The organism is Streptomyces sp. NPDC003036, from assembly GCF_040611175.1.
Lineage (GTDB): Bacteria > Actinomycetota > Actinomycetes > Streptomycetales > Streptomycetaceae > Streptomyces.
The window spans coordinates 1-55,628 of the sequence record NZ_JBEXNO010000032.1; the positions used below are offsets into that span (position 1 = coordinate 1).

54 protein-coding genes and 1 pseudogene (1 of these 55 running past the window's edge) are annotated in these 55,628 nt (G+C 72.9%); 22 read left to right on the forward strand and 33 right to left on the reverse strand.

Annotated elements, in window-relative coordinates:
- The first annotated feature begins 518 nt into the window (after positions 1-518).
- Positions 519-1,517 (forward strand): tryptophan--tRNA ligase, encoded by a 999-nt coding sequence (gene trpS / locus ABZX67_RS22740; protein WP_355362964.1) that lies wholly within the window; start codon positions 519-521, stop codon positions 1,515-1,517.
- Between the two features lie 24 nt (positions 1,518-1,541).
- Here the strand turns inward: trpS and proC are convergent, their stop codons facing one another.
- Positions 1,542-2,351, reverse strand: coding sequence for a pyrroline-5-carboxylate reductase (gene proC, locus ABZX67_RS22745; RefSeq protein WP_355362966.1), 810 nt, complete (start codon positions 2,349-2,351; stop codon positions 1,542-1,544).
- Between the two features lie 170 nt (positions 2,352-2,521).
- Here proC and ABZX67_RS22750 point away from each other — a divergent pair, with 170 nt between their 5' ends.
- Positions 2,522-2,836, forward strand: coding sequence for a hypothetical protein (locus ABZX67_RS22750; RefSeq protein ID WP_355362968.1), 315 nt, complete (start codon positions 2,522-2,524; stop codon positions 2,834-2,836).
- On the opposite strand, the gene ABZX67_RS22755 is transcribed toward ABZX67_RS22750, so the two are convergent.
- The 4 genes from ABZX67_RS22755 to ABZX67_RS22770 all read right to left on the reverse strand — a co-directional run bounded on the left by ABZX67_RS22755 (position 2,833) and on the right by ABZX67_RS22770 (position 5,409).
- Complete coding sequence (locus ABZX67_RS22755; RefSeq protein ID WP_355362970.1) at positions 2,833-3,570, reverse strand: ABC transporter permease; 738 nt, start codon at positions 3,568-3,570, stop codon at positions 2,833-2,835. The genes ABZX67_RS22750 and ABZX67_RS22755 overlap by 4 nt on opposite strands.
- Positions 3,567-4,433, reverse strand: a complete 867-nt coding sequence (locus ABZX67_RS22760; protein WP_355362972.1) for an ABC transporter ATP-binding protein — start codon at positions 4,431-4,433, stop codon at positions 3,567-3,569. Before ABZX67_RS22760 ends, ABZX67_RS22755 begins: the two co-directional genes overlap by 4 nt.
- An 84-nt stretch (positions 4,434-4,517) precedes the next feature.
- On the reverse strand, positions 4,518-5,027 hold the full coding sequence (locus ABZX67_RS22765; protein ID WP_355362974.1) for a hypothetical protein: 510 nt from the start codon (positions 5,025-5,027) through the stop codon (positions 4,518-4,520).
- A 34-nt stretch (positions 5,028-5,061) separates the two neighbouring features.
- Positions 5,062-5,409 (reverse strand): SH3 domain-containing protein, encoded by a 348-nt coding sequence (locus ABZX67_RS22770; protein ID WP_355362976.1) that lies wholly within the window; start codon positions 5,407-5,409, stop codon positions 5,062-5,064.
- A 225-nt stretch (positions 5,410-5,634) separates the two neighbouring features.
- Here ABZX67_RS22770 and ABZX67_RS22775 point away from each other — a divergent pair, with 225 nt between their 5' ends.
- On the forward strand, positions 5,635-7,707 hold the full coding sequence (locus ABZX67_RS22775; protein ID WP_355362978.1) for a serine/threonine-protein kinase: 2,073 nt from the start codon (positions 5,635-5,637) through the stop codon (positions 7,705-7,707).
- Here the strand turns inward: ABZX67_RS22775 and ilvD are convergent, their stop codons facing one another.
- The 4 genes from ilvD to ABZX67_RS22795 form a co-directional block, all read right to left on the reverse strand.
- Complete coding sequence (gene ilvD / locus ABZX67_RS22780) at positions 7,708-9,561, reverse strand: dihydroxy-acid dehydratase (protein WP_355362980.1); 1,854 nt, start codon at positions 9,559-9,561, stop codon at positions 7,708-7,710.
- A 102-nt stretch (positions 9,562-9,663) separates the two neighbouring features.
- Positions 9,664-10,308: a TetR family transcriptional regulator gene (locus ABZX67_RS22785; protein ID WP_355362982.1), complete on the reverse strand. Its 645-nt coding sequence runs from the start codon at positions 10,306-10,308 to the stop codon at positions 9,664-9,666.
- Positions 10,305-11,132, reverse strand: coding sequence for a sugar phosphate isomerase/epimerase (locus ABZX67_RS22790; protein ID WP_355362984.1), 828 nt, complete (start codon positions 11,130-11,132; stop codon positions 10,305-10,307). Before ABZX67_RS22790 ends, ABZX67_RS22785 begins: the two co-directional genes overlap by 4 nt.
- A 23-nt stretch (positions 11,133-11,155) precedes the next feature.
- On the reverse strand, positions 11,156-12,088 hold the full coding sequence (locus tag ABZX67_RS22795) for a Ppx/GppA phosphatase family protein (protein ID WP_355362986.1): 933 nt from the start codon (positions 12,086-12,088) through the stop codon (positions 11,156-11,158).
- 39 nt (positions 12,089-12,127) lie between these two features.
- On the opposite strand from ABZX67_RS22795, the gene ABZX67_RS22800 reads away from it, so the two are divergent.
- Positions 12,128-12,967: a hypothetical protein gene (locus ABZX67_RS22800; protein ID WP_355362988.1), complete on the forward strand. Its 840-nt coding sequence runs from the start codon at positions 12,128-12,130 to the stop codon at positions 12,965-12,967.
- Between the two features lie 4 nt (positions 12,968-12,971).
- Here the strand turns inward: ABZX67_RS22800 and ABZX67_RS22805 are convergent, their stop codons facing one another.
- Positions 12,972-14,732, reverse strand: coding sequence for a hypothetical protein (locus ABZX67_RS22805; RefSeq protein WP_355362990.1), 1,761 nt, complete (start codon positions 14,730-14,732; stop codon positions 12,972-12,974).
- 236 nt (positions 14,733-14,968) lie between these two features.
- Here ABZX67_RS22805 and radA point away from each other — a divergent pair, with 236 nt between their 5' ends.
- The gene (gene radA, locus ABZX67_RS22810) at positions 14,969-16,375 is read left to right on the forward strand and encodes a DNA repair protein RadA (RefSeq protein ID WP_355362992.1); all 1,407 of its coding nucleotides are present in this window, start codon (positions 14,969-14,971) and stop codon (positions 16,373-16,375) included.
- Positions 16,376-16,530: 155 nt separating this feature from the next.
- Complete coding sequence (gene disA / locus ABZX67_RS22815; protein WP_355362994.1) at positions 16,531-17,655, forward strand: DNA integrity scanning diadenylate cyclase DisA; 1,125 nt, start codon at positions 16,531-16,533, stop codon at positions 17,653-17,655.
- Between the two features lie 28 nt (positions 17,656-17,683).
- On the opposite strand, the gene ABZX67_RS22820 is transcribed toward disA, so the two are convergent.
- Positions 17,684-18,550: a hypothetical protein gene (locus ABZX67_RS22820; RefSeq protein ID WP_355362996.1), complete on the reverse strand. Its 867-nt coding sequence runs from the start codon at positions 18,548-18,550 to the stop codon at positions 17,684-17,686.
- Between the two features lie 144 nt (positions 18,551-18,694).
- On the opposite strand from ABZX67_RS22820, the gene ABZX67_RS22825 reads away from it, so the two are divergent.
- The 6 genes from ABZX67_RS22825 (at position 18,695) to cseC (ending at position 23,921) form a co-directional block, all read left to right on the forward strand.
- On the forward strand, positions 18,695-19,360 hold the full coding sequence (locus ABZX67_RS22825; protein ID WP_355362998.1) for a phosphatase PAP2 family protein: 666 nt from the start codon (positions 18,695-18,697) through the stop codon (positions 19,358-19,360).
- Between the two features lie 25 nt (positions 19,361-19,385).
- Entirely contained in the window at positions 19,386-20,471 is a 1,086-nt protein-coding gene (locus tag ABZX67_RS22830) for an A/G-specific adenine glycosylase (protein WP_355363000.1), read from the forward strand.
- Positions 20,472-20,649: 178 nt separating this feature from the next.
- A complete protein-coding gene (locus tag ABZX67_RS22835) occupies positions 20,650-21,213 on the forward strand; it encodes a SigE family RNA polymerase sigma factor (RefSeq protein WP_355363002.1) in 564 nt (187 codons plus the stop codon).
- Positions 21,201-21,869, forward strand: a complete 669-nt coding sequence (locus ABZX67_RS22840; protein WP_355363004.1) for a hypothetical protein — start codon at positions 21,201-21,203, stop codon at positions 21,867-21,869. The genes ABZX67_RS22835 and ABZX67_RS22840 overlap by 13 nt, the downstream gene beginning before the upstream one ends.
- A gap of 28 nt (positions 21,870-21,897) precedes the next feature.
- Positions 21,898-22,611 carry a two-component system response regulator CseB gene (cseB, locus tag ABZX67_RS22845; RefSeq protein ID WP_355363006.1) on the forward strand — a complete coding sequence of 238 codons (714 nt, stop codon included), beginning with the start codon at positions 21,898-21,900 and terminating at the stop codon, positions 22,609-22,611.
- A complete protein-coding gene (gene cseC, locus ABZX67_RS22850; protein WP_355363008.1) occupies positions 22,608-23,921 on the forward strand; it encodes a two-component system sensor histidine kinase CseC in 1,314 nt (437 codons plus the stop codon). The genes cseB and cseC overlap by 4 nt, the downstream gene beginning before the upstream one ends.
- A gap of 59 nt (positions 23,922-23,980) precedes the next feature.
- On the opposite strand, the gene ABZX67_RS22855 is transcribed toward cseC, so the two are convergent.
- Positions 23,981-25,564: an MDR family MFS transporter gene (locus ABZX67_RS22855; RefSeq protein ID WP_355363009.1), complete on the reverse strand. Its 1,584-nt coding sequence runs from the start codon at positions 25,562-25,564 to the stop codon at positions 23,981-23,983.
- A 104-nt stretch (positions 25,565-25,668) separates the two neighbouring features.
- Here ABZX67_RS22855 and ABZX67_RS22860 point away from each other — a divergent pair, with 104 nt between their 5' ends.
- On the forward strand, positions 25,669-26,229 hold the full coding sequence (locus ABZX67_RS22860; RefSeq protein ID WP_355363011.1) for a helix-turn-helix domain-containing protein: 561 nt from the start codon (positions 25,669-25,671) through the stop codon (positions 26,227-26,229).
- A gap of 6 nt (positions 26,230-26,235) precedes the next feature.
- On the opposite strand, the gene ABZX67_RS22865 is transcribed toward ABZX67_RS22860, so the two are convergent.
- Positions 26,236-26,934 carry a M23 family metallopeptidase gene (locus tag ABZX67_RS22865; RefSeq protein ID WP_355363013.1) on the reverse strand — a complete coding sequence of 233 codons (699 nt, stop codon included), beginning with the start codon at positions 26,932-26,934 and terminating at the stop codon, positions 26,236-26,238.
- 477 nt (positions 26,935-27,411) lie between these two features.
- Between ABZX67_RS22865 and ABZX67_RS22870 the strand changes: the two are divergent.
- Both ABZX67_RS22870 and dacB read left to right on the forward strand, forming a co-directional pair.
- Positions 27,412-27,710 (forward strand): annotated as a pseudogene (locus tag ABZX67_RS22870) (ATP-binding protein); the annotation flags it as partial.
- A gap of 362 nt (positions 27,711-28,072) precedes the next feature.
- Positions 28,073-29,632, forward strand: a complete 1,560-nt coding sequence (gene dacB / locus ABZX67_RS22875) for a D-alanyl-D-alanine carboxypeptidase/D-alanyl-D-alanine-endopeptidase (protein WP_355363125.1) — start codon at positions 28,073-28,075, stop codon at positions 29,630-29,632.
- A 57-nt stretch (positions 29,633-29,689) separates the two neighbouring features.
- Here the strand turns inward: dacB and ABZX67_RS22880 are convergent, their stop codons facing one another.
- A complete protein-coding gene (locus ABZX67_RS22880; RefSeq protein WP_355363015.1) occupies positions 29,690-32,215 on the reverse strand; it encodes an ATP-dependent Clp protease ATP-binding subunit in 2,526 nt (841 codons plus the stop codon).
- 431 nt (positions 32,216-32,646) lie between these two features.
- On the opposite strand from ABZX67_RS22880, the gene ABZX67_RS22885 reads away from it, so the two are divergent.
- Positions 32,647-33,279: an SCO3374 family protein gene (locus ABZX67_RS22885; RefSeq protein WP_355363017.1), complete on the forward strand. Its 633-nt coding sequence runs from the start codon at positions 32,647-32,649 to the stop codon at positions 33,277-33,279.
- Here the strand turns inward: ABZX67_RS22885 and ABZX67_RS22890 are convergent.
- From ABZX67_RS22890 to ABZX67_RS22935, 10 genes are all read right to left on the reverse strand, one after another.
- Entirely contained in the window at positions 33,248-33,583 is a 336-nt protein-coding gene (locus ABZX67_RS22890) for an Lsr2 family protein (protein WP_355363019.1), read from the reverse strand. The two genes, ABZX67_RS22885 and ABZX67_RS22890, sit on opposite strands and share 32 nt — an antisense overlap.
- Positions 33,584-33,730: 147 nt before the next feature.
- Positions 33,731-34,279, reverse strand: a complete 549-nt coding sequence (locus ABZX67_RS22895; protein WP_355363021.1) for an amino-acid N-acetyltransferase — start codon at positions 34,277-34,279, stop codon at positions 33,731-33,733.
- A 10-nt stretch (positions 34,280-34,289) separates the two neighbouring features.
- Positions 34,290-34,805 (reverse strand): BlaI/MecI/CopY family transcriptional regulator, encoded by a 516-nt coding sequence (locus ABZX67_RS22900; RefSeq protein ID WP_355363023.1) that lies wholly within the window; start codon positions 34,803-34,805, stop codon positions 34,290-34,292.
- 114 nt (positions 34,806-34,919) lie between these two features.
- On the reverse strand, positions 34,920-35,093 hold the full coding sequence (locus tag ABZX67_RS22905; RefSeq protein WP_355363025.1) for a hypothetical protein: 174 nt from the start codon (positions 35,091-35,093) through the stop codon (positions 34,920-34,922).
- Positions 35,094-35,107: 14 nt separating this feature from the next.
- A complete protein-coding gene (locus ABZX67_RS22910) occupies positions 35,108-35,686 on the reverse strand; it encodes a hypothetical protein (RefSeq protein WP_355363127.1) in 579 nt (192 codons plus the stop codon).
- A 104-nt stretch (positions 35,687-35,790) separates the two neighbouring features.
- Positions 35,791-36,597 carry a type III pantothenate kinase gene (locus ABZX67_RS22915; protein WP_355363027.1) on the reverse strand — a complete coding sequence of 269 codons (807 nt, stop codon included), beginning with the start codon at positions 36,595-36,597 and terminating at the stop codon, positions 35,791-35,793.
- Positions 36,597-37,613 (reverse strand): carboxylating nicotinate-nucleotide diphosphorylase, encoded by a 1,017-nt coding sequence (nadC, locus tag ABZX67_RS22920; protein WP_355363029.1) that lies wholly within the window; start codon positions 37,611-37,613, stop codon positions 36,597-36,599. The genes ABZX67_RS22915 and nadC overlap by 1 nt, the downstream gene beginning before the upstream one ends.
- 2 nt (positions 37,614-37,615) lie before the next feature.
- A complete protein-coding gene (locus tag ABZX67_RS22925; protein WP_355363031.1) occupies positions 37,616-39,316 on the reverse strand; it encodes an L-aspartate oxidase in 1,701 nt (566 codons plus the stop codon).
- Positions 39,313-40,332 (reverse strand): pantoate--beta-alanine ligase, encoded by a 1,020-nt coding sequence (gene panC, locus ABZX67_RS22930; protein ID WP_355363033.1) that lies wholly within the window; start codon positions 40,330-40,332, stop codon positions 39,313-39,315. The genes ABZX67_RS22925 and panC overlap by 4 nt, the downstream gene beginning before the upstream one ends.
- On the reverse strand, positions 40,329-41,282 hold the full coding sequence (locus ABZX67_RS22935) for a DUF2520 domain-containing protein (protein WP_355363035.1): 954 nt from the start codon (positions 41,280-41,282) through the stop codon (positions 40,329-40,331). The genes panC and ABZX67_RS22935 overlap by 4 nt, the downstream gene beginning before the upstream one ends.
- Before the next feature lie 125 nt (positions 41,283-41,407).
- Between ABZX67_RS22935 and ABZX67_RS22940 the strand changes: the two genes are divergently transcribed.
- The gene (locus ABZX67_RS22940) at positions 41,408-42,595 is read left to right on the forward strand and encodes a beta-eliminating lyase-related protein (protein ID WP_355363037.1); all 1,188 of its coding nucleotides are present in this window, start codon (positions 41,408-41,410) and stop codon (positions 42,593-42,595) included.
- Here the strand turns inward: ABZX67_RS22940 and ABZX67_RS22945 are convergent.
- Positions 42,543-42,731, reverse strand: coding sequence for a hypothetical protein (locus tag ABZX67_RS22945; protein WP_355363039.1), 189 nt, complete (start codon positions 42,729-42,731; stop codon positions 42,543-42,545). The genes ABZX67_RS22940 and ABZX67_RS22945 overlap by 53 nt on opposite strands.
- A gap of 104 nt (positions 42,732-42,835) precedes the next feature.
- Between ABZX67_RS22945 and ABZX67_RS22950 the strand changes: the two genes are divergently transcribed.
- Positions 42,836-43,924 (forward strand): DUF5937 family protein, encoded by a 1,089-nt coding sequence (locus ABZX67_RS22950; protein WP_355363129.1) that lies wholly within the window; start codon positions 42,836-42,838, stop codon positions 43,922-43,924.
- A gap of 46 nt (positions 43,925-43,970) precedes the next feature.
- Here ABZX67_RS22950 and ABZX67_RS22955 read toward each other — a convergent pair whose 3' ends face one another.
- Genes ABZX67_RS22955 through ABZX67_RS22965 form a run of 3 tightly spaced genes read right to left on the reverse strand, consistent with a single transcriptional unit; the run spans position 43,971 to position 46,503 of the window.
- Positions 43,971-44,603 carry an AAA family ATPase gene (locus tag ABZX67_RS22955; RefSeq protein WP_355363041.1) on the reverse strand — a complete coding sequence of 211 codons (633 nt, stop codon included), beginning with the start codon at positions 44,601-44,603 and terminating at the stop codon, positions 43,971-43,973.
- A complete protein-coding gene (locus ABZX67_RS22960) occupies positions 44,600-45,283 on the reverse strand; it encodes a response regulator transcription factor (RefSeq protein ID WP_355363043.1) in 684 nt (227 codons plus the stop codon). The genes ABZX67_RS22955 and ABZX67_RS22960 overlap by 4 nt, the downstream gene beginning before the upstream one ends.
- A gap of 17 nt (positions 45,284-45,300) precedes the next feature.
- On the reverse strand, positions 45,301-46,503 hold the full coding sequence (locus tag ABZX67_RS22965; RefSeq protein ID WP_355363045.1) for a sensor histidine kinase: 1,203 nt from the start codon (positions 46,501-46,503) through the stop codon (positions 45,301-45,303).
- A gap of 108 nt (positions 46,504-46,611) precedes the next feature.
- Here ABZX67_RS22965 and ABZX67_RS22970 point away from each other — a divergent pair, with 108 nt between their 5' ends.
- A complete protein-coding gene (locus tag ABZX67_RS22970; protein WP_355363047.1) occupies positions 46,612-47,640 on the forward strand; it encodes an SAM-dependent methyltransferase in 1,029 nt (342 codons plus the stop codon).
- Complete coding sequence (locus ABZX67_RS22975; RefSeq protein WP_355363049.1) at positions 47,637-48,779, forward strand: NADH-quinone oxidoreductase subunit D; 1,143 nt, start codon at positions 47,637-47,639, stop codon at positions 48,777-48,779. Before ABZX67_RS22970 ends, ABZX67_RS22975 begins: the two co-directional genes overlap by 4 nt.
- A gap of 27 nt (positions 48,780-48,806) precedes the next feature.
- Here ABZX67_RS22975 and ABZX67_RS22980 read toward each other — a convergent pair whose 3' ends face one another.
- From ABZX67_RS22980 to ABZX67_RS22995, 4 genes are all read right to left on the reverse strand, one after another.
- Positions 48,807-49,736 (reverse strand): hypothetical protein, encoded by a 930-nt coding sequence (locus tag ABZX67_RS22980; protein WP_355363051.1) that lies wholly within the window; start codon positions 49,734-49,736, stop codon positions 48,807-48,809.
- A 79-nt stretch (positions 49,737-49,815) separates the two neighbouring features.
- Positions 49,816-50,796, reverse strand: coding sequence for an ABC transporter substrate-binding protein (locus tag ABZX67_RS22985; RefSeq protein ID WP_355363053.1), 981 nt, complete (start codon positions 50,794-50,796; stop codon positions 49,816-49,818).
- The gene (locus ABZX67_RS22990) at positions 50,796-51,488 is read right to left on the reverse strand and encodes an ABC transporter permease (RefSeq protein ID WP_355363055.1); all 693 of its coding nucleotides are present in this window, start codon (positions 51,486-51,488) and stop codon (positions 50,796-50,798) included. The genes ABZX67_RS22985 and ABZX67_RS22990 overlap by 1 nt, the downstream gene beginning before the upstream one ends.
- 3 nt (positions 51,489-51,491) lie before the next feature.
- Positions 51,492-52,172 carry an ABC transporter permease gene (locus ABZX67_RS22995; RefSeq protein ID WP_355363057.1) on the reverse strand — a complete coding sequence of 227 codons (681 nt, stop codon included), beginning with the start codon at positions 52,170-52,172 and terminating at the stop codon, positions 51,492-51,494.
- 124 nt (positions 52,173-52,296) lie between these two features.
- On the opposite strand from ABZX67_RS22995, the gene ABZX67_RS23000 reads away from it, so the two are divergent.
- Positions 52,297-53,439, forward strand: a complete 1,143-nt coding sequence (locus tag ABZX67_RS23000; RefSeq protein WP_355363059.1) for a betaine/proline/choline family ABC transporter ATP-binding protein — start codon at positions 52,297-52,299, stop codon at positions 53,437-53,439.
- Here ABZX67_RS23000 and ABZX67_RS23005 read toward each other — a convergent pair.
- Complete coding sequence (locus ABZX67_RS23005) at positions 53,432-54,550, reverse strand: alpha/beta hydrolase-fold protein (RefSeq protein ID WP_355363061.1); 1,119 nt, start codon at positions 54,548-54,550, stop codon at positions 53,432-53,434. The genes ABZX67_RS23000 and ABZX67_RS23005 overlap by 8 nt on opposite strands.
- Positions 54,551-54,698: 148 nt before the next feature.
- On the opposite strand from ABZX67_RS23005, the gene ABZX67_RS23010 reads away from it, so the two are divergent.
- On the forward strand, positions 54,699-55,628 hold the 5' portion of the coding sequence (locus ABZX67_RS23010) for a phosphatidylglycerol lysyltransferase domain-containing protein (protein WP_355363063.1). Its footprint extends 918 nt past the window's final position; 930 of the gene's 1,848 nt are visible here — the first part of the coding sequence; the start codon lies at positions 54,699-54,701; its stop codon lies off the right edge, out of view.

The window sequence follows — 55,628 nt, forward strand, 5'->3', positions numbered from 1 at the left end:
TTTCCCTTTCCGGCGGTTCCGACTCTATCAGATCCTTTCGGGCCTGATTCCCAGTCAGCGGGATTGTCTTCCCGACCCGTTGGGCCGTTCCGACGAGTGAGACTTTAGCGAATCCCTTGCCCCGACGCTAATCGGGCTGCGTTCATTCGAACGCGGATCCTGCATTTCGCAAAAGCGCACGGAAAAACGAAACGACGACGTAGGTACGGCGTCGCTCGCCTGGAGTGGTTCTTGCGGAATGGCTGTCCGGGGACCGACCGGAGTCGGCGCTCACGTCGGACAACTCGGAGAACACTACGGATCCCGCAAACCCGTGTCAACCCGGGTCCGGCCACGTAGTCTGGAGGCATGACAACGCGCGTGTGCAACCTCCAGTGGTGGGCCGCCTGACGGCGGCCGGCACACACGCATGCACTCAACGGCCGCCGCCTCGGCGGCCGTTCGCGTTTCTCCCTCCCGGTGGGGGTCGGCCGCAGGTGGTGGCGGCCTCCATCAGAGGAAGAGAAGGGGAGAGCGCGATGACGCGGATCTTCAGTGGGGTCAAGCCGACGGGGCACCTGACGCTGGGCAACTACCTCGGGGCCGTACGGCGCTGGGTCGAGGTGGAGCAGCACCGGGCCGAGGCCCTGTTCAGCGTGGTGGACCTGCATGCGCTCACCGTCGAGCACGATCCGGCACGGGTGCGGCGGCTCAGTCGGCAGGCGGCGACCCTGCTGCTGGCGGCGGGGCTCGATCCGCGGCGCTGCACCCTCTTCGTACAGAGCCACGTGGACGAGCACGCGCGGCTGTCGTACCTGCTGGAGTGCACGGCGTACGACGGGGAGCTGCGGCGGATGATCCAGTACAAGGAGAAGGGGACGCTGGCGCGGGCGGCCGGGCAGAGCGTGCGGGTGTCGCTGCTGACGTATCCGGTGCTCATGGCGGCGGACATCCTGGCGTACGGGACCGACGAGGTGCCGGTGGGTGAGGACCAGGCGCAGCACGTGGAGCTCACGCGGGATCTGGCCGTGCGGTTCAACCAGCGGTACGGGCACACGTTCACCGTGCCGAAGGTGACGCGGCCCGCGGTCGCGGCGCGGGTCAGGGACCTGCAGGACCCGACGTCGAAGATGGGGAAGTCGCACGAGAACGGGGCCGGGATCGTCTATCTGCTCGACGAGCCGGACGTGGTGCGGCGGAAGGTCCTGCGGGCGGTGACGGACAGCGGGCGGGAGGTGGCGTACGACCGGGACGCCCAGCCCGGGGTGGCGAACCTGCTCGATGTGCTGGCGGCGTGCACCGGCGGGGACCCGGAGGTGCTGGCCGGTGGGTACGCGTCGTACGGGGCGCTCAAGAAGGACACGGCCGAGGCGGTGGTGGAGCTGCTGCGGCCGCTGCGGGAGCGCCACGCGGAGCTGGTGGCCGATCCGGGATATGTGGAGGGGGTGCTGAGGGAGGGTGCCGAGCGGGCCCGGGCGATGGCCAGGCCCGTGGTGGACCGGGCCTACCGGGCGATCGGGCTGCTGCCCGCCGCCTGACGGCGCCCTCCCGGGCTTCGGTCGTCAGCCGTTGCCGGAGGCGAGCTCGCGGCTGCGGTCGCGGGCCGCCTCCAGGGCCGCGATCAGGGCGGCTCGTACGCCGTGGTTCTCCAGCTCGCGGATGGCGCTGATCGTGGTGCCGGCCGGGGAGGTCACAGCTTCGCGGAGCTTGACCGGGTGCTCGCCGCTGTCGCGGAGCATGACGGCGGCGCCGATGGCGGCCTGGACGATCAGGTCGTGGGCCTGGGCGCGGGGCAGGCCCAGCAGGATGCCGGCGTCGGTCATGGCCTCGACCAGGTAGTAGAAGTACGCCGGGCCGGAGCCGGAGAGGGCGGTGGCGGCGTCCTGCTGGGTCTCGGGGACGCGCAGGGTCTTGCCCACGCCGCCGAAGATCTCCTCGGCGTGGACGAGGTGCTCCTGGGTGGCGTGGCTGCCGGCCGAGATCACGGACATGCCTTCGTCGACGAGGACGGGGGTGTTGGGCATGACCCGGACGACGGGGGTGTCGGCGGCGAGGCGCTCCTCGATGAAGGAGGTGGGGATGCCGGCGGCGGCGCTGATGACCAGGCGGTCGGGGGCGATGTGCGGGGCGAGTTCGTCGAGGAGCTTCCCCATGTCCTGCGGCTTGACGGCGAGGATGAGGGTGTGGGCGCGCTTGGCGGCGTCGGCGTTGCCGACGGGCTCGACGCCGTAGCGGGTGCGCAGCTCCTCGGCGCGTTCGGTGCGGCGGGCGGTGACGAGGAGGTGCTCGACCGGCCAGCCCGCGCGGATCATGCCACTGAGCAGGGCTTCGCCGATCTTGCCGGTGCCGAGGACTGCGACTGTCTGGGTCATGGCTCTGTTCACCTCGCCGGGGGAGTACGTGGGGCCATCCTCGCACCAGGGGCGGTGGGGCGGGTGGGGTGTCCGAGGAGCGGTACGGCGTGGGCGCCCGGGTGGGCCGGAACCGAATGGTCGCGGCGGCGGTCCTACCGGGCGGCTGGTGGGCGGGAAGGAGGACGGTCGTGTCCGGTGACCTGTCGGGTGGCGTGTCGGACGACGGTGAGGGGGGCGAACTGCGGTTCGTCCTGCGGGATCTGGGCCGTACGGGTGGTGAGGTGCGGCGGCCGCACGAGGTGCGGGCCAGGCACAGACGGGCGGTGGGGGCCGGGCTGGTCACGGTGGCGGTGCTCGGCGCGGCGGCGGTGGGCGGGCAGGGCGCGCCCCATCCCCCGCCGCCGCCTCCGCCGCTCCGTACGGCGTCTCCGCATCCGCCTCCCGCGGTTCCGCGGCCCCCGCAGCCCGCTCCTCACCGGACAGCGCCCCCGTCCACCCCCTAGGCGGTGCGGCGGCGGAGCGTGGCGGCGCCGAGGGTGAGGACGAGGAGGGCGGAGGCGGCGACGACCAGGGCGTCCCGGACGAAGTCGGCGGTCATGTCGGTGTGGTGGAGGACCTGGACCATGCCGTCGACGGCGTACGACATGGGGAGCACGTTCGAGAGGGCCTCCAGGAGCGGCTGCATCCGGTCGCGCGGGGTGAACAGGCCGCAGAGCAGGAGCTGCGGGAAGATCACGGCCGGCATGAACTGGACGGCCTGGAACTCGGAGGCGGCGAACGCCGAGACGAACAGACCGAGCGCGGTGCCCAGCAGGGCGTCGAGGAGCGCCACCAGGAGCAGGAGCCAGGGGGATCCGACGACGTCGAGGCCGAGGAGCCAGAGTGCGAGGCCGGTGGCGAGGGCCGACTGGACGACGGCGAGCAAGCCGAAGGCGAGGGCGTAGCCGGCGATGAGGTCCGCCTTGCCGAGCGGCATGGCGAGGAGGCGTTCCAGGGTGCCGGAGGTGCGTTCGCGCAGGGTGGCGATCGAGGTCACCAGGAACATCGTGATCAGCGGGAAGATGCCGAGCAGCGAGGCGCCGATGGAGTTGAAGGTGCGGGGGCTGCCGTCGAAGACGTACCGGAGGAGCACGAGCATCAGGCACGGGACGAGCAGCATCAGGGCGAGGGAGCGCGGGTCGTGGCGTAGTTGACGCAGGACGCGGGCGGCGGTGGCGAGGGTGCGGGAGCCGTTCATCGCGGGATCTCCTGGCGGGCGTCGGCCGCATCGGCAGCCTCGACGGCGTTGGCGGCGTCGGCGGCGTCGACGAGGCGGAGGAAGGCCTCTTCGACGGTCCGGGTCTCGTGGCGGCGGCGCAGGGCGTCGGGGGTGTCGTCGGCCAGCAGGGCGCCGTCGCGCAGGAGGAGCAGGCGGTGGCAGCGTTCGGCCTCGTCCATGACGTGGGAGGAGACGAGGATCGTGGTGCCCCGCTCGGCGGCGATGCGGTGGAAGAGCTGCCACAGGTCGCGGCGCAGGACGGGGTCGAGGCCGACGGTCGGCTCGTCGAGGACGAGCAGGTCGGGCGTGCCGAGGAGGGCGACGGCGAGGGAGACGCGGCTGCGCTGGCCGCCGGAGAGCTCGGGCGTGCCGAGGAGGGCGACGGCGAGGGAGACGCGGCTGCGCTGGCCGCCGGAGAGCCGGCCCGCGAGGGCGTCGGCGTGGGTGGTGAGGTCGACGTCGGCGAGGGCGCGGGCGACGGAGGCGGCGCGGGCGTCGCGGTGGTCGCGGCCGGGCCGGAGGACGGCGGCGAAGTAGTCGAGGTTCTGCCGGACGGTGAGGTCGTCGTAGACGGAAGGGGCCTGGGTGACGTAGCCGACGCGGGCGCGCAGGGCGGGGTCGCCGGCGGGGCGGCCGAGGACGGTCAGGGTGCCGGTGACGTTGGCCTGGGTACCGGCGATGGCGCGCATGAGGGTGGACTTGCCGCAGCCGGAGGGGCCGAGGAGGCCCGTGATCCGCCCGGGCGGCAGGGCGAAGTCGAGGCCGCGCAGGACGGTGCGGGGGCCGCGGACGACGGTGAGGCCACGGGCTTCGACGGCAGCACCGGAGTGGTTATTCACCATGTGATGAATAGTTGCGCGCGCGGGAGGACCCGTCAAGGGCTCGTCGTGGTCCGGTGCTGGTGCCGATGCTGGTGCTGGTGCCGGCTACTTCCGCTTGTTGCGCTTGCGGGCGGCGGGGTTGCCGGCGCGGGTGGCGCGGCGCTTCTCGTACTGGGCGCGGGCCGTCTCGTACTCGGCGCGCGCCAGCTTCTCGCCGGGCGCCTCGGTGAGGGAGCGGAAGAAGTAGGCGAGGAGGGAGCCGATGAAGCCGATCGCCTTGAGGCTGCGGAGCGCGTCCTCCCGGGAGGGGTCGGCGGGGCGGCGCGTGAAGCCCTGCCACGTCCTGCTGAACGCGATGGCCGTGCAGACGGCGAACATGACGACGACCAGGCCGTTGACGAAGCCGCCGACGTCGGCGATGGCCAGGCCCTGGTAGGCGAAGCGGAGGACGAGGGCGCCCGCGACGGCGGCGGCGAGCGAGCCGGCGGCGGCACCGGCGCGCCGCAGCCCGTACCCGCCGTCGTGGTCGACCCAGGTCGTACCGAAGAAACGGAGGGGTTCGGGCCGCGGCCCGGCGATCGTTTTGTCTGTCTGGCCTGTCTCGTCGTCGCTCACGGGCTCGATTATCGCCGGAGCGGCGGTACGGCGGTCAGGAGCAGCGCGGTGCGACGTACCCGTCGGTGCCCGTCTTCACGTACGCGTCGGAGACGAACTCGCCGTCCGCGATGTTGTCCCAGAGGGCGGTGGTGCCGTACGGGCCGGTGATGCGCTCGCCGGGCTTCTGGCAGTAGACCGGGACCCTCACGTCGTACGGGAGGGTCCGGATGATGCGGTACTGGGTGCCCGGGCCGGAGCGGACGTTGACCCGGTGGCCGGGGGCGATCGGGTAGCGGACGACGTCGGCGGCGGCGAACGCCTCCGTCGCGGCGGTCTCGACGGCCCCCGCGGACTCGATGGTCCCGGTGGTGGTCCCGGTGGTCTCGGTGGTGTTTTCCATGTGGGCTGTGGCCCTTCCCCGTTGTGGTGAGCTGCGTTGCGCAGGGCTTCACGCTGTGCGACGCGCAGGCTAGCAAGCCCCACCGCCATCGGCCGCACCATCGACTAGGCTCCGTGCGTCGCATGCGCGGCCGAATATCGACGGGGACCACGGGGGTGGGCGATGCCGCCGGTGCCGGGATACGCCGGTCAGTACCGCCTGGAAGCACGTCTCGGTGCGGGCGGGATGGGCGTCGTACACCTCGCCCGGTCGGCGTCCGGACTGCGCCTCGCGGTGAAGGTGGTGCACGAGCAGTACGCCGCCGACCCGGAGTTCCGGGCCCGTTTCCGGCAGGAGGTGGCCGCCGCCCGCAGGGTGAGCGGCGCCTTCACGGCGCCCGTCGTGGACGCCGACCCGGATGCCGAGCGGCCGTGGATGGCCACGCTGTACGTGCCCGGCCCCACGCTCGCCGCCCAGGTGAAGCGCAACGGCCCCCTGGCCCCCGCCGAGCTGCGCCGGCTGACCGCCGGTCTCGCGGAGGCGCTGCGCGACATCCACCGCGCCGGTGTCGTGCACCGCGACCTCAAGCCCGGCAACGTCCTGCTCACCGACACCGGACCCCGCGTCATCGACTTCGGCATCTCGCGGCCCGTCGACAGCGACCTGCGCACGGAGACCGGCAAGCTGATCGGGTCGCCGCCCTACATGGCGCCCGAACAGTTCCAGCGACCGAGGGAGGTCGGCCCGGCGGCGGACGTGTTCGCGCTCGGTTCGGTCCTGGTGCACGCGGCGACCGGGCGGGGGCCGTTCGACGACGCGAGCCCGTACATCGTGGCGTACCAGGTGGTCCACGACGAGCCGGACCTGGCCGGGGTACCCGCCGACCTCGTGCCGCTCGTCGGCCGCTGCCTGGCCAAGGAGCCGGCCGACCGGCCGACGCCGGACGAGATCATGTCGGAGCTGCGGCCGCCCTCGTACGAGGCGACCGCGTTCATACCGGCCCAGCGCCGCCGGGAGCCTCCGGCCGCGAAGCCGGCTCCGGCCGAACCGGTTGCAGAAGGACCGCTTCCGGAAGGACCGGCCTCAGAGGAACCGGTTCGCCGTCGTCGCGCCCGGTGGCCCCTCGCCGCGGCCGCCGTCGTCGCGCTCGTCGCGGGCGGTGGCGGCACGCTGTGGGGCTTGAGCGGCGGTTCGAGTCAGACGACGGCGCCCCGGACCGCCGAGGCCGCCGGGGCGGTGGCCTCCTTCTCGCCGTGGCGTGCGCCGCTGGGCACGTCCGGTGGTGACGCGGCGCCCGTGTGCGCGTACGCGGACGGCGCCTTGTACTGCGCGGCGCGCGGCAGCGGCCTCGCCCGGCTCGACCCGCGCGACGGGCGGGTCGTCTGGTCGCGCAACGCGGCGGACGGCGAGGCGTCCGGGGCCGTCGAGCCCGTCCAGCCGGTCGTGTCCGGGGGCCTGGTGCACACGGTCGCGCACGGCACCCTCCGTACGTACGCGGCCGACGACGGCACGCCCGCGTGGAGCGCCGACCTCTCCGCGTACGGCGGCGACGTCCACCACGCCGGGGACACGGTGCTCTTCGCGGCACCGTCGGGCAAGGTCAAGGGTGTCGACGGGGCGACGGGGCGGACGCGCTGGCAGCACGTGCTGCGCGGCCACGCCCACCCGCGCTTCGGCCCGTACAGCGCGGAGACGGGTCTGGTGTACGCCTTCGAGGTCGCGGGGACGGGGGCGAGCACGCTCGTCAGCGCGGTGCGGCCGGGGGACGGTTCCGTCGTCTGGCAGCGGCGGCTGGACGGGCACCTGACTCCGGTGGGCACGACGTCCGGCGGCGTACTGCACCTGACGTCGCGGGACCGCGACTCCCAGACGGACGCGCTGGTGCGGTACGAGCCGCAGGGGCGCGCCGTCCACCGCGTACCGCTGCCGTTCCCCATGGCGGAGCCGCAGGTCGCGGTGGACGGGGACACGGCGTATCTGCTGGCGCGCAGCGGCACGCTCGTCGCCGTCGACACGGAGCCGACGCAGGCGAAGGAGCTGTGGCAGCTGGAGACGTCCACGGGCCGGGTGTCCCGGCCGGTGGTGGCCGCCGACGGCGGGCGGCTGTACTTCACGGCGGCCGACGGCAGGCTGCTGGCCGTCGACACGGCGCGCGCGGCGGTGCTCGGCCAGACCGAGCCGAGGCTGCGCGGCGGGAGGCTCGGCTACGCCGCCTCCCTGCCCGCGCCCCTCGTCACCGCCGACGGCGGCGCGGTCGTGGCGACCGCGCCGGACGGGTCGGTCTTCGCCGTGGAGACGAAGAACCCCAGCGCCTGGTGATCAGCCGAGCTTGGTGACGTCGCGCACCGCGCCCTTGTCGGCGCTCGTCGCCATCGCCGCGTACGCGCGCAGCGCCGCCGACACCTTCCGCTCGCGGTTCTTCGGCGCGTACACGCCACCCAGCGCCTCGCGGCGGGCGGCCAGCGTGGCATCGTCGACGAGCAGCTCGATGCCGCGGCTCGGGATGTCGATGCGGATGCGGTCGCCGTCCTCGACGAGCGCGATCGTGCCGCCGCTCGCCGCCTCCGGCGAGGCGTGGCCGATCGACAGGCCGGACGTGCCGCCGGAGAAGCGGCCGTCGGTGACCAGGGCGCAGGTCTTGCCGAGGCCGCGGCCCTTCAGGAAGGACGTCGGGTAGAGCATCTCCTGCATGCCGGGGCCGCCCTTGGGGCCCTCGTAGCGGATGACGACCACGTCGCCGTCCTTGACCTGCTTGTTAAGGATCTTCTCGACGGCCTCCTCCTGCGACTCGCAGACGACGGCCGGACCCTCGAAGGTCCAGATCGACTCGTCGACACCGGCGGTCTTCACGACACACCCGTCGACGGCGAGGTTGCCCCGCAGGACGGCCAGACCGCCGTCCTTGGAGTACGCGTGCTCGGCGGAGCGGATGCAGCCCTCGGCGGCGTCCACGTCCAGCGAGTCCCACCGCTCCGACTGCGAGAACGCCTCGGCGGACCGGCGGCAGCCGGGCGCGGCGTGCCACAGCTCGACGGCCTCGGGCGACGGCGAGCCGCCGCGCACGTCCCAGGTCTTGAGCCAGTCGGCGAGGGAGGGGCTGTGGACGGAGTGCACGTCCTCGTTGAGCAGCCCGGCGCGGTGCAGCTCGCCGAGGAGGGCGGGGATGCCGCCGGCGCGGTGCACGTCCTCCATGTAGTACGTGCGGTCCTTGCCGACGTTGGGCGCGACCTTGGCCAGGCACGGGACGCGGCGCGAGACGGCGTCCATCTCCTCCAGGCCGAAGGGGACGCCCGCCTCCTGGGCGGCGGCCAGCAGGTGCAGGATCGTGTTGGTGGAGCCGCCCATGGCGATGTCGAGGGCCATGGCGTTCTCGAAGGCCGCGAAGGTGGCGATGTTGCGCGGCAGGACCGACTCGTCGCCCTGGGCGTAGTACCGGTCGGTCAGCTCGACGACCGTGCGGGCGGCGTTCTCGTACAGGGCGCGACGGGCCGTGTGGGTGGCCAGGGTCGAGCCGTTGCCGGGGAGGGAGAGGCCGATGGCCTCGGTCAGGCAGTTCATCGAGTTGGCGGTGAACATGCCGGAACAGGACCCGCAGGTCGGGCAGGCGTTCTCCTCGATGCGGAGGATGTCGGCGTCGGAGATCTTGTCGTTGGCGGCGTCGGAGATGGCGTCGACCAGGTCGAGCGTGCGGACCGTGCCGTCGACCAGCGTGGCCTTGCCGGCCTCCATCGGGCCGCCGGAGACGAAGACGGTGGGGATGTTGAGGCGCAGGGCGGCCATCAGCATGCCCGGGGTGATCTTGTCGCAGTTGGAGATGCAGATCAGGGCGTCGGCGCAGTGCGCCTCGACCATGTACTCGACGCTGTCCGCGATCAGGTCGCGGGAGGGCAGGGAGTAGAGCATGCCGCCGTGGCCCATGGCGATGCCGTCGTCGACGGCGATCGTGTTGAACTCGCGCGCGATGCCACCCGCCTTCGTGATCGCCTCGGAGACGATCCGGCCGACCGGCTGGAGGTGGGTGTGGCCGGGCACGAACTCCGTGAAGGAGTTCGCGACCGCGATGATCGGCTTCCGCCCGATGTCCGCACCGGGTACACCGGAGGCGCGCATCAGGGCGCGGGCGCCCGCCATGTTGCGGCCGTGGGTGACGGTGCGGGACCTCAGCTCGGGCATCGTCGCTCGCTCCTTAACGAAGAGGACAAAGAGGTGTCTTCTTCGAGCGTACGCGGTGTCTCCAAGATCTGGACATGACGTCCGGAGAGTGGGACGCCCGGCTCACGCCTCGGTCTCCCCGGTCGCCTCCGTCGCCTCGATCTCCTCGGTCAGGTAGCGCTGGAGCGCGGGCGCCACCATGGCCACGATCCGCTCCGGGTCCGCCGAGGCCAGCGGCTCGACGCGTACGACGTACCGCAGAATCGCGATCCCGATCATGTGGGAGGCCGCGAGCTCGGCCCGGAACTTCGGGTCCGGTACGCGCAGCTCGCCCGCCACCCGCTCCAGCAGCCGCCGCAGGACGAAGCCGCGCAGCACGGTGGCGGCCGCCTCGTGCGTCAGCGCCGAGCGGAGGATCGCCAGCAGGGGCGCGCGGGTCGCCGGGTTCTCCCAGACACCGAGGAACGTGCGGGCGAGCCGCTCGCCGACGCCTTCGGGGCCCGCGCCCAGCACGGCCGGCACGACCAGGGCGGGCTCGAAGGACATCTCGATGGCGGCGGCGAAGACGTCGTCCTTCGTACCGAAGTAGTGGTGGACGAGGGCCGGGTCCACGCCCGCCGACCTGGCGATGCCGCGCACCGACGTCTTGTCGTACCCGCGGGCGGCGAACTCGGCGCGCGCGGCTTCGAGGATCCGCTCGCGGGCGCCCGGTCCTTCGGCGGCGGCGTCCCGTGGCGGGCGCCCCCGCCGCCTGGGCCGCTCGCTCACGGCGTACGCGCGGAGGAGGCCAGGTGCAGCCGGGTGAAGGCGAGCGCCTCCGCCAGGTCGGCCTCGCGTTCGGCGGCGGACATCGCGCGCCGCGTGTTGACCTCGATGACGACGTGCCCGTCGAAACCGGACCGGGCGAGGTACTCCAGCAGCTCGGCGCACGGCTGGGTGCCGCGCCCCGGCACCAGGTGCTCGTCCTTCGCCGAGCCCCGCCCGTCGGCCAGGTGCACGTGCCCGAGGCGGTCCCCCATGCGGGCGACCATGTCCATCGCCTCCACGCGGGCGGTCGCGGTGTGCGAGAGGTCCACGGTGTAGTGGCGGTAGTCGTCCTTGGTGACGTCCCACTCGGGCGCGTACGCGAGCATCTCGCGGTCCCGGTAGCGCCACGGGTACATGTTCTCCACGGCGAAGCGGACATCGGTCTCGTTCGCCATCCGCCAGATGCCGGTGACGAAGTCACGGGCGTACTGGCGCTGCCAGCGGAACGGCGGATGGACGACGACGGTCGACGCGCCGAGCTTCTCGGCCGCCGCCTGGGCGCGCTGGAGCTTCACCCACGGGTCGGTGGACCAGACCCGCTGGGTGATCAGCAGACACGGCGCGTGGACGGCGAGGATCGGCACCTGGTGGTAGTCCGAGAGCCGGCGCAGCGCCTCGATGTCCTGGCTGACCGGGTCGGTCCACACCATGATCTCCACGCCGTCGTAGCCCAGGCGCGCGGCGACCTCGAAGGCCGTCGCCGTCGACTCCGGATACACCGAGGCCGTCGAGAGCGCGACCTTCGCCTCCGGGATGCGCACCACTGTTTCCGACGGATCTGCCACGAGTGACAGGGTACGGGGCCCGACTAGGCGGTTGGGAGATGGTCGAGGCGGCGCAGGATCACGCCTTCGCGCAGGGCCCACGGGCAGATCTCCAGTTCCTCGACGCCGAACAGGTCCATCGCGCCCTCCGCGACCAGCGCGCCCGCCAGCAGCTGGCGGGCGCGGCCCTCGGACACGCCGGGCAGGGCGCAGCGCTGCTCGGCGGTCATCGCGGCGAGCTTGGGGACCCACTCCACCAGTGACGTACGGCTCAGCACGCGCTGCGCGTACAGGCCCTCGCCGGAGCCGGGCGCGCCGGCGAGGCGGGCGAGCTGCTTGAACGTCTTCGACGTCGCGACGACGTGGTCGGGCGGACCGAAGCGGGCGATCTCGCCGACCGTGCGGCCTATCTCCGTGCGGACGTGGCGGCGCAGCGCCTTCACGTCGTCGGGGGCCGGCGGGTCGCCGGGCAGCCATCCGGCGGTGAGCCGTCCGGCGCCCAGCGGCAGGGAGACGGCCGCGTGGGGCTCCTCGTCCATGCCGTACGCGATCTCCAGCGAGCCGCCGCCGATGTCGAGCAGCAGCAGCTTCCCGGCGGACCAGCCGAACCAGCGGCGGGCGGCGAGGAAGGTGAGGCGGGCCTCCTCCTCGCCGGTCAGGACCGTCAGCTCGACGCCGGTCTCCTCGCGGACCCGCTTGAGGACCTCGTCGGCGTTGGACGCGTCGCGGATCGCGGAGGTCGCGAAGGGGAGGACCTCCTCGCAGCCCTTGTCCTCGGCGATGTGCACGGCGTCGGCGGTGATGGTCACCAGGCGCTGGATGCCCTCGGGGCCGATCGCGCCGTCGGCGTCGAGCAGTTCCGCGAGGCGCAGATCCGCCTTGTGCGAGTGGGCGGGAAGGGGGCGGGCGCCGGGGTGCGCGTCCATGACCAGCAGGTGCACCGTGTTCGAACCGACGTCGAGGACTCCGAGTCTCATGGAAGGAACGCTACTGCGCGCGGCGCATACGCTTGGTGTGTGCCAAAGACGAAGAAGGCGAAGAAGGCGAAGCCCGCTCCCTCCGTACCGGCCGCGCCGGTGGAGGGGGACGAGAAGGGGCTGGACTTTCCCCGCGCCTGGGTGGAGTTCCCGGACCCCGCCGACGACGAGCAGGTCTTCCGCTGCGACCTGACCTGGCTCACCTCTCGCTGGACCTGCATCTTCGGCAGCGGCTGCCAGGGCATCCAGGCCGGCCGCGCGGACGACGGCTGCTGCACGCTGGGCGCGCACTTCTCGGACGAGGAGGACGAGCAGCGGGTGGCCGGGCATGTGGAACGGCTCACACCGGAGCTGTGGCAGTTCCACGCCGTCGGTACGGCGTCGGAGTCGGGGTCGGGGACGGAGTCGGGCTGGGTCCAGCTCGACGAGGACGGCGAGCGGCAGACGCGCCGCTGGGAGGGCTCCTGCATCTTCCAGAACCGCCCCGGCTTCGCGGGCGGCGCGGGCTGCGCCCTGCACATCCTGGCGCTGCGGGAGGGGCGCGAGCCGCTGGAGACGAAGCCGGACGTCTGCTGGCAGCTGCCGGTCCGCCGGACGTACGACTGGATCGACCGCCCCGACGACACGCGGGTCCTGCAGATCTCGATCGGCGAGTACGACCGCCGGGGCTGGGGCCCCGGGGGCCATGACCTCCACTGGTGGTGCACTTCGGCGACGTCGGCGCACGGAGCGGGCGATCCGGTGTACGTGACGTACCGGCCGGAGCTGACCGAGCTGATGGGCAAGGCGGCGTACGACGTGCTGGTCGAGCTGTGCGAGGCGCGGCTGGCCGCCCAGCTGCCGCTGCTGGCTCCGCACCCGGCGGACCCGCGGCCCTGAGCCCTCACGGCGACGGCGCCTCCGTGGCGGGCGGCGCCGACGGCGACGCGGTGTCCGAGGGGGAGGACGGCTCCGGCGGCGGGGAGGAAGGGGTGGGCGGCGTCGGAGCCGGGTCCGGGGACGGCGGCGGCGTCGAGGCCGGCGGGGTGGACGGCGGAGCCGGTGTCGGGTCCTGAGCCGGCGGCCGGGGCGAGCCCTCGCCGTCGAGTTCGACGATCGCGCCCGCCGGGTCCACGCCCACGCGCGCGGTCCAGGGGCCGGACGGCTCGCGGGCCCGGTCGACGGAGACGTACACCGCGAGGGACTGGCCCGGGGAGAGCGTGCCGGAGGAGCGGCTCGCGTAGAGCCAGGGGGCGTCCGTCCACAGGGACCAGGTCACCGGGGCGCCGCCGGACGCCGTGAGCGTGAGCATCGTCGTGTCGTCACCGGCCGGCTGCGCGGTGACCGTGATGCGTCCGGGGCCCGGGCGGCCGGGCTGCGAGGGCGGGGCGGGCGTGCCGGTGCTGATCACCTCGACGGAGACCGCGCCGCGGCCGCCGGGCTCGCTGCGGGCGTTGCCCGCGTTCGCGTACCGGTCGTACTGGTGGTAGCCGTCCTGCGACGGGTCGGGCGCGCCGTGGCCGGCGGCCGCCTCGTCGGCCTCGCTCGCGCTGATGGCCGTCCCGTCGCGCGGCTCGCCGGTCATCGGGGCGCCGCGGTACGCCGCCCAGAGCGCCAGCACCGGGGCCGCGACGACCGTGGCGACGACCGTCGTCGTCACCGCCCGCGCCCGCATCCGGTCGCGCCGCGCCGCGTGGTCCTTCGGGTCGAGGGGGAAGCCGTCGCGGCCGAACCGCGGCCCGGCCGCGCGCGCCCGCCGGACGTGCAGCATCGCCACGTACGCCGCCGCTCTCGGCGCCTCGACCAGCGGGAGCCTGGCGGGGGTGACCGACGAGCCGGGCCAGGGGCCGCCCGCCCCGGCGCGCTCGGCGGCGCGGCGGCAGCGCGGGCAGTCGTCGACGTGCCGGACGAGCTCGCGCCGCAGCGCCGCGGAGAGCAGCACCTGGTGGTCTCCGGTGAGCCGGGCCACCGCCGGGCAGGACCCGGTCTCCACGACGGCGAGCGCCGCGCGGGTGCGCTCCACCTCGCACGCCGCCGCCGACAGCAGCTCGCGCGCCGCGAGCGGCTCCATGCCGAGCACCGCGGCCACCTCGCGGGAGCCGAGCTGGTGGCGAACCGCCAGCTCCAGGGCCTCGCGCTGCTGGGGGGTGGTACCGGCCGCCTCCGGCCAGGCGAGCAGGGCCAGTTCGCGGCGGCGGTGGTCGGCGGTCTCGTCCGCGACCTGGGCCGGCGGTGTCTCCTCGGGAGCGGGGGCCGGGGCGGGGCGGCCGGTGTGCGCGCCCTGCCGGCGGCGCTTCTCGCGCTGCTCGCCGAGCTCGCGCAGGCAGGCCCAGCGGGCGAGCGCGTACAGCCACGCCTTGCGCTCGGTCTCGCCGGCGGGACACCGCCCGGACTGCCGCTCGGCGATGGCGAGCACGTCGCCGAGCACCGCCGTCGCCACGTCGTGGTCGCACAGGACGGAGAGGCAGTACGTGAACAGCCCGTCCAGGTACGGCTCGTACCGCGCGGGCGGGCGCTGGGCGAGGGTCCGGGCGCCGGTCCGGGCCGCGGACCGGCCCGAGGACCGGGTGGTGGTCCGCTCCTCGGCCCCGGCGTCCCGGGGCGCACCGCGCCGCGACCGGTGTGCGCCGGTGGTGTACGTGGGGGGCTCCAGCCTGCTGCTCATCACCCGGCCGACCGTAGGCGGGCGAAGGCACACTCTTCGTAGCGCTTCGGCTCTTTTAACACTTACGGGTGAACGTATCCCTCAAAAGAGGACAGGACGTTTTGCCCTCGCCACGTGACAAACGGTATATGCCAGCGGCTCGAACACTCGGCATCCTTCGCGAAGAAGGCGTTGTCAGAAGCGTTGCCAGAGGCATTGTGAGAGGCGCTGTCAGTGGGGGCCGCTACGGTTTGCGCATGGCTGCCCGTACGAAATCCACCAAGGACCGGCCCTCCTACCGCTGCACCGAGTGCGGATGGACGACCGCCAAATGGCTCGGCCGCTGCCCCGAGTGCCAGGCCTGGGGGACGGTGGAGGAGTACGGCACGCCCGCGGTCCGCACGACCGCCGCCGGGCGGGTCTCCACCGCCGCGCTGCCCATCGGCCAGGTCGACGGCCGCCAGGCCACCGCCCGCTCCACCGGTGTGGACGAGCTGGACCGCGTCCTCGGCGGCGGCCTGGTCCCGGGCGCCGTCGTGCTGCTCGCGGGCGAGCCCGGGGTCGGCAAGTCCACGCTCCTGCTCGACGTCGCGGCGAAGGCGGCGAGCGACGAGCACCGCACGCTGTACGTCACGGGCGAGGAGTCCGCGAGCCAGGTCCGGCTGCGCGCCGACCGGATCAACGCCCTCAACGACCACCTCTACCTCGCGGCCGAGACGGACCTCTCCGCCGTCCTCGGGCACCTGGACGCCGTCAAGCCGTCCCTCCTGGTCCTCGACTCCGTCCAGACGGTGGCCTCGCCGGAGATCGACGGGGCGCCGGGCGGCATGGCCCAGGTCCGCGAGGTCGCCGGCGCGCTGATCCGCGCCTCCAAGGAGCGCGGCATGTCCACGCTGCTCGTCGGCCACGTGACGAAGGACGGTGCCATCGCGGGGCCCCGGCTGCTGGAGCACCTGGTGGACGTCGTGCTGTCCTTCGAGGGCGACCGCCACGCCCGCCTGCGCCTGGTCCGCGGCGTCAAGAACCGGTACGGCGCGACCGACGAGGTCGGCTGCTTCGAGCTGCACGACGAGGGGATCACCGGCCTCACCGACCCCTCCGGGCTGTTCCTCACCCGCCGCGCCGAGGCCGTGCCCGGCACGTGCCTGACCGTCACCCTCGAAGGCCGCCGCCCCCTGGTCGCCGAGGTGCAGGCCCTCACCGTCGACTCGCAGATCCCCTCCCCCCGGCGCACCACCTCGGGACTGGAGACCTCCCGGGTCTCGATGATGCTGGCGGTGCTGGAGCAGCGCGGCCGGATCAGCGCGCTGGGCAAGCGGGACATCTACAGCGCCACCGTGGGCGGCGTGAAGCTCTCCGAGCCGGCCGCGGACCTCGCCATCGCGCTCGCGCTCGCCTCCGCCGCCAGCGACACCCCCCTGCCGAAGAACCTCGTCGCCATCGGGGAGGTGGGCCTCGCGGGCGAGGTCCGCCGCGTGACCGGCGTGCAGCGCCGCCTGGCCGAGGCCCACCGGCTGGGCTTCACGCACGCGCTGGTCCCGGGTGACCCGGGCAAGGTCCCGCCGGGCATGAAGGTCACGGAGGTGGCCGACATGTCCGAGGCGCTGCGGGTCCTCCCCCGCTCCCGCCGCCGGCCGACGGCCGCCGAGGAACCGGCCCCGTGAGCCGGGCCGTGAGCCGGGCCGTGAGCCGGGGCCGTAAACAGGAGCCGTGAACAGGGGGCGGTGAGCCGGGCCCGTAGCGCTGCGGGGACCGCCCGGGGACGGGGTCGCTAGACTTTGCCCTGGTCTCGCCCATCCGTACGAGCCGGAGGAGTGCAGTGGCAGCCAAGGACGGGGCAGCAGGTCCCGGAAAGTCCGGCGCGGGCTCCGGCAACGAGGCGCTGATGCGTGCCTCGCTCAGCGCCGTCGCCCCCGGTACGTCCCTGCGGGACGGTCTGGAGCGCATCCTCCGCGGCAACACCGGTGGTCTCATCGTCCTCGGCATGGACAAGACCGTCGAGTCGATGTGCACCGGCGGGTTCGTGCTGGACGTGGAGTTCACCGCCACCCGCCTGCGCGAGCTGTGCAAGCTCGACGGCGCGCTGATCCTCGACAAGGACATCACCAAGATCCTGCGGGCGGGCGTCCAGCTCGTCCCGGACGCGTCGATCCCCACCGAGGAGACCGGCACCCGCCACCGCACCGCCGACCGCGTCAGCAAGCAGTGCGGCTTCCCCGTCATCTCCGTGTCGCAGTCGATGCGGCTGATCGCGCTGTACGTCGACGGCGAGCGCCGCGTCCTGGAGGAGTCGGCGGCGATCCTCTCGCGCGCCAACCAGGCCCTCGCGACGCTGGAGCGGTACAAGCTCCGCCTCGACGAGGTCGCCGGCACGCTCTCCGCGCTGGAGATCGAGGACCTGGTGACCGTCCGGGACGTCACGGCCGTCGCGCAGCGCCTGGAGATGGTCCGCCGGATCGCCACCGAGATCGCCGAGTACGTCGTGGAGCTCGGCACCGACGGCCGCCTCCTCGCGCTCCAGCTCGACGAGCTGATCGCGGGCGTCGAGCCCGAGCGCGAACTCGTCGTCCGCGACTACGTACCGGAACCCACGGCCAAGCGGTCCCGCACGGTCGCCGAGGCCCTCACCGAGCTGGACGCGCTCAGCCACGCCGAGCTGCTGGAGCTGCCGATCGTGGCCCGCGCCCTCGGGTACACCGGCTCGCCGGAGGCGCTCGACTCGGCGGTCTCGCCGCGCGGCTACCGGCTGCTGGCGAAGGTGCCGCGGCTGCCCGGCGCGATCATCGAGCGGCTCGTGGAGCACTTCGGCGGTCTGCAGAAGCTGCTCGCGGCGAGCGTCGACGACCTCCAGACCGTCGACGGCGTCGGCGAGGCGCGCGCCCGCAGCGTGCGCGAGGGGCTGTCGCGGCTCGCCGAGTCGTCGATCCTCGAGCGGTACGTGTAGTCCCGAGCGGGCCCCTGGCTGCCTGCCGTCAGTCCTTGGCGAGGGTGAACGACGCGGGGAGCACCTTCGCGCCCGGCACCGCCGCCTCCAGCAGGTAGGTCCCCGCTCCCGCGGCCCGCGCGCCGGACGGCGTCGCGCACTGCGGGGCGCTGAGCCGGCGGTCCCACTCGACGGTGTGCGTGACGCTTCCGCCCGCCGGGACGCGCAGCATCAGCGGGGCGGCGCCGCGCGGGCAGTCCTTCGAGGACCAGACGGTGTCGGCCTCGCTGTTCTTGATGGTCAGGACCGCCGTGCGGGGCCCGAAGTCCGCCTTGCAGGTGGTGCCCGAGGTGTTGCGGGCGACGAGCTCGAACCGCGGCTTCTCGCCGGGCGCGTACGACACCTTCGTGCTGCGCAGGGTCACCCGCAGGGTGCCGGGGGCGCAGTCGGGCAGCGGCGAGTCCGCCGGGACCTGGTTCGCGACGGAGCCGGCGGAGCCGCCGGAACCGGAACCGGCCGAGGAGCCCGTGCCGCCGGAGCCGTCGGAGCCCGCTCCGGCACTGGTTCCCGTACCGGTGCCGCCGCCTGACGCCGTGTCACCGTTCTTGCCGTCGTCCTGGCCCGTCCCCGGGGCCGTACCGCCGCCGGAGCCCCCGGAGGCGCCGGACTCGTCGCGTCCGCCCGGCTGGTTGCTGATCGCCGGGCCCGGCTGGGAGGGTCCCGGGGTGATGGAGGGTACGGGCGCGGCTCCGTTGGCGCCGTCACCCGCGCCGTCCTTCCCGCCGCCGTCCCCACCGGATGTGACGACCCATACGATCAGCAGCGCGAGCAGCGCGACCAGGCTCGCCGCGACTGCCCTCCGTCGCCAGTAGATGGAGGAGGGAAGCGGCCCGACCGGATTGCGCAGAGATCCCACGCACAAACTGTACGAGAGATCAGCGCCCAACTCCCGCCCCACCCGCCGCCCGTGCACCAAGTTTTGCCGATGATCACATTCCAGGGGCGGAGATGTGGACGGCGGCGCATGGGGTCACCCGGCGGCCAGGTACCGTCCGTAACCATGAGCCAGGACCTCTACCTCGACATCACCGACTTCGCCCACACCACTCCCGGCTGGGTACACCTCATCGCCGAGCTGTGGACGGAGGCCGGGCTGCTCCTCTTCGGCGTGCTGTTCGTCATCGGCTGGTGGCGGGCGCGCCCCGACGCCTCCCGGGCCATGGCGCTCGCCGTCCTCGCGCCGCTCGGCACGGCCTTCGGGTACGTCGTCAGCGAGCTGCTGAAGTCGGTGATCGACGAGGAGCGCCCGTGCCGCGCGGTCGCGGGCGCGGCCGCTTCGCTGGTGGAGTGCCCGGCGTACGGCGACTGGTCCTTCCCGAGCAACCACTCCGCCATCGCGGGCGCGGCCGCGATCGCGCTCGCCCTGGCCTGGCGCCGGATCGTCTGGCTGACGGTGCCGATGGCGCTGCTCATGGCCTTCTCGCGGGTCTTCGTCGGCGTGCACTACCCGCACGACGTGGCCGCCGGACTGGTGCTGGGGGCGATCGCCGCCGTCGTCTTCGTCAAGCTGCTGACCCGCCCGACCGGCGCGCTGGTCGACACGATGCGGACGAGCCGGTCGGGCGCCGCGACCTGGCTGGCGGGGAGCGGCCCCGCGGTCCCGGAGGCCGGGACCGGGCGGCACGTGGCGCCGCGGCGCCGGGAGCCGATGCACCGCCGCGGCTGACGGACGTGCCAGGATCGGAGGTGCCATGACTGCGACCGAAAGCCTCTCCGCCGCCGCTCCCGCCCCTTCTCCCTCACCCTCATCGCCGTCCCCCGCCGAAGCCGCCACCGCCGCCGAAGCCGGCGACGCGCACACGCGGCTGCACACGCCCGTCCTCGCCTGGTTCGAGCAGCACGCCCGCGACCTGCCCTGGCGCCGCCCCGAAGCGGGCGCCTGGGGCGTGATGGTCAGCGAGTTCATGCTCCAGCAGACCCCCGTCAGCCGGGTCCTCCCGGTGTACGAGCAGTGGCTGGCCCGCTGGCCCCGCCCCGCCGACCTGGCCGCGGAGGCCCCCGGCGAGGCGGTCCGCGCCTGGGGCCGCCTCGGCTACCCGCGCCGCGCCCTGCGCCTGCACGGCGCGGCCGTCGCCATAACGGAGCGGCACGGCGGCGACGTACCGCGCGACCACGCGCAGCTGCTGGCGCTGCCGGGCATCGGCGAGTACACGGCCGCGGCGGTGGCGTCGTTCGCGTACGGGCAGCGGCACGCCGTCCTGGACACGAACGTGCGCCGGGTGTTCGCCCGGTCCGTCACGGGCGTGCAGTACCCGCCGAACGCCACCACCGCCGCCGAGCGCAGGCTCGCCCGCGCGCTGCTGCCCGAGGACGAGACGACCGCGGCCCGCTGGGCGGCGGCGTCGATGGAGCTCGGCGCGCTGGTGTGCACCGCGAAGAACGAGGACTGCGCCCGCTGTCCCATCGCCGGGCACTGCGCGTGGCGGCTCGCGGGCAAGCCCGCCCACGACGGCCCGGCGCGGCGCGGCCAGACGTACGCGGGGACCGACCGCCAGGTGCGCGGCAAGCTCCTCGCCGTGCTGCGCGAGGCGGTGGCGCCGGTGGAGCAGACCGCGCTGGACGCGGTGTGGGACGAGCCGGTGCAGCGGGCGAGGGCGCTGGACGGGCTGGTCGCGGACGGGCTGGTGGAGCCCCTGGAGGGCGGCCGCTACCGGTTGCCGGCCGGCCCGGCGACACCGGCCGGGCCGGCGGCTCCGACCGGCTCTGGAGCTCCGGCCGGTCCGGCGACACCGGCCGGTCCGGGTGCTCCGACCGGCCCGGGCGGAAGCCGAACATGATCACCTTCCCCTGATCCGGGGTTGTTACACCTCCGCTGTTACACAACCGATGGACAGCCGTGCGTCCGCCGACGGCTGCCTCGGACAACCCCGTGACAACAGCTCCGTAGCGTCTCCTGCCGTAAGACCACAGGGGTGCCCACGGGGGGTGCTCGTCACGGGGATGGAGGCGGTTCGGATGTCGCACGGCGAGGTGCTCGGATTCGAGGAGTACGTACGCACTCGGCAGGACGCGCTGCTGCGCAGCGCGCGCCGTCTCGTCCCCGACCCGGTGGACGCCCAGGACCTGCTGCAGACGGCGCTGGCCCGTACGTACGGCCGCTGGGACGGCATAGCCGACAAGGCCCTCGCCGACGCGTACCTGCGCCGCGTGATGATCAATACGCGGACCGAGTGGTGGCGCGCCCGCAAGCTGGAGGAGGTGCCCACCGAGCAGCTGCCCGACGCGTCCGTCGAGGACGCCACCGAGCAGCACGCCGACCGGGCCCTGCTGATGGACGTGTTGAAGGTGCTGGCGCCCAAGCAGCGCAGCGTGGTCGTACTGCGGCACTGGGAGCAGATGAGCACCGAGGAGACGGCCGCCGCGCTCGGCATGTCGACCGGTACGGTGAAGAGCACGCTCCACCGGGCCCTGGCCCGGCTCCGTCAGGAACTGGAGAGCCGGTCCGTCGACACCGACGCCCGAGCCCTGGAGCGTACGGAACGCGGTCACGAACGAGGGCGGGAACGGTGCGCGGCCTGAGAGACGACGTCGGCGGCACCGGCAGGATCCGGGCGGCGAGCACCACGGCGGCGGCCGTGCTCGCCGCCCTCGGCCTGCTCACGGCCGGCTGCTCCACCGGCGGCACGGGCACGCGCGACGAGGGCGCGGCCCGGACCGACCAGGCGGCGCCCTCGTCCGCGCCCACGGCGCCCGTCCGGACCTCGCCCATCAAGAAGGTCGACCCGGTCCGGCTGATCAAGGACGACCCGAAGGTCGGCGACCAGGTCAAGGACGAGCTGAAGCCGTGCACGGCCGACGCGTACCCGATCGACACGTCGTACGGGAACCTCACCGGCAGCGGCCGCCCGGACGTGGTGGTGAACGTCATGACGTGCGGGGACGCCGTGGGGGTCGGGACGTACGTGTACCGCCTGGTGGACGGCGAGTACGAGAATGTCTTCGCGGTCGAGGAACCGGCCGTGTACTCCACCATCGACCGGGGCGACCTCGTCCTCACCCAGCAGGTGTACGAGGAGGGCGACCCGGTCGCGTATCCGTCCGGCGAGGACGTGATCACGTACCGCTGGGTGGGGAACCGGTTCAGCGAGCACGACCGGGTGCACAACGACTACAGCAAGGCGATCGGCGACGGCGGCATCGACGGGCCCGCGCCGAGCTCGCCGCCCGAAAACTGATACGCGGGAGTACAGGAGTAAGCGCGGGATGGCCGAGACCCATGTCCTGTTCGTCGAGGACGACGACGTCATCCGCGAGGCCACCCAGCTCGCCCTGGAGCGGGACGGCTTCGCGGTGACCGCCATGCCGGACGGGCTGTCCGGGCTGGAGTCGTTCCGGGCGCGGCGGCCGGACATCGCGCTGCTCGACGTCATGCTGCCCGGCATGGACGGCGTCAGCCTCTGCCGGCGCATCCGGGACGAGTCGACGGTTCCGGTGATCATGCTGTCGGCGCGGGCCGACTCCATCGACGTGGTGCTGGGCCTGGAGGCCGGGGCCGACGACTACGTGACCAAGCCGTTCGACGGCGCCGTGCTCGTGGCCCGGATCCGTGCGGTGCTGCGGCGCTTCGGGCACGCGTCGGGCGGGGCGGGCGGCGCGGCCGACGCCTCGCGGCAGGGCGGCCCGGACCAGGGCGGCGTGCTCGTCTTCGGCGACCTGGAGATCGACACCGAGGGCATGGAGGTGCGCCGGGCCGGCGCGCCGGTCGGGCTGACCCCGACGGAGATGCGGCTGCTGCTGGAGTTCTCGTCGGCGCCCGGCACGGTGCTCTCCCGCGACAAGCTGCTGGAGCGGGTGTGGGACTACGGGTGGGGCGGGGACACGCGCGTCGTCGACGTCCACGTCCAGCGGCTCCGTACGAAGATCGGCCAGGACCGGATCGAGACGGTCCGCGGCTTCGGCTACAAGCTCAAGGCATGAAGCGCCGCCCTTTCGCCGTGCGCACCGGTGTCCGCTGGAAGATCGCCATCGCCATCGCGGGGGTCGGCGCCCTGATCGCGGGCGCGCTCAGCCTGGTCGTCCACAACGCCGCCCGCGTCTCGATGCTGGACAACGCGCGCGAGGTCCAGATGGAGCGGCTGGTCTTCGCGCAGCGGATGTACGAGTCGGCGAAGCCGAAGGGCGAGCCGAAGTTCGGCACGAAGATCAACGATCCGGCGCTGCCGCCCGAGCTGGAGGCGCTGATGCGCAACCGGCACCGCGGCACCTTCGTGGAGGAGCGGCCGTCCGGCGCCCCGGACGTGTGGGCCGCCGTGCCGCTGGCCAACGGCGACGTGCTGTCGCTGCGCACGCAGTTCGCCGGGCGCTCCACGACGATCATGAAGGCGCTGGACCAGGCGCTGGTGGCCGGCTCGGTGTCGGTGGTCTTCGGCGGGTGCGCGCTCGGCGTGCTGATCGGCGGGCAGCTGTCCCGGCGGCTGCGGAAGGCCGCCGCCGCGGCGGGCAAGGTCGCCCAGGGCAACACGGACGTACGGGTCCGGGACGCGATCGGCGGGCGCGTACGGGATGAGACGGACGAGCTGGCGCGCGCGGTGGACGCGCTGACCGACGCGCTGAACGAGCGCATCCAGGCGGAGCGGCGCGTGACGGCGGACATCGCGCACGAGCTGCGTACGCCGGTGACCGGGCTGCTCACCGCCGCCGAGCTGCTGCCGCCCGGGCGGCCGAGCGAGCTCGTACGGGACCGGGCGCAGGCGATGCGCACGCTGGTCGAGGACGTGCTGGAGGTGGCCCGGCTCGACAGCGCCTCGGAGCGCGCCGAGCTCCAGGAGATCGCGCTCGGCGAGTTCGTCGAGCGGCGGGTGCGGGCGCTGGATCCGGAGGCCGAGGTGCGGGTGGTGCACGAGTCATGGGTGAACACCGACCCGCGGCGGCTGGAGCGCATCCTGGGCAACCTGCTGGCGAACGCCGCGAAGCACGGCAAGCCGCCGGTGGAGGTCACCGTCGAGGGCCGCGTGCTGCGGGTGCGCGACCACGGGCCCGGCTTCCCGGAGGCGCTCCTGCGCGAGGGGCCGAGCCGCTTCCGCACGGGCGCGAGCGACCGCGCGGGCCACGGCCACGGCCTGGGCCTGACCATCGCGGCGGGCCAGGCCCGCGTCCTGGGCGCCCGCCTCACCTTCCGCAACGCGTCCCCGTCGGGCGGCGCGATCGCGGTGCTCTGGCTCCCGGAACACGCGCCGACGTCGACGGGCAGCTTCCCGGTCCTGCGGCTGCCGCCGGAGGAGCGGTAGCCGCGGGGGCCGGGCGGGGCGGGGGCTTGCGGTGACCGCAGGCCCCCGAGCCCCCGCCCTCAGCTGGAGGAGGCCGCCAGCTTCGGCGGGGCTTCCTGCTGCGGGGGGTCCTGCGGGGCCTCCGGGCCCTGCGGACCCGCGCCCTTCAGCGGGACCTCCTTGACGAAGAACGCCGCGACGAAGCCGATCACCGCGACCGCCGCGCCCAGCAGGAAGGCCGTGTGCGTACCGGACGCCACCGCGAACTGGTACGCCTCGCGCGCCTGCTCCGGCAGCCGCTCCAGGCTCGCCGCGTCGAGCTGGGCCGACTGCGCGGTCGCCGCGCCGCCGCCCCGCGCCGCCATCTCGTCCTGCACCCGCGCCGTGAAGAGCGCGCCCATGATCGCGACACCGAAGGACGAGCCGAGCGTACGGAAGAGCGTCGTCGTGGACGAGGCCACGCCCATGTCTTTCATCTCGACGCTGTTCTGGGCGACGAGCATGGTGATCTGCATCAGGAAGCCCATCCCCGCGCCGAGCAGCGCCATGTACGCCCCGGAGGTGAAACGGGAGGTCTCGGTGTCCATCTGCGCCATGAGGAAGAGGCCGACGACCATCAGCCCGCCGCCCACGATGGGGAAGATCTTGTACTTGCCGCTGGCGGTGGTGACGCGCCCCGCGTACAGCGACACGGCCATCATGGCGATCAGCATCGGCAGGAGCAGCAGCCCGGAGTTGGTGGCCGAGGCGCCCTGCACGGACTGCTGGAACAGCGGCAGGAAGAGCATGGCACCGAACATCACGAAGCCGGTCAGGAACCCGATCAGGGACATGAGCGTGAAGTTGCGGCTGCGGAAGATGTGCAGCGGCACGACCGGCTCGGCGGCGCGCGTCTCGACGAAGAGGAATCCGGCGGTGGCGGCCACGCCGACGGCGCCCAGCGCCAGGATCTCGGCGGAGTCCCAGGCGTACTCCGTACCGCCCCAGGTCGTGACCAGGACGATCGCCGTGATGCCGATGGTCAGCAGCGCGGTGCCGAGGTAGTCGATGCGCGGCCGGCGGTCGCGCTCCCGCTTCGGCAGGTGCAGCACGGCGGTGACCATCGCGAGGGCGACCGCGCCCAGCGGCAGGTTGATGTAGAAGGACCAGCGCCAGCCCCAGTGGTCGGTGATGGTGCCGCCGACCAGCGGGCCGCCGATCATCGCGAGGGCCATGACGCCCGTCATCATGCCCTGGTACTTGCCGCGCTCACGCGGCGGGATCAGGTCGCCGATGATCGCCATGACGCCGACCATCAGACCGCCGGCGCCCAGGCCCTGGACGGCGCGGAAGCCGATGAGCTGCCCCATGTCCTGGGCCATGCCGCTAAGCGCGGAGCCGATCAGGAAGATCACGATCGCGGTGAGGAAGGTGCCCTTGCGGCCGTAGAGGTCGCCGAGCTTGCCCCAGATCGGGGTGGAGGCGGCGGTGGCGAGGGTGTAGGCGGTGACGACCCAGGAGAGGTGCGCCAGGCCGCCGAGCTCTCCGACGATGGTGGGCATCGCGGTGCCGATGATCATGTTGTCGAGCATCGCCAGCAGGATGGCGATCATCAGCGCGAGCAGCACTACCCGCACGCTGCGTGTACGCGGCTCCCGCCGCTGCCGTATGTCGGTGTCTTTCATGTTCCCCGCTCCACTTACTTGCCGCCCGGCTAGTTCTACACTGGTGACCGTAGAGGCGGTACTAGCCGGGCGTCAAGTAAGTTTTCGGGAGAGGACCGAGCACCATGGCCAGAGGCAACACGCGCCAGCGGATCCAGGACGTGGCCCTCGGACTCTTCGCCGAGCAGGGCTACGAGAAGACCTCGCTACGGGAGATCGCCGAGCGGCTCGGGGTCACCAAGGCGGCGCTGTACTACCACTTCAAGACCAAGGAAGACATCGTCATCAGCCTCTTCCAGGACATGACGCGGCCGATCGACGAACTGATCACCTGGGCCGAGGGCCAGCCCCGCACCCTGGAGACCAAGCGGGAGATCGTGCGCCGCTACCACGCGGCCCTGCTCGGCGCGGCCCCGCTCTTCCGCTTCATGCAGGAGAACCAGGCCACCGTGCGCGACCTGAGCATCGGGGAGACCTTCAAGGAGCGCGTCCTCACGCTGACGGAGCTGATGCAGGAGCCGGACTTCTCCATGGCCGACCGGGTGCGGTGCATCAGCGCGCTGTTCACCATGCACGCCGGCGTCTTCTACATGCAGCACGTCGAAGGCGACCCCGAGGAGAAGCACGAAGCCATCCTCGAGGTCGCCGTCGATCTGGTGACCCAGGCCCATCAGGGCCATGCGTAGCGCGCGTCAGATGGTGACGCCCTCGGAGCGCAGGAACGACGCCGGGTTGATCGCGGAGCCGTAGTTCGGGGTCGTACGGATCTCGAAGTGCAGGTGCGGGCCGGAGGAGTTGCCGGTGTTGCCGGACTTGGCGATGAGCTGGCCCGTCTTCACCTTCTTGCCGACGGAGACGTCGATCTTCGACAGGTGCGCGTACTGCGAGTACGTGCCGTTGGAGTGCTTGATCACGATGGCGTTGCCGTACGCGGGGCCGTCGCCGCCGCCGTTCGGGCCGGCCTTCACGACGACACCGCTGTGCGCGGCCTTGACCGGGGTGCCGATCGGCACGGCGAAGTCCTGGCCGGAGTGCTTGTGGGACCACATGGCGCCGCCCTGGTTGAAGGAGGCGGTCAGCGTGTAGCCGTTGACCGGCTTGACCCAGGAGGCCGTCTTCTTGGCGGCGGCCTTCTTCGTGACGGCCGCCTTCTTCGCGGCCTCGGCGAGCTTCGCCGCCTGCGCCGCCTTCTGCGCGGCAGCGGCCTGCTGGGCGACCGTCGACTGGGCCTGGGCCTGCGCGGCGACGGCGGCCGCGGTGTCGAGGGCGGGAGCCGCCTGCCCCTCGGCCGCGAACGCAGCACCGGCTCCGAACGCCAGCGACGCTCCCATGCCGACGGCGGCGAGGGCGACGGCGGCGTTACGGGTGGGGTGCTTGATGCGCTTCGACATACGGGGAAAGACCTCCGGACAAGAACGGACCCGACGCGAGCGGTGCGCCGGGCGAGTGCTCATCCTTGGTAACCCGGCCCCCCATCCCGCCTCAAACCACCCATCTACGACATGTCGTCGTAGGCGTGGCGGTGTGACGTGGACTCTTGACGGCGCGACGAAAGACAGGCTGAGAGGCCGGAATGTCCATGGAAAGCGAGGTTTGTCCTGATGAGGGTGCCCTTGAGCTGCGGCTTTCCCGGCGGCCTCGCCGGCCGCGCCCGCCCCTGACCCCGTACGGCCGGCGCCCGCCCTCCTCGGGGCGGCCGGGGGCGGGCCGTGGACGGCACTATTCCGGCTAGTACCGCGCGAACCGCCTGTGCGGCTTGTCACGGGCGGGGGGCCGGAGCCTGTCCGTTTCGGGACCAAAGACCCCCGGCCCCCGCGCCCCGCCGATACGCTCGCCGCGACCGCACTCCGGCCCGGCGGGAGATGCCCATGGACCCGGCACTCATCGGTACGCGCCTGGCGTCCAGCGCCGTCGCCCCGCTGATCAGGAGGCTCTTCGTCACCGAGGGCCCGGCGCCGGGCTCCCCGAGGAGCGCGTGCGCCTCTCCCGCCTGGTCCCCTTCCGGGGCGAGCAGCGGACCCTCTCGGACCGCGAGGTGCGCAAGCTCGCCACCACGCTGGTCCGCAAGGCCCTCGACACCCCCGGCGAGGCGCCCTTCCCGTACGACGAGGGCGACGCCGTCGCCGACGCCCTCGCCCGTACGCTGCTCGCCCTCGGCGACCTCGACAGAACAGCTGCCCGCCCGGGCTCGCACTCCCCGGCGTCAACGAACCGACGCTCGTCCACCACGGCGAACACCTGCACCCCGACCTGGCCCAGGTCCCGGAGCGCTTCCCCGCCCTCGCGATCCTGCACCTGGTGGACGCGTCTTCCTGCCGGAGGAGATCGCCTGTCCCCCCTGGCCGGGATGGACCTGGTGGCCGTCCACCTGCCGCCCCGCGTGCGCACGCGGGGAGAGGAGCTGCTCGCCGACGGGGTCGTACGCCGCCTGTACACGCCCCGGCGGCCCGTGCCCAGCAGCCGGCGCCCCGGGCGTCCTTCCCAGCCCCACCCGGCTCCGCCATCCTCCTCTCCATGAGCAGACACGTGATGCGCGTGACCGCCCTCGCCCTCGGGCTCGCCGGACTTCTCGGGGGGAGCGCTCTTCCCGCCGGCGCGGGACCCTCCGACACCGGCCTCAAAGGGGCCATCGACACGATCCTCGCCGACCCCCGGCTGGACGGCGGCGCCGCGAGTGTCGTCGTCGCCGACGCCGGGACCGGGGAGACCCTCTACCAGCGCGACAGCGGCGACCGGCTGATGCCCGCCTCCAACACCAAGCTCGTCACCTCGGCCGCCGCCATGGAGCTCCTCGGGCCGGAGTACCGGTTCCGTACGGAGGTCCTGGCTGCCGCCGGCCCCCGGAACGGCGTCCTCCGGGGGGACCTGTACCTGCGCGGTACGGGCGACCCGACCACGCTCGCCAAGGACTACGACGCCCTCGCGTCCAGGGTCGCCGCCGCCGGCGTCCGGTGGGTGACCGGGCGGCTCGTCGCGGACGACACCCGCTTCGACGCCCACCGGCTGGGCCGTTCCTGGGCCGCGGACGACGAGTCGTCGTACTACTCCGCGCAGACCTCCGCCCTCACGGTCGCCCCGGACACCGACTACGACGCGGGCACGGTCGTCGTCGAGGCCGCCCCGGGCGGCGCGGCGGGCGCGAAGCCGCGGGTGAGCGTGACCCCCCGCACCGACTACGTACGCGTCGACAACCGCGCCACCACCGTCCCCGCCGGCCGGCCCGACACCCTGACCATCGAGCGCGAGCACGGCACCAACACCCTCGTCGTCAGCGGCGAGATCCCGCTGGGCGCGGCGCCCACCAAGGAGTGGATCACCGTCTGGGAGCCGACCGGTTACGCCGCCGCCGTCTTCGCCGACGCCCTCGCCGCCCACGGCGTACGCGTCGGGGGCGGCCCGCCGCGGCTGGGGGTGCGGACGCCCGACGGCGCCACGGTCCTCGCCTCGCACACCTCCATGCCGCTCAGGGACCTCATGCGGCCCTTCATGAAGCTGTCCAACAACATGCACGCCGAGGCGCTGACGAAGACCATCGGGTACGAGACCTCGGGCCGCGGCTCGTGGAGCGCGGGCCTCGCCGCCATCGGCGCGTACCTGAAGACCGAGGGCGTGGACCCGGACCAGGTCCGGCAGGCCGACGGGTCCGGGCTGTCCCGGATGAACCTCTTCCCCGCCGCCCAGCTCAGCCGGCTGCTCCTCGCCGTCCAGGACGCCCCCTGGTACGCCGACTGGTACGCGTCCCTGCCGGTCGCCTGCGCCCCGGACCGCGCCACCGGCGGCACCCTGCGCACCCGGATGTGCGGCACCCCGGCGGCGATGAACACCCGCGCCAAGACCGGGTCCCTGACCGGGGCCTCGGCGCTCTCCGGGTACGTCACCGACGCGGGCGGCCGCCGCCTGGTCTACGCGATCGTCCTCAACAACTACCTGGCGCCGTCCGTGAAGGGCGTCGAGGACGCGATCGTGGTGACGCTGGCCCGCTCGGACACGGCCGACGGGACGATCGCCACCGTGGCGCCCGAACGCGTACGGACCTCCGGGGTGCCGGCCGACGTGGAGTGCGCGTGGCGGAAGCCGACGACCTGCTGAGGGCACGGCAAAGGGGCTGTCCCGTACGGGACAGCCCCTTCAGCGCGCGGTTACCGCTTACGCGTCCTTCGAGAGGTTCGGGCCGGTGCCGCCGGCCGCCTGCTCGATCGGCGGGACGTCGGGCAGCGCCGACTTCTCCTCGCCGCGGAAGGTGAACTTCTTCTCCTCACCCTCGCCCTCGGTGTCCACGACCACGATGTGACCGGGGCGCAGCTCGCCGAAGAGGATCTTCTCCGACAGGATGTCCTCGATCTCGCGCTGGATCGTCCGGCGCAGCGGCCGGGCGCCCAGGACCGGGTCGTAGCCCTTCTTCGCCAGGAGCTTCTTGGCGTCACCGCTGAGCTCGATGCCCATGTCGCGGTCCTTCAGACGCTCGTCCACCTTGGCGACCATCAGGTCGACGATCTGGATGATGTCTTCCTGGCTGAGCTGGTGGAAGACGACCGTGTCGTCGACGCGGTTGAGGAACTCGGGCCGGAAGTGCTGCTTCAGCTCTTCGTTGACCTTCGCCTTCATCCGGTCGTAACCGGTCTTGACGTCACCCTGTGCCGCGAAGCCCAGGTTGAAGCCCTTCGAGATGTCCCGGGTCCCGAGGTTGGTCGTCATGATGATGACCGTGTTCTTGAAGTCCACGACCCGGCCCTGGGAGTCGGTCAGGCGACCGTCCTCCAGGATCTGGAGAAGGGAATTGAAGATATCGGGGTGGGCCTTCTCGACCTCGTCGAAGAGGACGACGGAGAACGGCTTGCGGCGCACCTTCTCGGTGAGCTGGCCGCCCTCTTCGTAACCCACGTATCCGGGCGGGGAACCGAAGAGGCGGGAAACCGTGTGCTTCTCGCTGAACTCCGACATGTCGAGGGAGATCATCGCGTCCTCGTCGCCGAAGAGGAATTCGGCGAGCGTCTTGGACAGCTCGGTCTTACCGACACCGGACGGGCCGGCGAAGATGAACGAGCCACCCGGGCGCTTCGGGTCCTTCAGGCCGGCGCGCGTACGGCGGATCGCCTGCGACAGGGCCTTGATGGCGTCCTTCTGGCCGATGACGCGCTTGTGGAGCTCGTCCTCCATGCGGAGCAGACGCGAGGACTCCTCCTCGGTCAGCTTGAAGACCGGGATGCCGGTGGCGGTCGCGAGGACCTCGGCGATCAGCTCGCCGTCGACCTCGGCGACGACGTCCATGTCGCCGGCCTTCCACTCCTTCTCCCGCTTGGCCTTCGCCGCCAGCAGCTGCTTCTCCTTGTCGCGGAGAGACGCCGCCTTCTCGAAGTCCTGGGAGTCGATCGCGGACTCCTTGTCCCGGCGGACGGCCGCGATCTTCTCGTCGAACTCGCGGAGGTCCGGCGGCGCGGTCATCCGGCGGATGCGCATCCGGGAGCCGGCCTCGTCGATCAGGTCGATCGCCTTGTCCGGCAGGAAGCGGTCCGAGATGTACCGGTCGGCCAGGGTCGCGGCCTGGACCAGCGCCTCGTCCGTGATGGAGACCCGGTGGTGGGCCTCGTAACGGTCGCGCAGGCCCTTGAGGATCTCGATGGTGTGCGGCAGCGACGGCTCCGCGACCTGGATGGGCTGGAAGCGGCGCTCCAGGGCCGCGTCCTTCTCCAGGTACTTGCGGTACTCGTCGAGCGTCGTGGCGCCGATGGTCTGGAGCTCACCGCGGGCGAGCATCGGCTTCAGGATGGACGCCGCGTCGATCGCGCCCTCGGCGGCACCCGCACCCACCAGGGTGTGGAGCTCGTCGATGAAGAGGATGATGTCGCCGCGGGTGCGGATCTCCTTGAGCACCTTCTTCAGGCGCTCCTCAAAGTCACCGCGGTAGCGGGAGCCGGCGACCAGCGCGCCCAGGTCCAGGGTGTAGAGGTGCTTGTCCTTGAGGGTCTCGGGCACCTCGCCCTTGACGATGGCCTGCGCCAGGCCCTCGACGACCGCCGTCTTGCCGACGCCGGGCTCGCCGATGAGGACCGGGTTGTTCTTGGTGCGGCGGGACAGCACCTGCATGACCCGCTCGATCTCCTTCTCGCGCCCGATGACCGGGTCGAGCTTGGACTCACGAGCGGCCTGGGTGAGGTTCCGGCCGAACTGGTCGAGGACCAGGGACGTGGAGGGGGTGCCCTCGGCAGGGCCACCGGCGGTGGCGGCTTCCTTGCCCTGGTAGCCGGAGAGCAGCTGGATGACCTGCTGCCGCACCCGGTTGAGATCGGCGCCCAGCTTCACGAGGACCTGGGCGGCGACGCCCTCGCCCTCGCGGATCAGGCCGAGCAGGATGTGCTCGGTGCCGATGTAGTTGTGGCCGAGCTGAAGGGCCTCGCGGAGCGACAGCTCCAGGACCTTCTTGGCACGGGGCGTGAAGGGGATGTGCCCGGACGGGGCCTGCTGGCCCTGGCCGATGATCTCCTCCACCTGCTGGCGGACCGCCTCGAGCGAAATCCCGAGGCTCTCCAGGGCCTTAGCGGCGACACCCTCACCCTCGTGGATAAGGCCCAGGAGGATGTGCTCGGTGCCGATGTAGTTGTGGTTGAGCATCCGGGCTTCTTCCTGAGCCAGGACGACAACCCGCCGCGCGCGGTCGGTGAACCTCTCGAACATCGTTAATCGCTCCTCAGAGCGGTCAGGCAGTAGAGGGGTCGGTCCCCTCCCTGTCCTTCCGCAGCTTAGTCCCGCAAGCGGGGACCGCTCATTCCAACTGCCGACACCCGTCTGTGGCCTCCTGACCCGAACGCCGACAAATGCTCCAACCCGATGGTGCGAGACGATGTTCCCGCAGGCCAGGTACTTACCCTCACCAGCAGTACGCCGATGGCGAACGTGAGACGCCCCGAGCCTGCGTGTCGTCCCCTCCCACTAGGAATGTCTTACCCGTAGCCACTGACACTCCATGCGGTGAACCCCGGTTCCCTCCGCTAAGGGCGAACACTCTTGCGCCCGCCCCCGCGCCTGGGCGGTCCCGCGAACCGCACGCTCGGTAATCCGAACCGCACTCTGCGTAACTCAAGCGGTCGGCGGATAGTTCCCCCGGTATGGCCTTCACCGTCCCGCTCCCGCGCCTGCCGCTCGACGACGGCGGCGACGGCGACCACGCGCGGTGGTACGCGCACGAGCTCGGCTGGGCCGCGGAGCGCGGCCCCCAGGGGGTGGAGCTGCTGACGGGGCTCCGCTTCGACGCGCTGGAGCTGCCGGCCGCCGCGGGGGCCGTCGTGCTGCGGCGCCTGGGCGGTCAGTGGCCGGTCGCCGTGGAGGGGCGCCGGATGCGCATGCTCGTCGCCGCGGGGAGCGCGGAGGAGCTGCCGGGGCTGCTCCAGTGGCTGGAGTGGGGCGGCATCGCCCTGGACCTCACGGTGCTCGGCGCCGGTGGCCGGATGCCCGCACCCGTCCCCCCGGGGCTGCCCCCGGGACGGAGTGGATCCGGCGCGCCCGGCGCCTCCATGTGGCTGCGCCCACCCCTCCCCGGGCGCGAGGTGGAACCGACGCTTCCGGCACTGCCCTCGCTCGCGGCGGGGCCGGCCGCCGGGCCGGCTCCTGGTGGCAGGGGGAACGCCCCCTGTCTCGTACGACTCGTGGACACGGCGGCGACGGCGTGCCACCGAGTCCGGCTCCTGGGTGCGGGCGACAGGGCCGCACTCAGTGGTTGGCGTCCTCGTACGCCTTCCTGATCTCGGCCGGGACGCGGCCGCGGTCGTTCACGTTGTAACCGTTCTCCTTGGCCCACGCGCGGATCTTCGCGGTGTCGGGGCTGCCGCCGGCGGCGACGCGTCCCTTGCCACGGCTGCCCGCGGCGCGGCCACCGGTGCGCCGGCCGCTCTTGGTGTACGGCTCGAGCAGGCTGCGGAGCTTGTCCGCGTTGGCGGTGGTGAGGTCGATCTCGTAGGTCTTGCCGTCCAGAGCGAACGTCACCGTCTCGTCCGCCTCGCCGCCGTCGAGGTCGTCAACAAGAAGGACCTGAACCTTCTGTGCCACCGGATTTCCTTTCATCGAAAATGCAGTACGCGGAAAGGAAACCGCTTTTCCCTGGAAAACACAAACCCCCGGGAGAGGTTCGGAACCCAGGGAAGGCGGGAAACATACGCGATTCGGACATAGGGATCGGTGAGGCCGATCCTCCGATCACAGGTGCAGAAGCATCCGGCTGTTGCCCAAGGTGTTCGGCTTCACTCGTTCGAGACCGAGGAACTCGGCGACGCCCTCGTCATAGGAACGCAGGAGCTCGGCGTAGACATCTCCGGCGACCGGCGTCTCGCCGATCTCGACGAAGCCGTGCTTGGAGAAGAAGTCGACTTCGAAGGTCAGGCAGAAAACCCGGCGCACGCCGAGCCAGCGGGCGGTGTCCAGCAACTTGCCCAGCACTTGATGGCCGACACCCGCGCCCCGGAAGTGCGGGTCGACGGCGAGAGTACGCACTTCGGCGAGGTCTTCCCACATCACATGGAGTGCGCCGCAGCCGACGACCGTACCGTCCTCGTCGCGTTCCGCCACCCAGAACTCCTGGATGTCCTCGTAAAGCGTCACGGTCGCTTTGTCGAGCAGGATGCCCGCCGTGACGTACGGGTCGACGAGGCGGCGCAGGGCCGGCACATCGCTGGTCCTGGCCCGCCGGACGGTCATGGCTTTCGCGGCGGGATTGGGTGGCGGGGACGGAACGTCGGTGGAGGACATGAGGGGGACGCTATCGCCCGGCGGTGCCCTCGCCGTCGGCACCCCGGCTGTCCCCGGCCTTGTCGCCGGGCTTGTCCTCGGCGTGCTCGGCGCCTTCCACTTCCGCCCGTTCCTGTTCGCCTTGTGGCGGTTCTTCGGCGGTCTCTTCGGCGGTCTCTTCGGGGATGTCGCGTTGCAGGATCCGGATGGCGTCATTCAGCGCCTCGCGCTGCTCCTGCGACATCATGCCGAAGAACGCCACGAGCGCCGCGGCGGGGTTGTCGCTCTTGGACCAGGCTTCGTTCATCAGTGCGGCCGAGTAGGCGGCCCGGGTGGAGACCGCGGTATATCGATAGGCGCGGCCGGAGACTTCCCTGCGCACCCAGCCCTTCTGATGGAGATTGTCCATTACGGTCATGACGGTGGTGTAGGCGATGGAGCGTTCCTGCTGGAGATCCTCCAGGACTTCCCGGACGGTGACAGGCCGGTTCCATTGCCAGACGCGGGTCATGACGGCGTCTTCGAGCTCTCCCAATTGACGGGGCACGTCGCCACCATAGTGGGGGATGTCGGAATGACTGGCTATTGACGTATCAAAGGTAACAAAAAGGGCGTACGACGCGTAAGCGGTCGTACGCCCTTGGTTCAGAGAGGGTGCGCGTCAGGCGGAGCCGTCCGCCTGACGGGTGGCCTCGGCGCGGGCGAGGGCCGCGTCGACGGCCGCGTCCTCCTTGGCCTTGTTCGGGCCGCCCTGGCTCTTGACGATCGTCACGACGAGGCCGATGAAGAAGGCGGCCATCACCACCGGGGGCAGGAGCGCGGATACGTAGTCCATGGCGTCCAGGGTAACTAGCTCGCCGCCCGCTTCTCGGGCGGGGGCGCCGCGGGTCGCCGCCGTGGCGGGAAGACCTCGGAGGGCTTGGGGACGGGCTTGGGCGCGGGGTTCGGCGTCGGCTGCGGCGCGGGTTGCCGCGCGGGCTGCTGTACGGCGCGGGCGCCTCGGCCCCGGCCGCCGGGCAGCGCGAGCAGCCGGGTGCGCGGGGCCGGTGCGGTGCGCTGCCCCGCCAGGCGGACGCGTACGGACTGCTCGGCGAGGCCCTGACAGCGCTCCAGCAGCGCGGCGGCCACGGCGCCGTGCCGCAGCCCGCGCAGCGCGGCGAGGTCCTCGGGTCCCGGCTCGTACCCGGCCGCCAGGGCGTCCTGGAGCAGCTCCAGGTAGCCGGTCGCGGAGCCGGGCAGGGCGTCGCGGTACCGCGCGAGGTCCGCGATGAGGAAGGCCCGCAGCCGCCGGGCCTCGCGGACCGCCTCGTCCACCGAGCCGGCGAGGCGGTGGCAGTCCTGTACGTCCTCGTCGTCGAGCGGGGCGGGGTGAAGGGCATGGGCGAGGGCGCGTCGGAGCACACGCAGCTCGTCCGCGCCGAACGCCAGGCCGCCGCGGGATCCATATGGCGTAGGCATGGGGTGACGATACGCACAAATGGGACGAATGTCGTTTAAGTGGATGTTGTGGGCGCGTTGCCCCGACGGGGTCCCTACATGCGCGAGACGTTCCGCTCGTACACCAGGCGCAGGCCGATCAGGGTCAGCCACGGCTCGTGTTCGTCGATGGCCGTGGACTCGCCGAGGACCATCGGGGCCAGGCCGCCTGTGGCGATGACCGTGACGTCGGAGGGGTCGCCGGACGGGCCGACCAGCTCGCGCTTCATGCGCTGGACGACGCCGTCGACCTGGCCCGCGAAGCCGTACACGATGCCCGACTGCATCGCCGCCACCGTGTTCTTGCCGATCACGCTGCGCGGGCGGGCCAGCTCGATCTTGCGGAGCTGGGCGCCGCTGACGCCGAGCGCCTCGACGGAGATCTCGATGCCGGGGGCGATCACACCGCCGGTGTACTCGCCGCGCGCGCTGACCGCGTCGTACGTCGTCGCCGTGCCGAAGTCGACGACGATCGCCGGGCCCCCGTACAGCTCGACCGCCGCGACCGCGTTGATGATGCGGTCGGCGCCGACCTCCTTGGGGTTGTCCGTGAGGATCGGGACGCCCGTCTTGATGCCCGGCTCGACCAGGACGGCCGGCACGTCGCCGTAGTACCGGCGCGTCACCTCGCGCAGCTCGTGCAGGACGGAGGGGACCGTCGAGCAGATGGCGATGCCCTCGATGCCGTCGCCGAGCTCGTCGCCGAGCAGCGGGTGCATGCCCATCAGGCCCTGCATGAGCACGGCCAGCTCGTCGGCCGTGCGGCGCGCGTCCGTGGAGATGCGCCAGTGCTCGACGATGTCCTCGCCGTCGAAGAGACCGAGGACGGTGTGGGTGTTGCCGACGTCGATCGTGAGCAGCATCAGCCCTGCTCCGCCTCTCGCAGGTCGAGGCCGATGTCGAGGATCGGGGAGGAGTGCGTGAGGGCGCCCACCGCGAGGTAGTCGACGCCGGTCGCGGCGTACGCGGCGGCGTTGGCAAGGGTGAGGCGGCCGGAGGACTCCAGGGCCGCGCGGCCGCCGACGAGGGTGACGGCCTCCTCGGTCTCGGCCGGCGTGAAGTTGTCCAGCAGGATCAGGTCGGCGCCCGCCTCCAGGACCTCGCGGACCTGGTGGAGGTTGTCCACCTCGACCTCGATCGGTACGTCGGGGAACTGCTCGCGCACGGCCTTGAAGGCCTGTGCGACGCCGCCCGCCGCGACGACGTGGTTGTCCTTGACGAGCGCGGCGTCGGACAGCGACATGCGGTGGTTGACTCCGCCGCCGCAGCGCACGGCGTACTTCTCCAGGGCGCGCAGGCCGGGGGTGGTCTTGCGGGTGTCGCGGACCTTCGCCTTGTACCCCTCCAGCGCGTCCGCCCAGGCGCGGGTGGCGGTGGCGATGCCGGAGAGGCGGCACATGATGTTGAGCGCGGAGCGCTCGCCGGTGAGCAGGTCGCGGGTGCGGGTGGTGACGGACAGCAGCTTCTGCCCGGCCTCGACGCGGTCGCCGTCCTCGACGTGCCGCTCGACCGCGAACTCCTGGGTGCAGACCACGGACATGATCGCCTCGGCGATGTGGATGCCCGCGACCACGCCCGCCTCGCGGGCGGTGAAGTCGGCGGTGGCGACCGCGTCCTCCGGGACCGTCGCGACCGTGGTGACGTCCACACCGCCGTCGAGGTCCTCCTCGATCGCGCGGTACGCCACGTCCTCGACGAGTACGGGGTCGAGGCCGGCGTTCACCAGCAGCGCGGCGAGCGCGGGGTCGAGCCCGCACTCGTAGATCTCGTCGTCGCCGCCGCAGCCGCAGGCGTCGCCGCAGCCACCGGACGGGGCCGGCGCACCGATGTTGATCAGGGGGACGTCCACGGGCTGCGGGCGTTCTTCGGGCGTGCTCACGGTTACGGCTCCTGGGGTGCTTCGGCGACGGTCGGAGGGAAGTCTTGGGTGTCGGTGGGGCGGACGTCCAGGGTCCGGTCGGGCCCGAGCCGTACGACGAGGTGGTGGCGGAACGCCGTGTCGTCGCGGTCCGGGTGGTCCTCGCGCCAGTGGCAGCCGCGGGTCTCCTCGCGGCGGCGGGCGGCGGCGACGAGGACGCGGGCGACGCACAGGAGGTTCGTGGTCTCCCAGGACTCGACGCCGGGCTCGGCGGCCTTGCGGCCGCCGCGCGCGGCCTCGCCGTGGATCGCGTCCAGCCGCTCGGCCGCCTCGGCGAGACCGGCGGCGTCGCGCAGCACCCCCGCGTACGCCGTCATGACGTGCTGGAGGGTGGCGCGGCAGGTGGGGTCGAGCAGCGGCAGGAGGGTGGGGGCGGGGTGCGGGACCGGCGTGCGCGGCTCGCCCGCGGGGCTCGCGGCGCGGTCCTTCGCGACGGCGTCGGCGATGCGCTCGGCGAAGACCAGGCCCTCCAGGAGGGAGTTCGACGCGAGGCGGTTGGCGCCGTGGACGCCGGTGCAGGCGACCTCGCCGCACGCGTACAGGCCGGGCACGGTGGTGCGGCCGTGCAGGTCGGTGCGGACGCCGCCGGAGGCGTAGTGCGCCGCCGGGGCGACCGGGATCGGCTCGGTGACCGGGTCGATGCCGTGGGCGCGGCAGGCGGCGAGGATCGTCGGGAAGCGGGAGGCCCACATCTCGGCGCCGAAGTGGCGGGCGTCGAGGTACATGTGGTGGGTGCCCTGCTCGCGCATGCGGCGCATGATGCCCTTGGCGACGATGTCGCGGGGCGCGAGCTCGGCCAGCTCGTGCTGCCCGACCATGAAGCGGACGCCGTCGGCGTCGACCAGGTGCGCGCCCTCGCCGCGTACCGCCTCGGAGACGAGGGGCTGCTGGCCCTCCGCGTCCGGGCCGAGGAAGAGGACGGTCGGGTGGAACTGGACGAACTCCAGGTCGCTGACCTCCGCCCCGGCGCGCAGCGCGAGGGCGACGCCGTCGCCGGTGGAGACGGCCGGGTTGGTGGTGGCGGAGAAGACCTGGCCCATGCCGCCGGTGGCGAGGACGACGGCCGGGGCGTGGACGGCTCCGACGCCGTCGTGCTGGCCCTCGCCCATGACGTGGAGCGTGACCCCCGCCGTACGGCCTTCGGCGTCGGTGAGGAGGTCGAGGACGAGCGCGTTCTCTATGGTGCGGACGGCGCGGTCGCGGACCGCGTCGACCAGCGCGCGGGAGATCTCGGCGCCCGTCGCGTCGCCGCCCGCGTGCGCGATGCGGCGGCGGTGGTGGCCGCCCTCGCGGGTGAGCTCGATGGTCCCGGCCTCGTCGGTGTCGAAGCGCGCGCCGGTGGCGATCAGGCGGCGTACGGCGTCGGGGCCCTCGGTGACCAGGGTGCGGACCGCCTCCTCGTCGCACAGGCCCGCGCCCGCGACGAGCGTGTCGTCGAGGTGCTGCTCGGGGGTGTCGCCCTCGCCGAGGGCCGCGGCGATGCCGCCCTGGGCCCAGCGCGTGGAGCCGGCGTCGAGGCGGGCCTTGGTGACGACGACCGTACGCAGCCCGGCGGCCGTGCAGCGCAGGGCGGCGGTCAGGCCCGCGACGCCGGAGCCGACCACGACGACGTCGGCGTCGATGGCCCAGCCGGGGGCGGGGGCCTGGAGGCGTATGCCGGTCATGCGGGGGCTCCGAAGGTGAGGGGAAGGTTGTCGATGAGCCGGGTCGTGCCGACCTTGGCGGCCACGGCCAGGATCGCCTCGCCGGTGTGATCGTCGGGTACGTCGGTGAAGTCGGCCGGGTCGACCAGGGCGAGGTAGTCGAGGACGAGGGGCGGGGTGCGCTTGGCCGCCTCGTCGAGTACCGCGCGGGCCGCCGCCCGAACCGCGTCCGCGCCGCCCGGGCCCGCCGCCGCCAGCGCCGCCACCGCGTGGGCGTCGGCCGCGGCGCGCGACTCGCCCAGCTTGGACAGGGCCTCGGCGCGGCTCTCGGAGGCGGGCAGGGTCGCGGCGCGGGCGCGCAGCGCGGTCTGCGCCGCCAGCCGGTCGCGGGCGGCGAAGAGCGCGGCGGACAGCGCGAGGGCGGTACGGCGCTCGGGGGGCGACAGGTAGCGGTTGCGGCTGGAGAGGGCCAGGCCGTCGGGCTCGCGGACCGTCTCCACGCCGACGATCTCCACGGGGAAGTTCAGGTCGCGGACCATGCGGCGGATGAGGGCGAGCTGCTGGGCGTCCTTCTGGCCGAAGAACGCCACGTCGGGGCGGGTGAGGTGGAGCAGCTTGGCGACGACGGTGAGCATGCCGTCGAAGTGGCCGGGGCGGGAGGCGCCCTCCAGCCGCTCGCCCATGGGGCCCGCGGTGATCCGGATCTCGGGCCGCCCGTCGGGGTACATCTCCTCGACGGAGGGGGCGAACACGGCGTCGGCGCCCGCCTGCTCGGCGGTCCCGAGGTCGGCGTCCAGGGTGCGGGGGTAGCGGTCGAGGTCCTCGCCCGCGCCGAACTGGAGCGGGTTCACGAAGACGGTGACCAGGACGTACCCCTCCTTGCCGACGCGCTCGCGGGCGGCGCGGACCAGGGTGGCGTGGCCCTCGTGGAGGGCGCCCATGGTCATGACGACGGCGGTGCGGCCCCGGGGCGCGAAGTGCTCGAGGACGTACTCGAGGTCGTCGCGGGTCGGGATCAGTTCGAAGTCGGGGCTCATCGGCCGCTGTCTCCTTCCGCGCCCTCGGCGCCTTCCGGGCCCTCCTGGCCGCCCTGGCCCGCGGCACCGTCCGCGAGGACGCCCAGCAGGTCCTCGGCGAGCTCGGGCTTGAGCAGGCCATGGGCGAGTGCCCGGTCCGCAGTCGTACGGGCCATGGCGAGGTATCCGGCGACGGCCGCCGGGGCGTGCTCGCGCAACTCGGCGACGTGCGCCGCGACCGTGCCGGCGTCGCCGCGGGCGACCGGGCCGGTCAGGGCGGCGTCCCCGGAGCGCAGGGCGTTGTCCAGGGCGGCGCCGAGGAGCGGGCCGAGCATGCGGTCGGGCGCGCCGACCCCCGCCGTGCGGAGCAGCTCCATGGACTGGGCCACGAGCGTGACGAGGTAGTTCGCGCCGAGGGCGAGGGCCGCGTGGTAGAGGGGCCGGGCCGCTTCCTCGATCCACTCGGGCTCGCCGCCCATCTCGATGACGAGCGCCTCGGCGGCGAGCCGCAGCTCCTCGGGGGCGGTGACGCCGAAGGAGCAGCCGGCCAGCCGCTGGACGTCGACGGCCGTGCCGGTGAAGGTCATGACGGGGTGCAGGGCGAGCGGCAGCGCTCCGGCGCGCCGGGCCGGGTCGAGCACGGCGGTGCCGTACCGCCCGGACGTGTGCACCAGGAGCTGCCCGGGGCGGACGGCTCCGGTCTCGGCCAGCCCCTGGACCAGGCCGGGCAGGACGTCGTCGGGGACGGTCAGCAGCACCAGGTCGGCCCGCTGAAGGACCTGCGCGGGCGGGACGAGCGGCACGTCGGGCAGCAGCTCGGCGGCGCGCCGCACGGACGCGTCGGAGACGCCCGAGACGGCCACCGGGCGGTGTCCGGCGAGCCGCAGGGAGGCGGCGAGGGCGGGACCCACCCGGCCGGCGCCTACGACGCCGACGGTGAGCCGGGCGGGGCGGGGTTGCGAAGCGTTCACGCGGGCGACGGCCTTCCGTTCCAGTCCGCGGGGGGTACCGGACGATTTCTGGTCATGCTACGCCAGCGTTTCGTTCCGCTTGCCGACTGTCCACAGGCCGTGACCGGCAGTGTGATGATCGGACCATGACGGATCAAGGTGTCAGCGATCACGGTGACGAGAAGGCGCGGCGGATCGCCGCGTGGCGGGCCTCCGAGAAGGTCCTGTGGCGGTACGCCTCAGAGACGACCCTCGGGGAGCGGCTGACCGCGCTCGCGCGCGACGCGGGCTCCGTCCACGACCTGTCCGCGTCGGCGGACGTGTACGGGGACGGGGTCGTCGAGACCCTGGAACGGCGGGTGGCGGCGCTGCTGGGCTTCCCGGCCGCGGCGTTCTTCCCCACCGGGACCATGGCGCAGCAGGCGGCGCTGCGGTGCTGGGCGGAGCGCACCGGCAACCCGGTTGTCGCCCTCCACCCGCAGGCGCACCCCGAGGTGCACGAGCGCCGCGCCCTGTCGGTGCTCACCGGGCTGCGGACCGTCCACCCGACGCGCGCGCCCCGGATACCCACCGCCGAGGAGGTGCGGGACCTCGACGAGCCCTTCGGCACGCTGATGCTGGAGCTGCCGCTGCGCGAAGCCGGCTTCGTCCTGCCTGCCTGGGAGGAGCTGGTGGCGGTGGTGGAGGCGGCCCGGGAACGGGATGCGGTGGTGCACTTCGACGGCGCGCGGCTGTGGGAGTGCGCCCCCTGGTTCGGGCGGGAGCTCTCCGAGATAGCCGGCCTCGCCGACAGCGTGTACGTCTCCTTCTACAAGTCGCTCGGCGGGCTGTCCGGCGCCGTGCTGGCCGGTCCGGAGCCGCTGGTCGAGGAGGCGCGGGCCTGGCGCCACCGGTACGGGGGCCAGCTGTTCCAGCAGTTCCCGGCGGCGCTGTCGGCGCTGCTGGGCCTGGAGCGGGAGCTGCCGCGGCTGCCGTCGTACGTGGCGCACGCGCGCGTGGTGGCCGAGGCGCTGCGGGAGGGCCTCACGGGCACGGCGCCGTGGTTCCGGGTCCACCCGGAGACCCCGCACACGCACCAGTTCCAGGTGTGGCTGCCGTACGAGCCCGAGGCCCTCACGGAGGCGTCCGTCCGCCAGGCCGAGGACACGGGCGTCACCCTCTTCCGCGCCTGGGCCGCCCCGGACCCGGCCGGCCCGCCGGGCGTCGCGTTCACCGAGGTCACGGTCGCGGGACCGGGGCTGGAGTGGTCGCGCCAGGACGTGGTGGACGCGGCGCGGGACTTCATGGCCCGGGTGTCCGGGCACCACGCGACAGGCGCACCGGCACGCCCCTGAGCACCTTGACGAAGCGGCGGTGGTCGCGGGCCGCGCGCAGGGCGCGCCAGTCGTGGGCGCCCGGCGGTGGCGGGGGCGGGGTGCCGAGCTGGGCCGAGCGGTAGGTGTCCAGGAGGTGCTGGTGCAGGGAGTTCATGCGCTCCAGGGTCCGCGCTCCGCCCCGCCGGCGCGTATCGATTGACGAGGGGCGTCAACTGGCGCGAGGCGGGGCGCGGCAGCCCTCACCATGGGGTCGTGAGCGTGAGCATCGACATCACGGGCCTGCCGCCCGAGCGCATCGTCTTCGACATCTCGCCCCTCGCCGAGCTGGGCGTGGCCCTGCACGCCCTGTCCGAGCCCGGGCACCACCCCGGGCTGCACGGCTGGGCGACCGCCACCGCCGCCGCGCTCAAGCCGGACCTCGCGGACCGGCTGCACGAGGCGAACTTCCTGTGGACGACGACGTTCTCGGACGTCCACCTGCCGTTCTCCGGAGTGCGGGGCGGCGACGGCCGCACCGGCGCCACGCTCGCCGACGAGCTCGACCTCCTCGACGCGCTGGACGAGGACCGCTTCCTGACCGCCGCCCTGGAGTTCACCTGCTCCGCGCACTACGCGGCCGGCGGCCCCGTCCGCCCCGACCGCGCCCTCGAACTCGCCGCCAGCCGCGGCCCCCGGCAGCTGGAGTTCACCCGCCGCCTGCTCGCCGACCCCGCGGGCGTACGCGCCTGGCTGCGCCGCCTCTTCGAGGACTGCGACCAGGCCTTCTTCGCCGACACCTGGCGCCGCGTCCAGCCCGGCCTCGCCGCCGACGCCCGCCACAAGACGGAGCTGCTGCGCCGCAAGGGCCTGCCGGAGGTGCTGCACGCCGTGTCGCCCGCCGTGAGCCTCGACGAGACCGGAGGCGGGCGGCGCATCGTGGTCGACAAGCTCACCGACGGCCGGACCACCGCCGCCGGCACCGGAGTCACCTTCGTACCGTCCAGCTTCGGCTGGCCCCACCTGTGGGTGCTGCACGCCCCGGGCTGGCGCCCCGTCGTCCACTACCCCGTCGGCGCGCCGGACCTGGCCGGCCCGGCCTCCGTCGAGCTGCTCCACCTCCGCATGGAGGCGCTGGCCCACCCCATGCGCATGCGCATGTGCCGCGCGCTGGCCCGCGCCGCGTACACCAACAGCGAACTGGCCGATCTGTACGGCATCACCCCGCCGGAGGTCTCGCGCCACCTCGCCGTCCTGAAGAAGGCCCAGCTCGTCACCGTGCGCCGCCGCGGCCGCTACGTCCTGCACCAACTGGACGTGGCCGCCGTCGCCCGCATCGGCAGCGACTTCCTGGAGACGGTGCTGCGCTGAGGCTGCGGGGGGCGCGAAAGCCGGTGGGCTTCGGAGCCCGCAGCCGTCAGTCGAAGCGGATGTGGGACAGGCCCACGCCGATCCGCCGCAGCCGGTGCCGCAGCGGCCCGTCCGTGTTCGGCACCGGCCGCAGCCCGGCCGCGGCGGCGACCCGGTCCGCGACCTGCGGCACGGTCAGCCGGTCCGTACGGACGTGCAGGGCGAACTCCGGCCCGGCCAGCCGCTCCAGGCACTCGTCCAGCCTGCGCACCGCGAAGCTCTCCCGCTTCGGCCCGCGGCCCAGGCCCCGCTCGCTCAGCCGGCGCAGGACCGTCCCGCGCTCGGCGAGCAGCGCGAAGTGGTGCACGTCGTGCCCCGCCTCGCGCAACCGCCCGACGACCTCCGCGAAGTACCCCGGGTGGGTCAGCGTCATCGGGGCGATGACGGGCCCGCCCCCGTACCGCCGCAGCACCAGGTCGAGCACCTCGTACACGCCCTGCCGCCACGCCGCCAGGTCCTGGAAGTCACCCCGAAGCGGCTTCGGGATCATCCGGTGCAGCCCGAACCCGACGTGCTCCGGGTCGCAGACGACCGCGCCCGGCAGTCGGCGCCGCAGCTCGTACGCCGTCTGGGTCTTGCCGCCCCCGAACGGCCCGTTGAGCCAGAGCCGCGTCCCCCTGGTCTCCCCCGACCCGCTCACTGAGCGAACGTCCCGCCGCCCCCGGCCCGTACCAGGCCCGTCTCGTACGCGAGAACCACCACCTGCACCCGGTCGCGCAGGCCGAGCTTGGTGAGGATGCGGCCGACATGGGTCTTGACGGTGGCCTCCGAGAGCACCAGCCGCCCCGCGATCTCGCCGTTCGACAGGCCCTGCGCGACGAGCAGCATCACCTCGCGCTCGCGTTCCGTGAGCCTCTCCAGGGTCTTGTCCCGCGGGTCCTTGGCGGCGGACGGCAGCATCGGGGAGAAACGGTCCAGCAGCCGCCGTGTCGTCGACGGCGCGACTACCGCGTCCCCGCTGTGCACGGACCGGATGGCGCTGAGCAGCTCGCCGGGCGGCACGTCCTTGAGCATGAAGCCGCTCGCGCCCGCCTTCAGCCCGGAGAAGGCGTACTCGTCCAGGTCGAAGGTGGTCAGGATCAGCACGCGCGGCGCGCCCGGCTCGGCGCAGATGCGGCGCGTGGCCTCCACCCCGTCCAGGCGGGGCATCCGTACGTCCATGAGGACGACGTCCACGGCCGTGGACCGCAGGACGTCGATCGCCTCGGCCCCGTCGCCCGCCTCCGCGACGACCTCCATGTCCGGCTGGGCGGCGAGCACCATGCGGAAGCCGGTGCGCAGCAGCACCTGGTCGTCGACGAGCATCACGCGGATGGACATGCGGTTCCTCACGAAGGTCAGTGGGCGGGCTTGAGGGGGAGCAGGGCGCTGATCCGGAATCCTCCGCCGGGCCGCGGCCCGGCGTCCAGGGTGCCGCCGACCATCCCGACGCGCTCCCGCATGCCGATCAGGCCGTGGCCCCCGCCGTCGGCGCCGCCGTCCTGGTACAGCTCGTGCGCTGCGCCCCGGCCGTCGTCCTCGACCAGCAGGCCGAGTCCGTCGTCGAAGTACACCAGCCGCACGCTCGCCCCGACGTCCGGGCCGCCGTGCTTGCGGGTGTTGGTCAGGGCCTCCTGGACGATGCGGTACGCCGTGAGCTCGACGCCGCTCGGCAGCGGGCGCGGGGTGCCCTCGATGCGGAAGTCGACGGTCAGGCCGGCGTTGCGGACCTGTTCCACCAGGTCCCCGATCTGCTGGACGTCCGGCTGCGGCACGTAGTCCTCGGAGTCCTGCGGCTCTCCGGTGCGCAGGATGCCGAGCAGGCGGCGCATCTCCGCGAGCGCCTGGCGGCCGGTGGTGGAGATCGCGTCGAGGGCCTGCTTGGCCAGCTCCGGCGAGCTGTCGAGGACGTACGCGGCGCCGTCCGCCTGGACGACCATGACCGAGACGTTGTGGGCGACGACGTCGTGCAGCTCCCGGGCGATCCGGGCGCGCTCGGCCGCGACGGCGACCTTCGCCTGGGCCTCGCGCTCCTTCTCCAGCCGGGTGGCGCGCTCCTCCAGCTGCTCGAAGTACGCGCGGCGGGTGCGCATCGAGTCGCCGAGCACCCACGCCAGCACGAACGGCACGCTCAGCACGACGGTGAAGAACACCTGCCCGGCGGTCGAGACGTTCTCGACGGGCCAGCGCAGCTGCGCCAGCGGGGCCGCGCTCACCCCGCCGACGAGCGCGAGGCGGGATGCCCAGCGCGGCCCGTCGCTCTGCGCGGCGACGGTGTAGATGACGACGAGCATCGCGAAGTCGGCCGGGTTCGTCGCGATGTCCAGGGCGAGCTGGGCCACGCCGATGCCGGCGACGAGCAGCAGCATCTTCTCGGGCGCCCGGCGGCGCAGCGCGACGCTGAGGCAGAGCAGCAGGACGATCCCGGCGGCCACCAGGGCGGGCTCGGCGCCGACGGGGACCTGGGCCACCCACAGCATCGAGAACCCCAGGAGCATCACAGCCCAGAAACTGTCGACGCCCGTGGGGTGTCTGCGGATGAAGTCATAAAGGCGCTGCACGTAACCCAGCGTAGGGAAACGGAATAGGTGCAGGGGTCAACCGGAGGTCCCATCCATGGCGCGGGGCCCTACTCCGCAGGGTGGAGAGGTCGGTGGAGACTGGTGCCCGTGAATGACGAGACGTGTCAGTCCGGCCCGTGGCGCGGCTGGCGGGCGGCCACGGAGGCCGCTCTGTACGGGCCTGACGGCTTCTACCTGCGCCCCGAGGGGCCCGCGGGGCACTTCCGTACGTCGGTGCACGCCTCGCCGCTGTTCGCCGGGGCGGTCGCCCGGCTGCTGGCGCAGGTCGCGGAGGAGCTCGGCACGGACGAGGTCGCACTGGTGGACGTGGGTGCGGGGCGTGGCGAGCTGCTGACGGGCGTGCTGGCGGCGGTGCCCGCCGGTCTGCGGGTACGGGCGTACGCCGTCGAGCGCGCGGCCCGGCCGGAAGGGCTGGACCCGCGGATCTCGTGGGGGGCGTCGGTTCCCTCCGGGGCGCGGGGGCTGCTGTTCGCCAACGAGTGGCTCGACAACGTCCCGGTGGACGTGGCCGAAGCGGACGAGTCGGGCGCCCCCCGGTACGTGGAGGTGGCGCCGGACGGCACGGAGCGGCTGGGTCCGCCGGTCGCCGGGGCCGACGCGGAGTGGCTGGCCCGCTGGTGGCCGCTGCGGGAGCCGGGCGAGCGCGCCGAAATCGGCCGCCCGCGCGACGAAGCCTGGGCGCGCGCGGCGGGCTGCCTCGCGGCGGGCCTGGCGGTGGCGGTCGACTACGCCCACGTGCGCGAGGCCCGGCCGCCCTTCGGCACGCTGACCGGCTTCCGGGCGGGGCGCGAGGTGGAGCCGGTGCCGGACGGCTCGTGCGACATCACGTCCCACGTGGCGCTGGACGCGTGCGCGGCGGCGGTGGCCACCGGCCCCGGCCCCGGCTCCAGCCCTGGCCCCGGCTCCGTCGAGCTCGTCTCGCAGCGTGAGGCGCTGCGGCGGCTCGGGGTCGGCGGGGAGCGGCCCGCCCTCGACCTGGCACGGAGCGACCCCGCCGGATACGTACGGGCGCTCGCCGCCGCCGGGGAGGCCGCCGAGCTCACGGCGCGGGGCGGGCTCGGGGACTTCACCTGGCTGCTCCAGCGCGTGCCCGGCGAGGGATACTGTCCGGCATGACGGAGACCACGGTCGGCATCGGCGGTGCCGCGGAAAGCACCGACATGGTGCTGAACATCGGGCCCCAGCACCCCTCCACGCACGGCGTGCTGCGCCTGCGGCTCGTGCTGGACGGCGAGCTGATCCGGCATGCCGAGCCGGTCGTCGGCTATATGCACCGCGGCGCGGAGAAGCTCTTCGAGGCGCGTGACTACCGTCAGATCATCATGCTGGCCAACCGCCACGACTGGCTCTCGGCCTTCTCCAACGAGCTCGGTGTCGTCATGGCCGTCGAGCGGATGCTCGGCATGGAGGTCCCGGAGCGCGCCGTGTGGACGCGCACCCTGCTCGCGGAGCTGAACCGGGTGCTCAACCACCTGATGTTCCTCGGCTCGTACCCCCTCGAACTGGGCGGTATCACCCCGATCTTCCACGCCTTCCGCGAGCGCGAGGACCTCCAGCACGTGATGGAGGAGGTCTCCGGAGGCCGCATCCACTACATGTTCAACCGGGTCGGCGGCCTCAAGGAGGACCTGCCCGCCGGCTGGCTCGGCCGGGCCCGGCAGGCGGTGGCGGCGATCCGCTCCCGCATGGACGTGTACGACCGCCTGGTCCTCGGCAACGAGATCTTCCGCGGCCGCACGCGCGGCGTCGGCGTCATGGCGCCCGAGATCGTGCACGCGTACGGCGTCAGCGGCCCGCTCGCCCGCGCGTCCGGCGTCGACTTCGACCTGCGGCGCGACGAGCCGTACCTCGCGTACGGCGAGCTCCAGGACACCCTGAAGGTCGTCACCCGCGAGGAGGGCGACTGCCTGGCCCGCTTCGAGTGCCTGCTGGAGCAGACGCACAACTCGCTGGACCTCGCCGACGCCTGCCTCGACCGGCTCGCGGACCTGCCGCCGGGGCCGATCAACCAGCGGCTGCCGAAGGTCCTGAAGGCGCCGGAGGGCCACACGTACGCCTGGACCGAGAACCCTCTCGGGCTCAACGGCTACTACCTGGTGTCCAAGGGCGACAAGACCCCGTACCGGCTGAAGCTGCGCTCGGCGTCGTACAACAACATCCAGGCGCTGGTGGAGCTGCTGCCCGGCACGCTCGTGGCGGACATGGTGGCGATCCTGGGGTCGTTCTTCTTCGTCGTCGGCGACATCGACAAGTAACGGCTCAGCGGGGCGGCGGCCCGGCGGTCAGGACACGGCGTCGCGCCGCAGCTCCACCACGTCGAGCTGCTCGGTCTCGTCGTGCGCCGTCAGGTCGATGACCTTGCCGACCGCGCGCTCCTCCCGGCGCCGTACGGCGAGGGCCTCCTCGCCGACGACGTCCGCCAGGTCCTCGTGCTGGACCGCTTCGATGGCGGCCGGGGCCTTCTTCTTCGCCTGCGTGCCGAAGAAGTCGAAGCCGCCCTGGAGGCGCGGCGCCGGACGCGACCGCGTCGCCTGCGGCGCGATCGCGGCCGCGGCCGGGACCGGGCGCATCGAGGACGCGGCACCGGGGGCTTCCTGCTCCTCGGCGGCCTCGGGGGACTCTGCGGCCTCGGGAGACCCGGCGGCCTCCTGCACCGCGGCGTTCCGCGTGAGGTTCTCCAGGGCCCTGGCGGCCTGGAGGTACGCGGCCGGGGTCGGCGTCGGGGCCGCGGCGGGCAGCTCCCGGGCGGCCGGGGCCGCGGCCTCCAGGGCGAGCTGCCGGCGGCCCTCCAGCGCGCTGGCCCGCTCGGTCTCGGCGGTGGCGTACCGGCGCAGCAGCCCGGCGTGCTCGTTGCGCAGTCCCGCCAGCTCGACGCGCTTGGCCCGCAGCTTCGCCTCCAGCCGGGCGCGCAGCTCGCGCGACTCCTCCAGGTCCGCCTCCAGCTCCGCTATCCGCTCCTCGGTGCGCCACTGGTCGCCCGCGCGGGCCCGGGTCAGCTCGGCGACGCGGCGGCCGGCCGCCCGGTCCCAACTGCGCATCAGGACCGCGCCGGTGACGGCCCCCACGGCGGCGGCCGCCACCAGCAGGCGCAGGACCAGCGGGTCGGCGAAGAGCCAGGCGCCTCCGGCACAGAGAACCGACGCTCCGGCGACCGCCGACGGCGGCAGCAGCCGGTGCAGGGGTGGGGAATGGCGGTGGCGTCCACGTGGCATGGCCTGAAATTTACCGTGCGTAGACTCCGTTTGGGGTACGGGCCCCGCAATGTTTTGCCACTGATCGCCTTCCGGTTGGCTACTTCCCGATGAGCCCCTTCTCCTCCAGGTAAGCCCGGGCCGCGTCCGCCGGCTTTGCCCGCTCGGCATCCACCTTCCGGTTCAACTCCACGAGATCCTCGGTCGTCAGCACCTTCGTGATCTTGCCGAGCGCGGCGGCTATCTCCGGCGAACCGGCGTCCTTCGCATTGACGACCGGCAGCACATTGTCGGCGTTCTGCAGCTTCTTGTCGTCTTCCAGCAGCACCAGCCCGAACTGCTCCAGGGTGGCGTCCGTCGTGGTCGTCAGCACCAGCTGGTCGGTGCCGTCCTTGACCGCCTGCTTGGCCTGCGGCGTACCGACGCCCTTGGGGTCGATGCCCGTCACGTCGATGCCGTACGTCTTCTTCAGACCCGGTGCGCAGAACGGCCGGATCTCGCACTCGTCGCCCGCCGCGATCTTCACCTTCAGCTTCGAGGCGCCGAGGTCGGAAAGGGTCCTGAGCTTGTTCTTCTCGGCGAATTCCTTGGACACGGCGAAGGCGTTCTGATCCACCGCGCCGCCGGCCGGGAGCACCTTCAGTCCGCGCGGAGAGGCGAGCTTCTCCAGCGCCGCGACGGTGGCGGTGACATCGCTGGAGGCGACCGGCTTCTCCTCCGACGCCTTCGGTCCGTTCACCTTGGCGTTGAGGAATTCCGCAAGCGTAGCCGCATATTCCGGTACGACGTCGATCTCGCCCTTCTCCAGGGAGGGTTCGTACAGCTCCCGGTTCTCCACGGTCTTGATGGAGGTGGTGTATCCGGCGTCCTTCAGCACCTGCGCGTACAACTCCGCCAGCACACTGGACTCGGTGAAACCGGCCGAGCCGACGACGAGCGTGCCCTTGTCGCCGCCGCCGCGGGCCGAGGCCGCGTCCGCGCCGCCCTTCTTCTCCAGGCTGTCGCCCCCGCACGCGGCCAGCCCGCCGGTCAGCGCCGCCACGGCCAGTACCGCACCCGCCAGGCGCGAGGTCCTACTCATCACGTTCTCCGTCCGGATAGGGATACGTCGCTCCGCCGCACCGGGTTGCACACCCGTCCGGCGAGCACCAGCAGGCCCTCGACCGCCAGGGCGAGCGCCCCGACGATCAGCGCCCCCGCGACCACTTGCGCGGTGTCGTACGTGTTGAATCCCGCGGTGATGATCCGGCCGAGGCCGCCCTGGCCGGCCATCGCCGCGAGCGTCGCGGTGGCGATCACCTGCACGGTCGCCGACCGCACACCGGTCATCACCATCGGGAAGGCGAGCGGCAGTTCCACCTTCCGGAAGAGCTGCCCCCCGGACATCCCCATGCCGCGCGCCGCCTCGACCACCGCCCGGTCGACCTCGCGCATCCCGAGGTACGCGTTGGTGAGCAGCGGCGGCACCGCGAAGAGCACCAGGGCGAGGATCACCGGCAGGTCGCCGTGGCGCCCCAGCGGAGTGAGCGTCAGCAGCACCAGCACCGCCAGCGTGGGCACCGCCCGCCCCACGTTGGAGAGGTTGACGGCGAGGGCCCCGCCCTTGCCGACGTGCCCGAGCCAGAGCGCCAGGGGCAGGGCGATGAGGCACGACATCAGCAGGGACACCCCGCTGACGTACAGGTGCTCGCCGAGCCGGTGCCACACCCCGCTCTCGCCCTGCCAGTTGGCCCCGGTCGTCAACCACGTCCAGGAGTCGGCCACCGCGCCCATGCCTCAGCCCGCCTTCCCCGCACGCGTCCACGGAGTCAGCAGCCGCTGCGCGCCGAGCAGCAGCAGGTCCGCCGCGACCGCCAGCAGCACGCACAGCACCGACGCCGTGAGCACCTGCGCCTTGAAGTAGCTCTTCAGGCCGCCCGTGATGAGCGTGCCGAGCCCGCCGTAGTCGACGAGGGCTCCGACCGTCGTCAGCGCGATCGTGGACACCATCGCCATCCGCACGCCCGCCATCACGGCCGGGAGGGCGAGCGGCAGTTCGACCTCCCACAGCAGGCGCCCGCGCCCGTACCCCATGCCGCGCGCCGCCTCACGGGTCTCGTCGGGTACGGCCGCGAGGCCCGCCAGGATGTTCCGTACGAGAATCGTCAGCGAGTAGAGGACCAGGCCCGTCACGACCAGGGCCGCCGAGAGCCCGAAGAGCGGCAGCAGCAGCGAGAACATCGCCAGCGACGGAATCGTGTAGAGCACGGTCGTCAGCCCGAGCACCGGTCCCGCCCACCGCGGCCGGGCGCGCACCAGCAGCGCCAGCGGTAACGCCACCGCCAGGCCGATCAGCACCGACACGACGGTGATCCAGACGTGCTGGACCGTCGCGTCGGTCAGCTCCTGGGCGCGGGAGCGGACGTACTCCGCGCAGATCCAGTCGTTGGCCACCAGACAGCTCGTCGCCGTGCTCACCCGCTCACCCCCGTTCGCCAGTTCGACCCGCCACCGACCCTAACCCCCGCCACTGACAATCACCCCGCGCCGCCACACCACGGCAACATGGCCTTCACACCGCACCGGCCACAATGGGGGAACCATGATCCGATTCGAGCATGTGACGAAGCGGTACCCGGACGGCACGACCGCCGTCGACGACCTGTCGTTCGAGGTGGCCGAGGGCGAACTCGTCACGCTCGTCGGTCCGTCCGGCTGCGGCAAGACCACCACGATGAAGATGGTCAACCGGCTCATCGAGCCGACCGAGGGCCGCATCCTCGTCGACGGACAGGACATCTCGGCCGTCGACCCCGTCCGGCTGCGCCGCCGGATGGGCTACGTCATCCAGCAGGTCGGCCTCTTCCCGCACAAGACGGTGCTGGAGAACACCGCGACCGTGCCCCACCTCCTCGGCACCCGGCGCGACCGGGCGCGCGCCCGCGCCGCCGAGCTGCTCGACCTCGTCGGCCTCGACCCGGCCACGTACGGCGACCGCTATCCCGACCAGCTCTCCGGCGGCCAGCGCCAGCGCGTCGGCGTGGCCCGCGCCCTGGCCGCCGACCCCCCGGTGCTGCTGATGGACGAGCCGTTCGGGGCGGTCGACCCGGTGGTGCGGGAGCGGCTGCAGAGCGAGTTCCTCAAGCTCCAGTCGAAGATGCGCAAGACGGTCCTGTTCGTCACGCACGACATCGAGGAGGCCGTCCGGCTCGGCGACCGCATCGCCGTCTACGGGCACGGCAGGATCGAGCAGTTGGACACCCCGGCCACCGTGCTCGGCGCCCCCGCCACCCCGTACGTCGCCGACTTCGTCGGCGCGGACCGGGGCCTCAAGCGGCTGTCCGTCACCCCGATCGAGCCGGGCGACCTCGAACAGCCGCCGGTGGTCCACCTCGACGATCCGCTCCCCCGCGCGCTCGACTCGCGCTGGGCCGTCGTCCTGGACCGCGAGGACAACCTGCACGGCTGGATCTCCGCCGACGTCGCCGCGCGCGGCGAGGGGTCCGTACGCGACCACGCGCGCCGCATGGAGGCGTGGCTGCCCGTCGGCGCCTCGCTCAAGCAGGCGTTCGCCACGATGCTCCAGCACGACGCGGGCTGGATCGCGGTCATCGACCGCGAGGAGCGGGGCCGCTTCCTCGGGGTGCTGACCCCGGCGCGGCTGCACGAGGCGCTGCGCCGCTCGACCGCCGCGGACGCGCGGGACGTCCCCCGTACGGACGTCGACGTCGAGACGGTCAGTTAGCGCTCAGCCGGCCGCTCAGCCACACCAGGGCGGGCGGGATCTCGCGGTTCCAGGTGGTGAAGTTGTGCCCGCCGCTGTCGAGGGTGATCGACGACACGCGTGCGGGCGCCTTCACCTTGGCGATGAACTCGCGCGTGCCCTTGAGGTTCCCCTCGCCCTGCTTCGACGTGGTCACCAGGAAGGACGAGCGGCCCTGCGGCAGGTGGTCCAGGCTCCACAGCAGGTTGGCACGGTCGCGCAGCCGCCGGTCCCCCTTGAAGAGGTCGCCGGTCGTGACGTCCTCGGCGGCCTTGTAGTACGCGGAGAGGCCGGCGCCGGCCGCGTACCGCTCGGGGTGGTGGAGGGCGATCTTCAGCGCGCAGTAGCCGCCGGTCGAGTTGCCGATGAAGCCCCAGTTCCGCGGCTGCGTGCCCACGCGGTACGCCGCGGAGACCGCCGTGGGGAGGTCCTCGGCGAAGAAGGTCTCGGTCTGCGGGCCGCCGGGGATGTCGACGCACTCGGTGTCCCGGGGCGGCGCCACGGTCGGGCGCAGCATCACCAGGACCATCGGCCGCATCTTCCCGCTCTTCACCTGCTCGTACGCCGTACGCGGGTACTTCAGGCCCTTGAGGAGGTTCTCCGCGGTGCCGGGGTAGCCGGTCAGGACGACCGCGGCGGGGAAGGTCTTCCCCGCGTAGGCCGGCTGGAAGTACTCCGGCGGCAGGTACACGTACGCGGGGCTGGTGATCCCGGACTTCTTCCCGGCGATGAGGACCTTCTGGACCTGCCCGGCGGCCGCCGGCCGCCCGCCGCCCGGCACGCCCTCCGGCTTCTGCTCGGCGACGACCCGGACCGACCTGGCGGCGCCCGCCGAGTGGTCGACGACCACGCCCATCTGCTGCTCCTGGCCGAAGAGGTCGGCCCAGGACCCGTAGAAGAGGAAGTAGTTGTTGGCGGCCAGGCCGACCGACGCGAAGAGCGCCAGCTGGGTCGCGAGCAGCAGGCCGACCCTGCCGAGCACCGGGCGCAGGCCCCGGCGCGACAGGCGCGGCCACAGCCACACCGTGGCGGCGAACAGCCCCACGGCGACCACCGCGGCCAGCGCCAGAACCTTGTTGCTGGTCAGACCCATGAGTCGTTCTGATCCTCTTCGTCGAGAATTTCCCGGGGATGAATGAACCCGCCTCCCCCGGCCGCCGTCCTAGAGAGCGCACGTCTCCGGCCGATCGATTCTGCGGCCGAACGGGACACTGGAATCTCTCGCGGAGCTACGGGAAACGATGTCTGTCACGAAAGATGGGGATAAGTCGGGATCGGTTCCGAATCGGATGCGCCGTGTCCTGCGCGGGCCACGCGCCGAGAAGGTTCCCTCCCTGGTGGGCACGGCCTGCACGGCCATCGGCCTGATCGACATCGCCGCCGGGGTCTTCCCCCGCTTCCGGGCCAGCCGCATGCACGCCATCGCCGAGGTGCTCCCCGGCACCCTGGGCCCGCTGTCGGCGGCGCTGTCCCTCAGCGCCGGCGTGCTGCTCCTGCTGCTCGCGCACGGCCTCAAGCGGCACAAGCGCCGCGCCTGGCGCGCCGCGGTGATCCTGCTGCCGGTCGGCGCGGTGGCCCAGTTCGTCTACCGGCACTCCGTCATCGGCGTCCTGCTCTCGCTCGTCCTGCTGGTGCTGCTCCTGCGCCACCGCGGCGAGTTCGCGGCCCTGCCCGACCCGCGCAGCCGCTGGAAGGCGCTGGCCAACTTCGTCCTGATGGGCGCCGGTTCCATCGCGCTGGGCCTGGTCATCGTCAGCGCCCACCCCGGGAAGGTCGTCGGCAGCCCGAGCCTGAGCGACCGTCTGGAGCACGTCCTGTACGGCCTGCTCGGCGTGGAGGGCCCGGTCGGCTACCGCGGCGGCGTCGACTGGACCGTCGGCTACTCGCTCGGCGCGCTCGGCCTGCTCACCGCCATCACCACCATCTACCTGGCCTTCCGCCCCGAGCACCCGGTCGCCCGGCTCACCGAGGACGACGAGGCCCGGCTGCGCGCGCTGCTGGAGCTGCACGGCGGGCGCGACTCGCTCGGCCACTTCGCGCTCCGCCGCGACAAGGGCGTCGTCTTCTCGCCCAGTGGCAAGGCCGCCGTCTGCTACCGGGTCGTCTCCGGCGTGATGCTGGCCAGCGGCGACCCGATCGGCGACGTCGAGGCCTGGCCCGGCGCGATCGAG

Bases quoted from the DNA above. Each gene is read 5' to 3' on its own strand.
- trpS (WP_355362964.1), top strand. From the start codon at position 519: ATGACGCGGATCTTCAGTGGGGTCAAGCCGACGGGGCACCTGACGCTG.
- proC (WP_355362966.1), bottom strand. From the start codon at position 2,351: ATGACCCAGACAGTCGCAGTCCTCGGCACCGGCAAGATCGGCGAAGCC.
- ABZX67_RS22755 (WP_355362970.1), bottom strand. From the start codon at position 3,570: ATGAACGGCTCCCGCACCCTCGCCACCGCCGCCCGCGTCCTGCGTCAA.
- ABZX67_RS22760 (WP_355362972.1), bottom strand. From the start codon at position 4,433: ATGGTGAATAACCACTCCGGTGCTGCCGTCGAAGCCCGTGGCCTCACC.
- ABZX67_RS22770 (WP_355362976.1), bottom strand. From the start codon at position 5,409: ATGGAAAACACCACCGAGACCACCGGGACCACCACCGGGACCATCGAG.
- ABZX67_RS22775 (WP_355362978.1), top strand. From the start codon at position 5,635: ATGGGCGTCGTACACCTCGCCCGGTCGGCGTCCGGACTGCGCCTCGCG.
- ilvD (WP_355362980.1), bottom strand. From the start codon at position 9,561: ATGCCCGAGCTGAGGTCCCGCACCGTCACCCACGGCCGCAACATGGCG.
- ABZX67_RS22795 (WP_355362986.1), bottom strand. From the start codon at position 12,088: ATGAGACTCGGAGTCCTCGACGTCGGTTCGAACACGGTGCACCTGCTG.
- ABZX67_RS22805 (WP_355362990.1), bottom strand. From the start codon at position 14,732: ATGAGCAGCAGGCTGGAGCCCCCCACGTACACCACCGGCGCACACCGG.
- radA (WP_355362992.1), top strand. From the start codon at position 14,969: ATGGCTGCCCGTACGAAATCCACCAAGGACCGGCCCTCCTACCGCTGC.
- ABZX67_RS22825 (WP_355362998.1), top strand. From the start codon at position 18,695: ATGAGCCAGGACCTCTACCTCGACATCACCGACTTCGCCCACACCACT.
- ABZX67_RS22830 (WP_355363000.1), top strand. From the start codon at position 19,386: ATGACTGCGACCGAAAGCCTCTCCGCCGCCGCTCCCGCCCCTTCTCCC.
- ABZX67_RS22835 (WP_355363002.1), top strand. From the start codon at position 20,650: ATGTCGCACGGCGAGGTGCTCGGATTCGAGGAGTACGTACGCACTCGG.
- cseB (WP_355363006.1), top strand. From the start codon at position 21,898: ATGGCCGAGACCCATGTCCTGTTCGTCGAGGACGACGACGTCATCCGC.
- cseC (WP_355363008.1), top strand. From the start codon at position 22,608: ATGAAGCGCCGCCCTTTCGCCGTGCGCACCGGTGTCCGCTGGAAGATC.
- ABZX67_RS22855 (WP_355363009.1), bottom strand. From the start codon at position 25,564: ATGAAAGACACCGACATACGGCAGCGGCGGGAGCCGCGTACACGCAGC.
- ABZX67_RS22860 (WP_355363011.1), top strand. From the start codon at position 25,669: ATGGCCAGAGGCAACACGCGCCAGCGGATCCAGGACGTGGCCCTCGGA.
- ABZX67_RS22865 (WP_355363013.1), bottom strand. From the start codon at position 26,934: ATGTCGAAGCGCATCAAGCACCCCACCCGTAACGCCGCCGTCGCCCTC.
- dacB (WP_355363125.1), top strand. From the start codon at position 28,073: ATGCGCGTGACCGCCCTCGCCCTCGGGCTCGCCGGACTTCTCGGGGGG.
- ABZX67_RS22880 (WP_355363015.1), bottom strand. From the start codon at position 32,215: ATGTTCGAGAGGTTCACCGACCGCGCGCGGCGGGTTGTCGTCCTGGCT.
- ABZX67_RS22885 (WP_355363017.1), top strand. From the start codon at position 32,647: ATGGCCTTCACCGTCCCGCTCCCGCGCCTGCCGCTCGACGACGGCGGC.
- ABZX67_RS22895 (WP_355363021.1), bottom strand. From the start codon at position 34,279: ATGTCCTCCACCGACGTTCCGTCCCCGCCACCCAATCCCGCCGCGAAA.
- ABZX67_RS22905 (WP_355363025.1), bottom strand. From the start codon at position 35,093: ATGGACTACGTATCCGCGCTCCTGCCCCCGGTGGTGATGGCCGCCTTC.
- ABZX67_RS22915 (WP_355363027.1), bottom strand. From the start codon at position 36,597: ATGCTGCTCACGATCGACGTCGGCAACACCCACACCGTCCTCGGTCTC.
- ABZX67_RS22925 (WP_355363031.1), bottom strand. From the start codon at position 39,316: ATGACCGGCATACGCCTCCAGGCCCCCGCCCCCGGCTGGGCCATCGAC.
- panC (WP_355363033.1), bottom strand. From the start codon at position 40,332: ATGAGCCCCGACTTCGAACTGATCCCGACCCGCGACGACCTCGAGTAC.
- ABZX67_RS22940 (WP_355363037.1), top strand. From the start codon at position 41,408: ATGACGGATCAAGGTGTCAGCGATCACGGTGACGAGAAGGCGCGGCGG.
- ABZX67_RS22945 (WP_355363039.1), bottom strand. From the start codon at position 42,731: ATGAACTCCCTGCACCAGCACCTCCTGGACACCTACCGCTCGGCCCAG.
- ABZX67_RS22960 (WP_355363043.1), bottom strand. From the start codon at position 45,283: ATGTCCATCCGCGTGATGCTCGTCGACGACCAGGTGCTGCTGCGCACC.
- ABZX67_RS22975 (WP_355363049.1), top strand. From the start codon at position 47,637: ATGACGGAGACCACGGTCGGCATCGGCGGTGCCGCGGAAAGCACCGAC.
- ABZX67_RS22980 (WP_355363051.1), bottom strand. From the start codon at position 49,736: ATGCCACGTGGACGCCACCGCCATTCCCCACCCCTGCACCGGCTGCTG.
- ABZX67_RS22985 (WP_355363053.1), bottom strand. From the start codon at position 50,796: ATGAGTAGGACCTCGCGCCTGGCGGGTGCGGTACTGGCCGTGGCGGCG.
- ABZX67_RS22990 (WP_355363055.1), bottom strand. From the start codon at position 51,488: ATGGGCGCGGTGGCCGACTCCTGGACGTGGTTGACGACCGGGGCCAAC.
- ABZX67_RS23000 (WP_355363059.1), top strand. From the start codon at position 52,297: ATGATCCGATTCGAGCATGTGACGAAGCGGTACCCGGACGGCACGACC.
- ABZX67_RS23005 (WP_355363061.1), bottom strand. From the start codon at position 54,550: ATGGGTCTGACCAGCAACAAGGTTCTGGCGCTGGCCGCGGTGGTCGCC.